Genomic DNA, 40806 nt, shown 5'->3' with positions numbered 1-40806 from the left:
GGCAGAGTGGTCATGCAGCGGACTGCAACTCCGTTAACGCCGGTTCGATTCCGACTCGCGCCTCCATTAAAATCAGTCACTTAGGTGGCTTTTTTTATGTCTACAATTTGCTTTCCGGCTATTTCCGAATACTTTTCCGAATATCCAGCATGTGTTTGTAAATTTGCGGTCTTTTTGGCACTGATTTGCGGTCTTTTTGGCACACGCTCTAATCCTTACTTCAGCTCAAACTGCCTATAAATAACACTCTTCAAGTACACCTCAATCACCACCTAAACGAACGAAGTAAAGTTATCAAATAGTGTTCTGAAATTTAGAGTCACTATCGAGTCATTTCTGTTCAAATATGGCTCTTCACCGTTTCTAGTGAGCTGGCGATATATATGCTGGTTTACATTAATTGTAACTAGAGCAATGCTTGTATTGCTCTTGGTGTTAAGATAAAAATAGAAGTAAATTAGACAAATGCTATGTGGAACGTTAAACCTAAGGTTGATATGACAATATTTGAGCTCATGATGACTTTGAGTGGGTTGGGGATAGTGACTATTTTTATTGTCTCCCTAGCTAATGCTTTTTACAGCAAGCAGAAAATAAAGAACGTATTAGAAACAATGGTTGTAGGTAGTAACGAGTACATTCTTAAGAAGAAGTGGACAGTCTATATATACATCTTCTTCTGGGTTGTTTTTACCCTCGGTTTTTTAGGAGGGGTGTATACCACATAACAAAAACATTTAAAGTCGCCTTTCGGACTGGGACGCGTTTCACGCGTCCGTATGCAAAGCGTTAGCGCACTTTTTGTCACACGATCAGTGCCTAGTTTATTTCGAAGTTTGTATAAATAAGCTCTTTTACAGCGACTGCTTTTGCTCCCCCTCCTACCGTGTATTTGTGATCTACTTCTTTTAGGTTTAATCCATTAAAAAGCGCCCGTATGTCAGGGTGATTGTTGATGCTGATTATCATGTTTCCTTGTATCGATTTTGCTAGTTCTGCCATGGTTTGGTATTCCTCGAAGGGGAAAGCAACTCCATAGCCTTCTGTCTGCCAATAGGGTGGGTCACAGTAGAATAAAGTGTGTGGGCGGTCATACTTCTTGATGATGGCTTTCCAGTCTAGGCTCTCTATTGTTGCTCCAGCTAAACGGTAATGAGCATCGGCTAAGTCTTGTTCCATAGTGAAGATATTGAACCGTGGACGATGGGTGGTACAGGTGCCGAAGGTTTGCCCTGTGACCTTACCGCCAAAAGCTATCTTTTGCAGATAAAGGAAGCGCGCCGCTCGTTGGATATCAGTCAGAGTTTCTACGGGAGTGGCTTGTAACCACTCCCAGTTTTGTCGACTGCAGAGCATCCATTTCAACTGTTTATATAGCTCTTCTAAGTGATGTTTTACTACCCGATATAAGTTCACCATATCGCCGTTGATATCATTGATGATCTCTGCTTTTGACGGCTCTTTCATAAAGAAGAGAGCCGCCGCTCCTGCGAACGGCTCAACATAGCATTGGTGATCGGGGAACAGCGGTAAGATATGTTTAGCCAGGCGACGTTTGCCGCCTATCCAGGGTGTGAGAGGTTTTGCCATGTGTTACTCCATCTTTAGTGATGGGGCTCACGGCCCTCTGAATGTGCCCACAACGTGGGCATTTGATTTCGATTGTATAAAAACTAGCTTTTGCTAATAATTTTTCACATTTAGTACAGCGTATATCCTTTAACATGTGTGAACCTATCGTTAGATTTGATAGGCTACCTCCGCCATGACGTCGTGGTGAGGGAGCCTTAGCTGGTTCACAGTATCCATGTACTGTGGATTGGGGTTCGATCAACTCTCTACAGGAGATCGAGCCGCTTCCTCTTGTCTTTTGATTTTCCCTTAGTGGCTTACACCTTCTTTATTTATGCCGACGTTGTCTGAAATATTGATTATCAACGCGGCGCGGCTCATTTAATTAAATTCGGCAGAATCTATTTAATCAGATGGTCTTAGTAAGGCTTACAGGAAGGGGTTCAGTGGTCTATATTAGTGGTACATCAATTAGCTGTGTCTTTGTCTGTTGAGTGTGTAATTATGGTCGTATCAGCAGAGATGAATGAGGCAGAATCTTTCCCTCTTAATTACTTAGCATTTATGAGGGCAGGATTTTTATTAGATGTATCAATAGGTTGTAATCCATATGAGCATCGTAAAAGGACTTATAGGGATTCCTGATAATAATTATTATGAGGACGCGTTCCTCATAAACAGACTGTTATACGTTTCAAGCAGTCTGGTGCATGAGATGATTAAAAGGATTTTAAATGAGTCAAAGTGTTATTGCAGATAACTGGTCATTACAAAATATTGGTGAGTTAATTAACTCAGGTATTGATGAAAGTGAATCTCACTACATCACGATTGATAAAGAGAAGGACAGCTATTCTTACGAAGCCAGTATCAGTGCAATTATCAATACCGAAGCATTATTCGATTTGATTACTGATATTATCCTTCGTGATCAAATCTTAGTAGAAGAAAACTTCATTAATGCATGGAATAGAGAAGGTAACCCTTTTCAAGAGGCACTTTCTCAGGGAGTTATACGTCCTTATCCGTTTTTAGTCGATTATAAAAAGCTCCAAGGACCGCGAGATGAATTTATTGAACGTTTGAGCCTCACATCAGATTTAAAGAAAGATCATGAAGAAAATCGAGTAGGTTTTCTCGAAAACAAAACTACTCCTCATAGCTATTTATCCCAAACACTTTGGGGTGGTGCTGGTATGCTAGCGAGAGGGTTTGTATATGAAAAAGGTTACACACCTCATCCTGTTAGAAAGCGTTTTTTTACAGAAGCTGGGATTTTACTTTCAAATGAAGACTCTGTTTTAAAATTAAATGATTTTGTATCTGATAAAAGAGCCTCTATTTCTTCGCTTCATAACTTAAATTCAGAGCTATACGCGCTAAATGTAAATATGCTCCCGTTACCGATTCGAGTTATACAAGAGTCAAATTCAGTAAAAGATTTGATTAAAGTTGCTCTAGAGTTGAGAGGAGAATACCAAGAATTAAGGGATTGGCTAAATTGTTATCAAATATCGTTAAGCGATGGTAGTTATAAGGACAAAGCTAAATTTTCTAAAATTCTCCATTCTATCTCTCAATATGTAGATTCAACAATGGGAACTGTGGATACCAATTCTCCTACTTTTACTGCTGGTATTGGGGTGCTGAAAGTTGCACTTAAGGGGCAACCAATTAATACACTTTCTAATCAATTTGGTATTCGTTCTATGGTTAACAAGCTTATCCTTAGTCAAAGTGGAACATCAGATATTAAAAAATATTTAGATTTTTTTGGACATCGGAATAGCGTTGTCGGTATGAAAGTGATTGAACATTTTTCGCGAAAAAACGTATAACAAGTCATTTCAGCAGGACAAAAAACAGCTGGTTTTTGCCTCTCAATGAGGCGTTAGCAGGCTTCCATTGATCAGGTAATAGGTTTAAAATAACACCAACGCTTAGATGCGATGGGCTAATACCCTTGGTGATGGTCGTGCCACCTAATACGGCAAATCTATATTTCCGCAATATCCTTCTACTTCACACCACTTAGGAGACATTGCACTTAATACTGCTGATGCAGTGATAAGGTGCTTATGTCTTTAAAAAAAATCTCTATCCGTATTCTGATCTCAGTGTTTATTATGCTTGGTTTGGTTGTAGCTTCTGTTATTTATGTTCATTATAGTGACAACAAAGCACAGGCTAGCAACGAAATCTGGCAGCATTTCAAAACAATATCTTTGGTTATGGTAAGCCACTTTTTTGGCTCCAAATATACATCGCCCAGCTAACAAGGCTATCAAAAACCGTTCCGGCCAAAAAAACGGCCTCCACTGGACGCGCTAGCGCGCGTCTTTTATAGCGGCGTTATAGCGCAGGGTCAAATTAGCAGAGGGTTCAGGATGAGCGATAGAGTTAAAGTAGCATTGGAATGGTTGAATAACCTACTAGAATCGCAACAAGTAGCGTATCAAATCGTTGGTGGGCTTGCGGCAACAATTCATGGTGGTAGCCGAGAGGTCGCTGATATTGACCTCTACATTAAAAAAGCCGATGCGGCTAAAGTTCTATCGGAGGTTACCCCCTATATTTCTAAGCCGCTAACTCATTGCGTCGAGGGCTCATGGGATTTAGAGTACTTTCAGTTAATCTACCAATCACAAAAAATAGAAATCGGTTTGTTTCCGGGAACCAAAATTCAATCATCCGAAAATGGTTCTTGGTATGAGTTACATACAGACTTTTCTGCGTCGGTTGTCAAGAGTTACTTAGGCATGGAAGTTCCAGTTATTCCAATTCCAGAACTGATCAGTTACAAACGTTTACTGGGACGAGAAGTTGACCATATTGATGTCCAAGAATTGTTGCAAGTATCAGCGCTATAACAAAGCATTACAGCGGACAAGCTGCTGAATGCGGCGTTTTTTTCTTCACCTAAACAACAAACCCCGCCACAAAGCCACTCAGTGCCGCATCCAGTTCAACCTGGTTAGTGGCACTGATCGCTGCTGTTAACGCGGCCACTTTAGCCATAAACCCTGTTTGATAGACTATGGATATTTGCGTCGCCACATTACGTGTTTCTGCAATGGAGAGTGCGTGAGTTGTACCGGTGGCATCCACAATACTACAGCTGCTACCGCCCATATTCACGACCATGTCTGCTGAGCCATTAATTACCACCGCCGACTGCCAACCGCCTTGATAGTTGATACCATCGACGCCAACCGCACGCTTCGATATCTCATCATGAGCCTGCTCTATTTGATCAATAACGGCCTGTTTATCTGCGGTTATATCGTCAGGGTTACGGGCTATAGCAACATAGATGACATCGACTTGATTGCCGTTGACCTCGTAACGATCAATCGCTAGTGCTTGGGTTAACGGGTCATATGATGGTTGAATACTCACTTCAGGTAGCAGCTCAGAATTAGCCTGCAAGGCCACATCATTACTGTAGAACGTCCCCTGATACACCGTGCCTTTCCTGATACTGGTATTGAGGATTTGTTGTCCAACCACATGTGCATACTGGCGCATTATGTATTCCTCGCGATGATGGTATTGCCGACTTGATGAAGCGTGATAATTTGCGATGTCTGAATGTCGTATTCATGCAATGTTTTTGTATTTCCGAACGCAATAACACGCGACCCGTCATTAATAAATGTGCTGCGTCTGGGGACATTCATATCAGCGTAAAGTGAGGTGGATACTTCTGCTAGCGTTGCACCAACTGGATTGCCTATGCTTGGAAACGCCCACTTTTCCAGGCGGCGACCATGCGTGTCATCGTTATACCCATTCGTAATAATAAGGCCGGAATGATTAGGCAAGATTGTTAGGCTAGCCAACCCCATATTTGATGATGTTATTTGCGTGCTTCCAGCTGGGCCGCTGGCTATGCTGGATATGTCAAATGCGGTTGGTATATCCCACCACAGCAAACTCGAATCACCGTCAACCACGTAAAAACGTGCACCATCACCCGAAAATGCCATTGCATATATATAGCCAATCGAACTGTAATGAGCCGGAGCAATAACGCCTATTTTTGTCAGGGTTGTAGCGTCCCATGGAGTTGATAACGTCCAGTAAGCAACTTCATTTGATGCCCATTTGCGTACGACCATTTTTGTGCCATCGTCACTGATTGCAAACACATCCAACCCTGTGAACGTGTAATCAATCGTATGGGATGAGTGAAGCGTGATCGAGTCAAGTCCTTGGTTGCAGTGATACACCGTAATGATGGAGGCATTTGAGCTGCCTTTGCCCATAACAATCAGCTTGTCACCTGCGTTACTAAGCTTCATTTCAGCTAACTCAGAACCCGCCGCCGCATCTGGCGTGAACGTGCGCCCTGTTTTTTTCATCTGCGAGACGGAATACCCCGCCAGCAATGCCACACTCGAAAAATCGATATTACTGGTAACGGCGTAACTTCCAAGATTGGTGCCATTCAGATAGGCAACCGAACGCTCATTGCCTGTGGGTAGATTGATAGCATTGAGGGTGACATCACCGGTGAGTGTTAACTCAAAAACTGTGGCCGCTTTTAGGTTCAAATCAACAGTGCCGGTGGCGGCGTTATTGATATACGCGGGATGTGCAAAACCACCTATCCAAGCTACACCCATTTCATTACTAAGAACGGTTAAGCGCTTTCCTGCATTACCGGTCAGAGAGGGTAAACCCATCGCAGACATAACAGCAGCGGCTAGCGCTTCAATAGAGTCTTTGTAGTCGCTGGCTTGTGTTGCTTTGTTTGTCGCCACTGTTGCTGCGTTTTGCGCTGTATCACTATCAGCACTGGCCGATTGCGCGGCACTGTTAATCTCTATTTGCAGCTGGTTGGCTTCTTGGCCCCAGGTGTTGAGTTCGGTATCTAGCGTCTCTAGTCGGTTAAGCGCTGCGTCCATCTGAGGCACATAGATACGGCCTTCGGTTAGGCGTTTGGGAAACGGGGGGAATACTGCAATCTGTTGGTCAATAGCCATTATCTGAGTCCTAATATTTCCATGTTGCATTGGGTTTCTGTCGCGTAAGGAACGACCTGATAAAAGTCGGTGCAGATACCGAATACACGGTAGGTTTCGTGGTCTGTGTCATCGTTGTTCGCATCAAAGACAATAGGCACTCCGGCCAGCTTGTTAATCTGGCGAGTAACACGGTCTATTTCAGGCTGGTTATTGGTGGTCTGCACCCAGATATCCACGGTGAGGCGCTTTGCATTAAGCGGGATATTGCCCACACTCCATTCGCCGTATTGATTAATGGCCGTGTCGTTATAGTTGGCGATACCGTTCTTGATACCCCATTTAGATTCGCCGATATATTCAGAGCGGCCCGCCACACAGTTGGCGCATTCGGCCATGCTGCCAGGGATAGCGAGTCGTGGTAGTTTTTCAAACATGCTGACATTCCTTATTGTTTGCGTAAACGCTAGATCAATAGTGGTGATATCAGCAGTGTATTAAGTGTGGTGCGAAGGGATTAGGGGAAGGAGTTAAGTGGCTGCTCAAATGGCTTAGTTAAATAGATCAGGCGTGGCAGGTTCAATCTGGATCGGCGTCTCTTTCAAAATACGCCACACCCACCGATCAGTCAGCTTGTACTTTAAAGCCAGCTCAGTCACGGCAGCGTTGGCCGTTGTTCCATCACGTACCGCCGCTTCAAATGCAGAGCAGATATCTAGATCACGCAAACGACGAACGGCCACATGACACTGGGGTATATACAGCGGCTCACCGCCAGAATATAACGCCAGCTTTTGGGTTTCATCATGGCCTATCTGTTGAGACAAAGCATCAAGCGCCGCACGACCCAAACGGTTAACCTCCAAGCGCATCGGCAATGTAGTACCGCCCAACCGTTCTAATAACTTGAGTGTGGCAGGCATACCGATGGCCGCTGCCACCGCATGGATCGAGTCGGGTAATAGGCTTTGTAGTTTGGCGATTTGAGTAGTCATTTGAACAGCCTCAAGGGTGATGCTGTTCAGTGTAAGGGGGCGTCGCGCTAGAAAAAAATGTTATTTATTGGCGGTTTTGTTTGTTTAGAAACTAAAGCGGAAAAAAATTATGATTTCGAATTACTCTCTACGATCAATCATTATCGTCAAATGCTTTTACACAAGCACTAGCGGCATAAGAGACTGGTATTGCAAAAGATATCATAGATAGGTAGTAAGCCTATTCAGGGACATGAGAGCTGCCGCCAAAATAGTCGACGACATAATCTGCCCCTACTACCATTAAAAGCAATATCACTAATAGCAGTGCAGTGGTTTTTAGTTTTAGTTGGTTCTTTTTAGATATTCTCATTTTTTAGAATTACGCCTTAACGGAAAGAATAAATATCAAAATAACTTATATTGTGTTTTGTAATTGCACCGTGAGAGTATAAAGGCCAGTGTTTATCTCGTTGAGAAAGAGGAAATGCATTATGAGTAGGAAGTCAAAAATAACACTTGGTGACCCGATTAATGAAAAAGAATTCGTTTCTCAGCCTGAAAATGGAGTGGGGTTCGAATTTGGAAAATCGGTACCTGACCTTAAAACACAGAAAAATTTGATTCAATATTTCGATAAAATACAGCACGATATTGTTGGCACTCATAATAAAGTCATTATTCGCGGTTATGCCAGCCATCCAGGTTCAAATTCATTTAATCGTAATCTATCTCTTAAACGAGCCCAATGGCTAAAAGCATGGCTAGTCGATCAAGGAGTAGATTCTGAGAGAATAAGCGTGATCCCGATGGGGGAGTGGGCTGTAGAGCCTGGAATAGATGAACCAGAAAACCCTAATGCTGAATATGATGTGGCCGAGAGTCGCAGTGCTCTTATTGACATTGAATATAATAATGTCCCGGATCCTATCCCAGAAAAGGAGGAAGGCGTAAAGGATGAATCAGAACTGACAGAGCTTAGAAATGAACGTTTTCCTGATAACTTTGATCAAGACTGGGTAGATGGAAAAGAGCTATTCCAGAAGTTGGTTGAACCTGAGGCTGACCTAATAAGACGGGATATAGCGCTGCCTGAAAATCCGATTATGGCTGCTCCATCTGACAATCAAGAAGAATTTCAAGAGCAAGTTTGGGGTATTTTAAAAGGCGGGAGAAAAATCAATCCATTACAAGTGGGTAAAACTTTAGGTAAATCGATATTAGGTAGTTTTGTTGATCTTGCTATATCGAACTTAACTGGAGAGATTGCTGATCAACGATATGACATGTATCAAGCCCTTTCAATAGCAGTAGCCGCTGGTATCGATGAAAATTATGATGCTGACCTAAAAAGTATGACAGATGTTCAAAGGGCTCTTTACAATCATTTACTACCGAAAGTAGAAAAATTAAGCACTAGAGAGAAACATGCAATACAGGCTTACTTAGTAGAAAAAGATCAAGGACCTAATGTGAGTGCAAATCCTACACGGCTTTCTGAGGGAAGACTTGATGCGATTTTTAGCGGTCACACGATACAATCTGGAGCGGAAAAAGCATTTAACGCTTCGGAGTATAGATACAAATCTAGCTATGATGAATCAGGTCTCTATTTTATTGAAAGTAATGGTATTTTAATTATACAAAGTTGGGCTGTTACTGTAGATGATATAAACCAGCAAGTCAGTGAGATGATAAAAGCGGCTGAAGTAACTGATCAAGCCGGCAATAGTGTTACTTTAGACCCTTCTGACTCAGCATCCGCGCAAGACCCCTGGGGTTCAGATGAGGTTAGTTTTGATTCAGTAGAATTGGATATGGACGGTCATCCTGACTCAGACGAACCTCAAGTAGCTGAAGGCATTACTTCTTACCCAAATGGTCCCGTCGGTAATGATATTATTTTACAACCCTTTGATCCAGCTGAGCCTCAATTAGTTGACGGTCATTTTTATACAGGTGTCCCAGATGGGCCTCAATTAGAATGCTTACCTAATGAAGAAGGTATTGCTGATAATGACATTATGACACCCCCCTCTGGTGCAACACCTATACAGAACCCTTGGGATACAGATGAGGATAGTATGGTTTTACTTTCGTCGTCCGATCATGCTGAGGTAACAACTGCAGAGTCGGATATGAGCTATCCTGATCCAGATGAACCAAATGACTTGTTCGACGAGCATGATAAGGAAGATAACAAGGATGGCGAGGATACTAAGGATGGCGAGGATACTAAGGATGGTGAAGATAACAAGGACGGTGAAGATCATTATGAGCATGGCGAAGTTGAAGAATCGAAGGAAAGTATAAATTCATGTGATGATGAACCACCATCGCCGCCTCCATCAGCAGATGCCGCAGCTGCAGAAAATGCATCAGATGCACCAGCCGCCTAACTGGGAGTAAACTTTATGGAATCTAAGTTTAAATTAGCCAATCAGTACTTTAATAAAAATCAAATTACCTTGGCACGCCCACTCTTTGCAGAAGTACTAGAAAATTCTGATAAAAATTTTGAGGCGTTATATAAGTTGGGTGTATGTGACTTTAGGCTTGAAAAATTCAAGGAAGCTGGGGATAGCTTTAGTGCTTTGATCGAGGTTGAACCAAGAAACTCATTGGCTTGGTATTATTTAGGGCTGACAAAAGAGAGGAGGGGAGATAAAGATAAAGCGATAGAAAAGTATCATATGGCTTTATTGATTGACCCTGATTTGGAAGTCGCTCAGAAAAAACTTTCCGAACTAGGCATAGAGCCAACTGTCGCTGATCAACCAAAACAAACTGTTTTTCAAACACAAGATGAAGATGGCCCTGGCTTGTTGCTGTATTCGTCAAAGTATAGACGTCCAACAAGCTTTTCTATTCATATTATTATGTTGTTGATTGGTAGTGTATTGTTTCTAATCCTCTTTTTAGATTTGGATAAGCGCTTGATACACACCTATTTTGGCCGTTTTAGAGATATAATAGGATTTGCTGCAATAATATTCTTTTTACCTACATTTGTAGATATAATACTCCGCTCTGTTACTACCAAATATGATATATATGAAAGGCGAATTGATATACGTAAAGGCATTTTATTCCGGACACACACTTCCATTTGGTTGTTTGAAATTATTAATATTGAGTTATCTGAAAATCCTGTGGAGCTATTAACAAGGAATTCTCGCATTGCTCTCCAAACTCAAGATAAGTCGTACCCCCTTTTAGGCTTAGTTAAACCGAAAAGAGAGGGTAAATCCAAGTTGCGAACAATTAATTTTAACTTGGCACTTTTTGATGAATTACGTAGCGCTGTTAGAGAGCAAAGGGGGGCTGTAAAAAAAGTTTGGATATGATTTTTGCTTCAAAACTTTGTTTTGGATGGGTGTATAACCAGTGAGTTGCAAGGTTGTTATCCTGCAGCTCATTGATGTTTCAGCGGTTAAATGCGCTGAAATGCTTTTGCAAAGTTTTTTTCATGCTGGTGGAATCGCATATGGCCATCTGAGTTTAGCTTCTTGCTTTTCTCTCTGAATGGGTGCGTGATATACCCCCAATTTCCAGTATGGGAAAAGAAAATCACATAATCGATTTTGATATCCCCCCATTGGTTTTGAACAGTTTACTCTTCGTCATTTGAGGCTAACGACTTTACTTGTATGCGGTAAAAGTTTGAGTCGTCAACAATAACTAAATCTGTTTTTGATCCATGATCGACAAGGGGCATCAATACTTCCCAGCCGTCATTAGTAAACCAGCTAGCGGCAAGTGTTTCGTATGAGATATTTTTGTAATGTTTTGAAGCGGGTAATGTGCGAACAGCATTTTTAACAGGTATATGAATACCAAAATCAATGCCAGAAGAGCGAATGGCTGTGCTCTTTCTGGTAAGGGTAAGCTGGTTGCTTAGCCCCCAATTTAGTATCACCGTACAAGTATAACTTGTACCTAATGATAAAGGCTGCCTGCCTTGGTATGCTCCTGATTAGGAAAATTACCATTAATATCACTATCAGACTTTAGATGCCTGTGATAACGAGTGAGCATTAAATTTATTATTTAGGCTGCCGTTTGTCAAGATGCCTCGTTTCTGTCTACATTAGGCAAGGCGAATTTAATTTATGTAATGTTTGCTCTACTGGCAGCGCCAATTTCATATGAAATATACCGCATAGGCTCAATGTTGCTATCGTATGGCAGCGTCGACCAAGAGCTATTTTATGCTCATCTTGGAGTGCGGCTAAGTTTAGTGGCAGTTGTAGTAGTTTGTTTTTATAATAGCGTACAACTGCATAAAATTTTAACAAGGTCATCAACCTGATGTAGTTTACTACGCTCCGTTTTGCGGTGGCTTCGCCACTTTACCGCAAAACCACACTACACAAACCACGCTAATTATAACGGCGTTATGAGTTATCAAATGAACAGAATTATCGTTTTATTATTCGCAATTGTATTAGTCAGTTGCAGTAAGCCAATTGATATTCAGTTAGAACCTGAAGTTGAAGTGTTTTTTAGCAATGATGCCGATCAGAGAATAAGTCTCACTAAGAAAGATGAAGTATATGTTGTTCTAAATGAATGGTTACATAATAACAGAGCAGGTTGGTATGCAACGTCTGGTCGTTACCCAGGTGGTGTATATATAAAATCTGGGATATATGGTATTCAAGTAACTGAATCAAAAGTAGTCATTTACTCAACAAGTAAGAAACCCAAAGCAATATATATCCAAGATATTCAAAGAGGTGAATTAAGTAAAGTAATTCACTTAGGAGAGTAAACTTATAACAAGAGACTATGGCGTCAATAGCTAACTTAGGCTTTTGCCGCATCCCACTGTCAAGTTCACCCGCACTCATACTTGCTTTTCTTTAAGCTTTTTTCTCAAAATAGGATGAGTTAACACATTGAATGAGGCCGGTAATGTCATCGGTTTTTATGCTGGTATTCGTGGATTACTCATTCTTCAATGAGCAGCGCCTACCTTACTACTTTCTTGAATGAGGGGGCGTCGTGGTACCGATCTTCAGTCTATGTTCGAGGATCAACTACTCACGTAGTTGCCTGCCTAACGCCGTCGGAGCTTATGCCACTGCCGTGGTCCGATCCGATGCACTAACTCAAAACTGATCATTATGCAGGCACCCGTGATAAATGATTGAGAGGATTAACAGGCGATTGCACCACTTCTCTGGCGATAGCCCAGATATACGCAATCATCTCGCACGCAATGGCCGTGATCACGTCATTGTAGTGTTTGCCCCGTTTTATCAATCATTTGTATCGCTTTAACAACGAGGTAATAGCGCCAGTTTTTTACCTGATGGATCAACTCATTATCTAAACGTTCAAGCCGTTTAACGCGCTCAGTAATCGTTTGTATGTACTCTTGGAGAACGATCTGTTGGCTAGGATAAGGCAGAATGAGTTCGGTTAACCAACGCAGATGTTTTTGCGACCAGTTATCCGTGACCGTCGGCTTGATATTGTTACGCAGCAACAATGCTTTAAGCTGATATTCTGTGTCATTTTCCTACGGGAGTAAGGACGAATTTCTAATCGAGCAGCGAACCGCTGCCGGTGAAATAGTTTCCCTTTCACGGTTATTTGACTCTATTCATACGTCTAATGCTCCTCCGATTAATGCTTATGTAAAAGCACAAAGGGAAATATTAACCGAAGCATCCTCATTCTGAGTGATTACTTCTAGTAGCGAAACTATTTTCTTTGGATTAGATTCAACGTCAAGCGCAAAGAATAATACTCTATCAATTACTACAAAAGATGATTCTTCCCACTATCTATATATTAGTTGCTGATAGCAAAGAATTGACTAGAGAACTACTTAAAGAATTATTACTTTAAAGGCATGAAATAATGGAACTATTAAAAAAGTACAAAGAAGTACGACATCAAGATAGATGAAATATAATAAGTGCTTTCTATGGAAAAATATTCTCGTAAACCATTAGCATTAATGATGAAGTAGTCCGCATTGTTTGGTAAATGGTTACTGAAAATTAAGAATATATAAAAGCATTAGGGCTAGTGCCACAGCCTGCGGACTTTCTTCCTGTAAGAATCTGTACTCATCCAAACCTTCCCTAGGTTTGAATATCAAGGAAGGTACGAATAAGTCCAATATTAGAGTTACGACCTTCCTATCTATGTGATCCGTAGAATAGTAAAAGGGTGCTTGTTCGCAGATCCCCTAAAACTCTGCGCGCATGCCTAAACGAATAGTGTTTTCGCTCCATACATTATTAGATAAAAGCGTACTATAGCTAACAAACCCAGATGCCCCATGTTTGAGTTGTACGGATGTACCTATACTCAGTGTCATATAGTTTCTATCAGGGTTGTCAGTCGTGATTTGTAGTTGGTTGGAAGCAAAATCACCGCTAAAGCTTCCAGATATAGTTTGTGAGTCCTGCTTAAACTCGTGTAATAAACCGAGTTCGGCATAGGGAATCAGGACTCCCCAGCTGGTACTCTGCGCATATGAAACCTTTCCGCCCACTTGAAGGGTTAGCCATTTTTGATCTGTACTCTCTATTTGCGTACCCCAACCACTTCCTAAAGCAGTGGGAGCAGAGGATTGTTCAGTGATTTGGTTTGCATTTGCGCGAGTATATTCCAAATCTACTTTCGGGCTGAAAGACCAAGCTCCTTTGTTATAGTCGCGGCCTAAACCCAGTACGAGTGAATAAACATCGCCGCTATAATCCGCTGTAAAAACTTGGTTTACATTGACTGTATTGTCTAGTTGGTAGCTTATATGGCGCTTTTGATCGAAATTATTTTTTCCATAAGTTGCTGAAAAATCAACATAATAGCCGCGGGTGGTGTAATAGCTACCGTAAGTGCTTAGGCTATATCCTCTAGTATCTAGTTCGGTTTTACTATTGTTAAAATTTGTATCGGTATTCATATATCCCAGTGCAATACCTAAGAAGAATTGATCTGAAATACGGTAATCGACTCCGGCGGTAATACCATAAGTGTCAAAGTCTAAACCTGATTCTAGGCTTGATTCTTCCTTTTCTCCGGTAGATATTGTGCCCGTTATAAATGCACCTAATTTTTGTCCAAATAAGATACTATCGTCAGCACTAGCTCCGCCGCCTTTCATACGAAGAGGGGTCTGAGCAAGTTGGCCGATCGGCATATTTTGGTCTTCTGTTTGGAGATTAAGGCCGGTAAGAGAAATACCAAAAGCTCCATTTCTTAGAGCGCTGATACGTGAATTAATATTACTTGTCTGGGTTGCGCCCCCTTTTTGTGTAGTTTGGTTAGCTTTTGTTGCTGTCTCTGGTGTGATTTGTGCCAAGGCGGTAGATGTCGCAGCATTACCATCAAAGGCTGATTGGACGAGTGAATTACAATCTCTTTGCAATGCCGCTGTTATATTGCCACTAACACATGCAGTAGAAATAGCCTCGCTAGTCGCAATAATATTGGGGTTTCCATTAGAAAATTTTATAAGTTCATCTTTTACTAAGTCTGTCGTTGATTTTGTACTGGCTGTCCCTGTCAAAGAGATCTCAGTGGCCGTATTACCAACATTGATATCAAAGCTACTCGGGTAGCTTCCATTGGCTGTTGGCTCAAAAGCAACTTGTACGTCACAACTAGCGTTTGTTGTACTGACAAATGAAGGGCAGTTGTTAGTACTAATTAAAAACGGGCTATTCGGGGAGCCAATAAAGAGATCGCTGCCCGCGTCTGTAGAATCGAATAACACATTTATAGTGATGAGTTTGGGCGATTGACCAACAACTACTTCGCCAAAGTCTAAGGATGTTGGGGTGATTGAGGCAGCAAGCAATGCTTTGGAGACAAGGCATTGTAAAAGTATGAGTAAGGTGAAATATTTTAATGGGCCACTTGCCTTAACTAATGACAACAGTGCAGCAGGCTTAATCATGACTAGCTCCTTTATTATTTGTACAAGCTCAAGTGTTAATTATTAAGTCTCTAAGGGTACAAAGAAAAAATCTCCTACTTCATGGCCAGCCCCTTTGATTGCTTTAAATACAGGTTCTTGGTCATATCCGAAAGCATGTGATCCTTCGGTCACACGGTCTCTTATTTTTATGTAAAGTTCAGGCCCCGCAATAATTTTAGTATTAGATTCAAGGGCTTCCAGAAATGCTTTTGCAAATATTGAGTGTCCTTGGCCTGCATTATCAAGCACGGGCTTGTCTCCACCGGAGGATAAAATTAGTCGAGATTTTTTCTGTAATTTATAGCGTAAGTACTCTTCGGTGTAGTTTGGTTTGTCGCCCATGAAAAGATAGTCGGGCGCATTTGAGAGTAATCCTGCATAGCATGAGTCAGCAACAACTAAGACACGTTTAGCACTCAGGCGGCTGAGGTGGCGGGTAATAAACTCATTAGAAACCCAAAAGGTATCTGTGGGAGGGGGGTTGGCATTTACGGGGAGCCAATAACCGTCTTCAGTGCTGCCATTTTTAACTCGGCTTCCGTGCCCAGCATAGAATATAAGTAAGTTATCATTACGACTAAGCACACCATTAAGATCATTAATTGCTTGCATGACTTCGATATTAGTTGCATCTAGAAGGAGCTGGACAGAAAAACCGTACTTACGCTCTAGGACTGTGGCTACGTGTTTTGCATCTCGCCTTGGAGAATATAAGCTTTCTAGCTGGGTGTAGTTTTGATTGCCTATTACTAGCGCATAGTACTTTCCAAATTTCACATCCGTTAATGAAAGAGGTTTCACTGGTGAGTGTTTGGAAGAGGTTGATGCTGCTTGAGGCTCTCGGAAAATGGGTAACGCAGTTAGTTGTGTTTTAGCTTCCGCTTTTTCTTGTTCAAGCTTTGCTATCCATTGCGTTAGTTGTTTTAACTTTGTTTGAGTACCACTGTTCTTTTGCCTTAAATTTTCTCGTAATGATTGAGTTTGATTTTTTAGTAAGCCTATTTGTGAAGATTTTTCATTGAGTTTTTTCTGTAGCTTAGCTTTTAATAGTTGCTGTTCTTTTTTTGCTGCGGATTGGAAAATCAGGTCATCCGTAGGCATTCCCCATGCTTTACGGTACCAATTGAGAGCCAATAATTTATTTTTGGGAACGCCTAAGCCTTGCTCATAAAGTGTCCCTAAATTAAATTGAGCGCGTTCATTCCCTTGATTGGCTGCTTTGGTATACCAAATAGCCGCTGCTTTATAGTTCGGCTCACCGCCTGTTCCACGTTCAAAAATTTCACCCACGTTTACTTGTGCATCTGCATCGCCTTGTCGTGCGGTAGCAAGCCATACATTAAGAGAAGACTTGTAGTTAGCACGATCATATTCAACGTACTCTCCGCCTCGTATTCTACAATCTGCTGCGGTTGTATTAGTTGGTCTTCGCGGAGTTATGTAAGTACTATTTCCTAGCCTACGTACTTGACCTGGGAGTAAGCAATCAATGATTTGAAGGTCTGAAATTTTTGGGTGAGATGTTTGATGATTAGTCGGCCGCGTATTTATACAGCCACAAAGTATAGAAGTAAATATAAGTAAAACGAACGATTTTTTAAGTGCTCGTACTAAACTCATGACTCTATCCTTGGCATCGTTTTGTACATTATTTCAGAAAAACACTAAATGTGTTTTTTGTCAATTATACAAATGCTATCGTTTTATTATTAAACCGATGTGCCTGTGATTATAATGCGAGCTATGTTATTAATTTATATTGAGTTTATATGGTGTTCTCTATTTTCTAAAGCGTATATTACTTTATGGAATATTTTATGGGAGATATGTTATTAAAATAGTGTTGTTTTCTTATAAATTGTTTTCTTTGGTTATAGTTGTACTCCTGCTTCTAATCAATGGATGCACTCAATTTAACAATAAAATAGATACGGCTATTGTAAAATATTCGTTAAAAAAAGAAGTACTTAAAACATCGATTCATGATCATGTAGTATTTCATAACAGTATGAAAAAAAAGACTAAAATCCATATTTACATCGGCGGAGATGGCATTCCATGGATTAAGGGAAAGTGGATTTCAAGTGATCCAACTTCAAGTGATCCTTTGATATTGAGATTAATGGTTGTTGATAGTGCTCACTCAATTTTAATGGGTCGTCCATGTTATTTTGGGCTTGCGGTAAAAGAGAGTTGCACTTCTGAGATGTGGACAAGTGCCCGTTATTCTAAAAATGTACTCAATAGTATGGAAGCTGCGGTAAGGGAAGTTTCTGGTGATAGTGAGGTTGTTTTATTTGGATACAGTGGCGGCGCTGTGATAGCAACATTACTAGCAAACAGGCTTTCAAATGTGGTTTCGGTGGTAACCATTGCTGGGAATTTAGATATTAAAAATTGGGCAAGGGAGAAAGGTTTTTTACCATTAAATCATTCTATTAATCCTATAGAGCTAGCATACACTAGGAGTGATATTTTATTCATACATATCATAGGGATGATGGATAAAGTGGTACCTCCAAGTATCACTGAATCTTTTATAAAAAAACATGGTGGTACTGTATGGAAGTATCCACACTTCGGGCATAAGTGTTGTTGGGAATCAGAATGGCCAAATATTTTGTCGCGCTTAGATCAAGCTTTTATCGATAGGAGATATTAAGGTTTTTATCAATAATTTATGCGTACCTTCATTTCTTTACTATTCTCCTTCTAATTCTTTCTTAATGTTTTTAAGTACTTGATTATTAGACAAAGAGGAGTATCCCAGCAAAGTATTTACTTGTTTTAAATTAGATTCATCAGAATGCGTTTCAGGTGTGTTTTTAATATTTAAAAGAACTTTATCAACAACGAAGTTTAAGCCTTCAACGGATGCTTTATTCTTAGGATGAAGTTCGTAAGCATAGTTGAAATAATGCAGTGCTCCATTATAGTCATTAAACTTAAGTGATTGATTTCCATTATATAAAGCTTGCTCTACATTTTGTTGCACTTTTTGTGGTAAAGATGCAAATGGAATTTCAGGCCCTTCTTTTGGCTTTTTAACAAGCATAGCTGAGCCAATTATTGTTATTGTTAAAATCAGGACAAGAATGAGGTTCCTTGTTGCAGAAGGAGTGCCATTAAATTTTGCGAGAAATTGTTCTGCGTTAGCATTTCTATTTTCTCTTTTTAACTCAATAGCTGAGGCTATTGCACTCCATTGATGGTTTTTTAGTCCTTTAACTTGTGTAACTTTTTTGTGCTTTATTATGGCTATGCTTGCGGGTTTGCGTTGATATGGATGCCTTCCCGTCAGTAGTTCATAACTGATAAGCCCTAATGCATATATATCATCGCTCGGGTGGGGCTCTTTTCCTTCAAACATTGCAACACTGGCATAAGTGGGGGTTAGTCCACCTAATTGAGCCGCATCAAAGAGCGTTTTATCACTGGCTATGTCGCTTAGGTTTGTCATCGCGCGGGCAATACCGAAGTCAAGCACCTTGGCTGATCCGTCATCAGAGACGAAAATATTTCCAGGCTTTAAATCAGAATGGATGATTTTATTGGCGTGAGCATAGCTTAACCCCTGTGCGATATCTTGTATGATTTTACATGCAGATTTTATGCTAACGCCATTAGGGTTGTTTTTAATGAAATCTTCTAATGAAACACCTTTGAGTATTTCCATGGTCATGTAAACTGTTTCATCGTCTCTATCAAAATCATAAACGGTAATGATGTTTGGGTGAGCTAGTGTCTGTGATTTTCTAGCTTCTCGTTGTAGGGCTATAAAAAATTGAGGGTGGTCTTTCAGCTCGTCATTGAGAATTTTAATGGCAACATAAGGATCACGATCTTTTGCTTCCTGCTTTCTTATATCAAGTGCTCGGTAGACGATACCCATACCACCTTTTCCCAATAATCTATCTATGGTAAATCGATTATTTATAGTTGATCCTATGCCAATGGAATTTTTTGATTTTATTGGGGTTTTATCCTGAATTATGGATTCGTTTGTTGGATTTTCTCTTCCATTAAAATCAGTATTTTCTTTTAATAAACTAGGAGAGATAGAGGGTTTTGTTATGTCTTTAATTTGATGTTTTATAACTGTTTTATCATTCAATATAACAGTTTCATCATTTTTTTTGTTTTCACTCATAATTAATTTTCTTATTGTTTATCTCATCCTAGTAAACTGTCAGTTATCAGATAAACCGTCAATAGTTGTTAATGAACATCTCATCATTAAATTCATTTATTTATTATTCAGGATTGATTTTTAATTGATGTCTGGTGTAGATTGAACGTTAGAAGGGCTTTGGAATAGAAGTTTATGCAGAATATTTACTTATGAATAACTATTTAATTAGTTGTTTTTAAATAAGATTTTCAAACATAAATTGATAAGTTTTTCTTGTGCGGTTTGGTTTTCAGGGATAAGAAGGCTTGATAGATCTGTTTGCACTTTAAGCATTAAAAATTGCTTTTATATTGAGTAAGTACAACAGTTTTATATACCCTTCTATTTTGCGGACAAGTCATCATTCTATTTGATTTTAGAATGTGATTAGAGCTTCGTAACCGGAAGAAATTGATAATGACTACTATAGATTTAGATAGCTTATTAACAGAGGTTACTTCTGATTCTCCCGCAGGGGAGGACTTAGAATATGAACCAGAGTTTTCAGCCCTGGCTAGAGCGGCAGAAGGACGAGCTGAGCAAAGCCTAGGTGATGCCTCTATTGCTGCTGATCCTCCTGATTGGAAAACCGTTAACCTCGATTCAATTTCATTATTATCCAAATCTAAAGACCTTCGCCTTGCCTTACTTCTTACCCGAGCTCAGTTACATATAAATGGGTTTTCCGGTTTTAATAATTCACTGTTCTTTATTAAAGGGTTGCTTGAAAAATATTGGGATAGTTTACATCCTGCATTAGACCCCCTTGATAATTACGACCCTACGTTCAGAGTTAATATATTAATAACTCTGTGCGATAGAGATATGATTTTAAACGGTTTAATGGAAGCTCCATTAGTTTATTTAAAAGGCATAGGTGAATTTGGAGTGCGCGATGTGGTCGCTGCAAAAACAAGTTCGCCCGAGGATGCTAGTAAAGGTTCTAACGTTCCCGATATGAATAGTATTTATGCTGCATTTATGGATTGTAAAATCGATGATTTAAAAGAAATTTCTGAAACACTAAATGAAATATCAGAGTGTGTAATTAGTATAGATAAGATACTAATTGAACAAATTGGAAATGAGAAAGCGCCTGACCTCTCGCCTTTAAATAGCGTGATCAAGAACGCTTCATCGATAGTTAATGAGTACCTTCTTGAGCGTAATGAGCCAATAGATACAGTTGATGATTTAACCCAAGAAAGTGGTGTTACTTCTGTAAATCGACCGGGAAACCAGTCTTCTAACTATGAGATTCGATCAAGAGAAGATGCCGCGATGATGATGGATCGAATCAGTGATTACTTTACAAGGCATGAGCCTTCTAGCCCAATCCCACTTTTTATGCAAAGAGCTAAACGTTTATCAACGCTGGGGTTTATGGAAATTCTTAAAGATATGGCGCCTGATGGGCTAAAGCAAGCTCAGAGTATTGGAGGTAACCCTAGTGACGACTCATAAAAAGAGTGTCTTTATACCAACAGTCTGAATAGTTAAGAGGTAATTGTGATGGCTAAGGCAAGCAGTCAAAAATTCATAGCACGCAACCGAGCTCCTCGTGTGCAAATTGAGTATGAAGTTGAGCTATATGGGGCAGAGAAAAAAATTCAATTACCCTTTGTTATGGGGGTTATGTCAGATTTATCAGGTAAACCGGCAGAGCCTTTAGCTCCTGTTGCTGATCGAGATGCGCTTGAGATCGATGTGGATAATTTTGATGACCGTCTTAAAGCGATTAAACCGCGTGTCGCTTTTCAAGTTCCCAATACGTTGACGGGTGAGGGGAACTTAAGTGTTGATATCAGTTTTGACAGCATGGATGACTTTTCACCAGCAGCCGTCGCTCGAAAAGTGGATGGGCTCAAAGAGTTATTGGAAGCTAGGACGCAGCTATCAAACTTAATTACTTATATGGACGGTAAAACGGGCGCAGAAGAGTTGATAGGTAAAATTATGAATGACTCTGAGCTGTTGCAATCTCTCGTTACGACAAAGAATACACCTGAGGAATAAAACAATAACCCCAATTGTTATGTGATTTGAATTAAGGAGTGATTTGTTATGGCAGATATTGAAGCACAAGCGCCATTGGCAGAAAGTGAGGTAGTTGAAGCGAGCGACTTTGATTCACTACTCAAGAAAGAGTTTAAGCCAAAATCCGAGCGCTCTAAAGAAGCAGTAGAAATAGCTGTCCATACACTTGCCGAGCAGCTGTTAAAAGATACTGCAATTATCTCTTCGGATGTCATAGGGACTATTCAGGCTTTAATCGCCGAGATAGACCAAAAGCTGACTGACCAAGTTAATCAGATTTTACATCACGATGATTTTCAAAACCTTGAAGGCTCTTGGCGTGGCTTACATTATCTGATCAATAATACTGAATCAGATGAGATGCTAAAAATCAGAGTGATGAACATATCGAAAAAAGAACTCAGTAAAACACTGAAAAAATTCAAAGGCACGGCGTGGGATCAGAGCCCCGTTTTTAAAAAAATATACGAAGAAGAATATGGTCAGTTTGGTGGTGAGCCTTATGGTTGTTTAGTAGGTGATTACTATTTTGACCATAGTCCTCCTGATGTAGAGCTATTAGGTGAAATTGCTCAAGTATCCGCCGCATCCCATTCCCCATTTATTACTGCTGCAGATCCTAATTTAATGCAGATGGATTCTTGGCAAGAACTAAGTAACCCAAGAGACCTGACTAAAATTTTTCAAACCCCAGAGTATGCAGGTTGGCGGTCTTTACGTGAATCTGAAGATGCACGCTATCTTGGGCTAGCTATGCCTAGGTTTCTTTCTCGCCTTCCTTACGGAATTAGCACAGACCCTGTTGAAGAGTTCGACTTTGAAGAGGACACCGAAGGAGCAGATCACAGCAAATACACTTGGGCAAATTCTGCTTATGCGATGGCGGTCAACATTAATCGCTCCTTCAAGATGTACGGATGGTGCTCCAGGATTCGTGGCATTGAATCTGGAGGAGCTGTTGAAGGGTTGCCAACTCACACATTTCCGACGGATGACGGCGGTGTGGATATGAAATGCCCAACAGAAATTGCGATAAGCGATAGACGAGAGGCAGAGCTAGCAAAAAATGGGTATATGCCTCTAGTGCATAAAAAGAATTCAGACTTTGCCGCTTTTATTGGTGCGCAATCCCTTCAGAAGCCTGCTGAATATGATGATCCTGATGCAACGGCCAATGCGAACCTTGCGGCTAGGTTACCTTATCTTTTTGCAAGCTGTCGCTTTGCACATTATTTGAAATGTATTGTGCGTGACAAAATTGGTTCATTTAAAGAAAAAGATGACATGCAGAAATGGTTGCAAAAATGGATTATGAATTATGTTGACGGTGATCCAACTAATTCCACCGAAGAAACTAAGGCACGTAAGCCACTGGCTGCGGCTGAGGTTGTTGTAGAAGAGGTAGAAGGGAACCCTGGATATTACACCTCGAAATTTTTCTTAAGACCACACTATCAGCTAGAAGGTTTGACAGTTTCTCTTAGGTTGGTTTCAAAATTACCTTCAGTTAAAGGCGCTTGATAACAAGTCTAACTAGCAAGCAAGGTAGTCGTGACTGTTATACATATGCATAACAATAACGCTTAGAAAGGAGAGTCATCATGTCTGATATGTTTATAAAACTTGAGGGTATCGATGGAGAATCAAAGGATGACGAGCACACCGGTGAAATCGATGTGCTTGGTTGGAATTGGGGCATGTCTCAGTCAGGAAGTATGCACCAAGGTGGTGGTGGTGGGAGAGGTAAAGTCAACGTTCAGGATTTAACATTTCTTCACTACCTAGATAAAGCGACGGGTAATCTCATGCTTTGTTGTGCAAAAGGCTCGCATATTCCTGAAGCAAAGCTGGTTGTTCGTAAAGCTGGTGAGGATCCTTTGGAGTACCTCATCATAACAATGACAGATTGTATAGTGACAAGTATTTCAACAGCAGCTAGTCAAGGAGATGAGATGCTGAGTGAACAAGTTTCGATTAATTTTGCCAAAGTAAAAGTTGAATACCAAGAGCAACTACCAGATGGATCGGGTACTCCAGGGCCAGAGTTTGCTTGGGATATGGAAAAGAATGTAAAGGCTTAAGAGTATACAAAAAGTCGCTAAGTCAGGGCGGGGAGCAGGGTAATAGCATCTTTTTTAATTCGCTGTTGATCAGTATGTTCCCTTTTTTCTTTTGGTCATTAATGCCAATGGGGTTGGGTTATGTCAGCAGAAACAAGCTTGTTAGAGGGGAATTTGGCTGCAGCTTTGGCTGAGCTTCAAACGCAAGTTAAAACAGATCCTGCAAAGACAGAGCTTAGAGTCTTTCTTTTTCAATTATTGTCAGTAATGGGGGCTTGGGATCGAGCTCTGACACAACTCAAGGTTGCGGGTGATTTAGATCACAGTTGCTTAGCTATGGTCCAAACATATCGAGAGGCATTGCGATGCGAAGTATTACGCATAGATGTTTTTGAAGGGCATCGTTCACCGATTATTTTCGGAACGCCAGAACCCTGGATGGCTGAGTGTATTCAAGCGCTGGGCCTATCAGCACAAGGGCTGCTATCTCAAGCAGCAGAACTGCGTGCTAAAGGGTTTGAGTTAGCCCCACCTACAGCGGGAACTATTGATGGCGAGCACTTTAATTGGATAGCTGATGCGGATAGCCGTATCGGTCCTTTTTTAGAAGCCGTTATAAATGGACATTACTATTGGGTTCCTTTTCACTGTATTAAGAAAGTTGAACTTGATCCCCCCGAAGACTTACGGGATGTTGTTTGGATGCCAGCGCATTTCGTCTGGACAAACGAGGGTGAGTCTGTGGGGTTAATACCTACGCGTTATGTAAGGTCAGAGATGAGTGATGACTCCCTAGTTACACTTGCAAAAAAAACACTCTGGGAACAGAAAGAAAGTGGTGAGTATTACGGTTTTGGCCAACGAATGTTAACAACAGACTTGAAAGAATATTCATTATTAGATATGAGATTGATTGAGTTCAATACACTTTGAAAACGTATTATTCATGGTTGTGCTTTACGGTTTTATGGACGGCATTCGCTGATTAGCGCTCGAGAATAGGGAATTAATTTAAGGAGTTTGAGTAATGGCGGAACTTTATCAGCAGGACCGGTTGCAGCCGTCATTACTGGATCGACTGACAGATGATAATGCCCGGCGGGAGCCGAATGGGGAAGGAGCTAACGAAGATTCCTTAAAAGTGAAACAAACAGCAGGAAGAACAAGTAAAAAAGAACCTGTTGATCGGTTAGTTATTACTGCCCGTAATCTGCGGGAGTATGTAAAGCGTGATCTTTCTTGGCTGCTTAATAGTGGAAACCTAGAGAATGTTGTTGATCTGTCTGATTACCCGTGGGTTGCAAAGTCGGTAGTTAATTACGGCACTCCCGACTTGGCTGGTACTGTTGCTGCTAATACTGATGTGCGCACATTGGAAAGGCAGATACACCGCACTATCCTAAATTTTGAACCACGAATACTGCCTAAGACACTCCGCGTGCGAGTTATAAAGAATGATGAAATGTCACGTAATGCACTATGTTTTGAAATTGAGTGTGACATATGGGGTCAGCCTGTACCCGAACATCTTTATTTAAACTCAGAGGTTGATTTGGAAACGGGACTGTTCGAGTTTTTTGATAGGCCTAGAGGGTAGTCGTGATGGATCCACAACTCTTAAAGTACTATGAGCGAGAATTGCAGTTTATCAAAGAGATGGGCAGTGAATATGCCAAAGAATATCCGAAGATTGCGAGCCGCTTGGGCATTGATGGTGTTGAAACGTCCGACCCGTATGTTGAACGCTTATATGAGGGCTTTGCTTTTTTAGCTGCACGTGTTCAGTTGCGTATTGATGCTGAGTATCCTCGTTTTACGCAAAATATAATGAATATTGTGTACCCTCAATATTTATCGCCCACGCCGTCTATGGCGGTTGTTCAGTTTACACCTTCGCCGCAGGCTAATCTTGAAGCAGGTGTCCGCTTACCGAGAGGCACGGTGCTAACAGGAAACCTGAAAGAAGGTGAGCAAACGGCATGTAAATATACAACCGCCCATGATGTGAAACTGCTACCTGTTAAAATAAAAGAAGCCGAGTATTTTTCAAATGTGGTGTCTATTGCTAGTGCACCTTTGCCCCGTGGTATTAAACCTAAATCAGGATTGCGATTAAGATTATCATCAACCACCGGGCTGCCTTTTAATGAAACACCCCTAAATAATCTTACCGTGCATTTTAGTGGGCATGGTGGGCAAGCAGTTAGGTTATACGAACAAGTCTTTGGTAATGCTTGTGCTGTTTTATTGCGTTCAACTGAGTCCACCTCTCCGTTAGTAGAAGTATTACCAGTTGAGTCTATTCGCCAAGTAGGATTTAGTGATAACCAATCATTATTGCCTGATGACTCAAGAAGCTTCAGTGGTTATCGGTTGTTACGAGAGTACTTTGCTTTTTCTGATAGGTTTTTGTTTGCTGACTTCACAGGGTTAGGGAGTGTAACAAAACGCTGCAAGCATGCAGAAATTGATTTAATTATTCTGTTTGATCGCTACGATCCTGAGCTTGAAAACCGTGTAACTATTAATGACTTTTCTCTGTTTTGTACCCCGGCTATAAATTTGTTTCCAAAAAGAGCTGATAGGGTCCATTTGTCAATGTCTGAGGAAGACTATCATGTTGTTCCTGATAGGACGCGCCCAACAGATTTTGAAGTATTCCAAGTTGATGCAGTAACAGGATATGGAACCAACGCAGATGAAAAGCAGGTTTTTTTACCTTTTTATGCGTGTAATGATTTAACTGATTTTGTTCAACATCAGGCTTATTACGGCGTACGCAGAGAGCGAAGAATTCTTTCGATGCAACAGCGCCAGCGTGGGCCACGATCTAGCTATATCGGTAGTGAAACTTACGTATCTTTGGTGGATGTAAATGAAGCGCCCTTTTCAAATGATTTGAAACAATTAGAAGTTCAAACTCTTTGTACCAATCGGGATCTGCCTTTAAAAATGGCAACAGGTAGAGGTTCAACTGATTTTTCGTTAGATATCAGCGCGCCGGTTGCGTCTATTTGCTGTGTATCAGGTCCGACAAAACCCAAACCTTCACTCTCTCATAAAAGCGGCGAAGCTGCATGGAGACTGATTAATCACTTGTCGTTAAATTACCTTTCACTGGCTGATGATGATAAAGGAGGAGGCGCTGCCGCTCTACGTGAATTGATGTCCTTGTACGGTGACAGCAATGATGCAGCAGTAACGAAACAAATTGAGGGAATTCGTTCTATACATGCAGTAGGGGTAACTCGACGAATACCATTACCTGGGCCTATTGCCTTTGGAAGAGGTTTAGAAATAACCATTGTATTCGATGAAAGTGCGTTTGTTGGTTCGGGTATTTTTCTTTTGGGTTCTGTGCTTGATAACTTTTTTGCACGGTATGTGTCGATAAATTCTTTTACTGAAACGGTTATAAAATCTGAAGACCGTGGTGAGGTAATGAAATGGCCAGTAAGAATCGGACAGCGTCAGATCATTTGACGTTGTATCAGGATTTAGTACAAAAGCCCTATCGATACGGCTTTTATACGGCATTAAGACGTATTGAAAATGCTAATACAAACAAGGCCAAAATTGGTTGTTCTGTAAAGCCTAAAGATGATGCGATAAGGTTAGGGCAAGAGCCCTCGCTAGCGTTCGCACCCTCGACACTTGCCTCATTTGAAACCCCCGAATCGTTTCCTCCTAGATTGAATGTTTTTTTCTTCGGGCTTTTTGGGCCAAACGGCCCTCTCCCTCTACACCTAACTGAGTACACGCGTGATCGTATTCGTAACTTTCAAGATGAAAGCCTTATTCGTTTTACTGACATATTTCATCACAGGATGTTGTCACTTTTTTACCGTGTATGGGCAGATTCACAGCCAACAACCAACTTGGATAGGCCCGCAGATGATGAATTCTCTGGGCGATTGAGTAGTTTGATAGGCATTGGGTCTGATAGCTTGAAACATCGTGATGAAATTCCCGATTATGCAAAACTTCATTTTAGTGGACGCTTTTCTAATCAGACAAAGAATGCTGAAGGTCTGCTCGCTATCCTGAAAAACTACTTCCATGTCCCTGCAAGCCTTGAGCAATACATAGGCTCTTGGTTAGTCATACCTGAGTCTGATCGATTGAGGCTAGGGGAGTCAGAAATGAGCGGCAGCCTAGGTCTGACTAGCACGTTAGGAGAGAAGGTGTGGGAATGTCAGAGCAAGTTTAGGCTGACCTTTGGCCCTTTAAATCTCGAAGACTTTAAGAGAATGTTACCTGGGGGGCCTAGTTTGATTAGGCTGATTGCTCTTGTACGTAACTATGTGGGTGATGAGTTTGATTGGGACTTGAATCTTATTTTACAACGAGATGAAGTTAAGCCCGCCTGTTTAGGCGTGTTTGGGCAGTTGGGATGGACAACGTGGATGATCGAACATAGCCCAGAAGAGGATTTTGGTGATTTACACCTTAACCCGATGCAAGAATTATTATGAACAAGATGTAAGAAGTACGGGGTAAAAGTTGGGCAACTAGGATATAGCAGGAGAGCACCCATGACGGAAATTAATCGTGCAGCATTGTTTGGGAAGTTAAACAAAGTCGCTTATAAAGCGATAGAAGGAGCCACTGTTTTTTGTAAATTACGCGGTAATCCTTATGTGGAATTGGTTCACTGGCTGCATCAAATTCTGCAACTACAAGACTCTGATTTACATCATATTATAAAACATTTTGACCTTAACCCTTCGGTCTTAACAAGAGATTTAACGGATGCGCTAGATAGTTTGCCCAGAGGTTCTTCGTCTATTTCTGATTTGTCCGCACATGTTGAAGATGCCGTTGAAAGAGGGTGGGTATATGGCAGCTTATTATTCGGGGAAACTCAAGTTAGGACAGGCCACCTGATGGTAGGCATTGTCAAAACGAGATCGTTAAATAGCAACCTACAACGAATATCCTCAGAGTTTTCAAAAATAAAGTATGAAGTATTAACAGAACATTTTAGGGAAATTGTGAGTGGTTCACCTGAAGAAGGCCTCAATGCTTCTGATGGTTTTCAAGTAGGGAGCACTACGCCAGGCGAAGCAAGTGCAGCAATGGCACCCGCGCAAATGGGTAAAAATGAAGCGCTGCAACGCTTTACGCTTGATCTGACTGAAGAAGCACGCAGTGGTGAAATGGACCCCATCGTTGGTAGGGATGAAGAGGTCCGACAGATCATCGATATTCTTATGCGCCGAAGGCAAAATAATCCGATTCTTACTGGCGAAGCCGGTGTGGGGAAAACGGCTGTAGTAGAAGGCTTTGCTCAACGTATTGTTAGAGGCGACGTGCCACCACCGTTACAAGATGTTGAATTGCGTTCACTCGACGTAGGACTCTTGCAAGCAGGCGCGAGTATGAAAGGTGAGTTTGAAGATCGCCTTAAACAGGTCATCGAAGAAGTGCAGTCTTCTGAAAAGCCCATCATTTTATTTATTGATGAAGCACATACGCTTGTGGGGGCTGGTGGTGCTCAGGGTACAGGGGATGCCGCAAACTTACTGAAACCTGCTTTAGCCAGGGGAAGCCTTCGCACAGTTGCCGCGACTACATGGGCTGAATACAAGAAACATATCGAAAAAGATCCAGCACTGACACGTCGCTTTCAGGTAGTTCAGGTATCAGAACCTAGTGAAGAAAAAGCCATTCTTATGATGCGTGGTTTAGCTAGCACGATGGAGCACCACCATAGCGTTCAGATGCTTGATGAAGCGCTAGAAGCGGCTGTGAAGTTGTCCCATCGCTATATCCCCGCCCGCCAATTACCTGATAAATCAGTTAGCCTTTTAGATACGGCTTGCGCCCGTGTGGCAATTAGCTTACACGCGACACCGGCAGAAGTAGAAGATAGCCAGCGACGAATTTTAGCGCTAGAAACTGAGCTGGCAATCATTGCTCGAGAAGCAGCTGTGGGCCTCGATACTTCTGAAAGATCGCTTCAGGCTGAAGCCAAGCTTATCCAAGAACAGCAACGCTTAGAGCAACTAGACCTCAAGTGGATAGGAGAAAAAGACCTAGTGTCCCAGATTTTGGATATTAGGTCTCGGCTACGGGGAGATAATGCACCTGATAAGGATAATACCTGTGATTCAGAACCACTTTACAAAGAAGCATTTGAAGATAGTGAAGCAATAAATGAAGACACTACTATTGAAGTGAAGCTAGAGGAAAATGAAAAAATAAATCAACAGGATCAATCCGATGAGACGGGTAGTGGCGAAGCGCTAACCGATGATGAGCGAGCTGAACTAGTTACTCAGCTGAAGAGTCTTCAAGAAAATTTAGAAGAGTTGCAGGGGGAGTCGCCCCTGATTTCCTCCATTGTTGATGAGCAAGCAGTCGCATCGGTGGTGCAGGATTGGACAGGCATTCCTGTCGGGCGAATGGTAAAAGATGAAGTAGGTACTGTGCTTAAACTTGCTGACTTATTAGAGGAAAGAATTATTGGCCAGAGGCATGCTTTGGATATGATTGCCAGTCGTATTCAAACTTCAAGGGCAGGTTTAGATAATCCGAGCAAGCCTATAGGTGTATTTATGTTAGCGGGCACATCGGGTGTGGGTAAAACCGAGACGGCCCTAGCGCTTGCTGAAGCCCTCTATGGAGGGGAACAAAATATAATCACTATTAACATGAGCGAATACCAAGAAGCGCATACTGTTTCAACGCTAAAAGGAGCTCCACCGGGTTATGTAGGTTATGGAGAAGGCGGGGTATTAACAGAGGCGGTAAGACGCCGCCCTTATAGTGTTGTGCTATTGGATGAAGTAGAAAAAGCGCACCCTGATGTGCACGAAATATTCTTTCAGGTATTTGATAAAGGGTGGATGGAAGATGGTGAGGGGCGAGTCATTGATTTTAAGAATACCCTGATAATCCTTACTACTAATGCGGGCACAGAGTTAATTTCTGGCTTGTGTAAAGATCCGGAGCTTATGCCGTCACCCGAAGGAATAACCAAAGCATTGCGGGCTCCATTGCTTAATATATTCCCGCCAGCATTGTTAGGTCGCCTGGTCACTATTCCCTACTACCCCTTAAGCGATGAAATGATTACGGCGATTACTAAGCTTCAGTTAGGTCGTATTGAGGCTCGAGTGCAAGAAAACCACGGTATTCCATTCACTTATGATGATGATGTCATCAAGCTTATTGCTGCGCGTTGTACCGAACTGGAAAGCGGTGGCCGAATGATAGATGCCATACTTACTAATACGGTATTACCAGAAATTAGCCGGGTGTTTTTAACGAAGTTAATGGAAGGGGATGTGGCCAAGCGTGTTCATGTTGGTGTTGATAAAACTGAATTTGTTTATAAATTCAGCTGAAATATAAAGTTAAGCCTATGTTGGTGTAATAAAGCATAGATGGCATAAAAAAAGACGCTTTAGGTATTAATAGTCAATAAGTTGAATCCAAACAAACTGAATAACTATTAGGGTCAATATAATGCAAGGAACGAGACAGGTATCCATTAAAACCCCGCTAGGTCCAGATGAGCTTCTGTTTGTCCGCATGCACGGTACAGAAGAATTGGGGCGACTGTTCTCGTATAGCCTAGTGCTGTATAGCTTGGATGAAGCTATCAAAATAGAGAAAATTATAGGGCAAAACGTCACGGTTTCTATGGAGCTAGAGAGTGGTGATTTTCGCTTTTTTAATGGTTTTATTTCGCACTTCTCCCAAGTCGACCGAACCGAAGGAGGCTATGCAGTTTACGAAGCGGTAATGCACCCTTGGTTATGGTTTCTTACAAGAACGGCTGATTGTCGAATTTTTCAGGAACAAGCAGTCCCCGATATTATCAAACAAGTGTTCAATGATAACGGCTTTAGTGACTTTATTGATGCACTAAGTGGAACGTACAGAACGTGGGAATATTGTGTCCAATATAGAGAGAGTGACTTTAATTTTATTAGCCGTTTAATGGAGCATGAGGGGATCTATTATTACTTCAAGCATGAAGACGGTAAGCATCAAGTCGTTCTATCGGATGCTTATAGCTCCCATGATCCCATCTGCGGAAAACCTGAATTGCCATATCATTTGCCAGGTATTGATCAAACGATAAATGTTGAGCACATTTCAAATTGGAATTTAGGTTATGAAATACAACCGGGTACGGTTGCTTTGGGTGACTATAATTTTAAAACGCCACAAAATAAACTAAGAGTTAATCGGATTATTGAGCGAAACCATGCTCAATCAGACGCTGAAGTTTTTGACTATCCGGGTGAGTACACAGAAGCCAATGCAGGAGAGCAATATGCATTGGAGCGCATTGAAGAGAGGCATGTTGGTTATGAACAAGTCAGTGCAGATTCCGATGCTCGATGTATGGCTTCGGGTGGGTTTTTTACATTGTTTGATCATCCAAGAGATGATCAAAATAGAGAATACCTTGTTGTTAACGTGAAGCTGGACATCTCTACAAACGAGTACTCCAGTGGGGGAGATAACAGCGCGCTTACTTATCAGTGCTCTTTTACCGCTATTCATAGCAAAACAGTTTATCGAACCGAGAGAACTAGCCGAAAACCTTTTGTCCAAGGGCCTCAGACTGCCGTTGTGGTTGGGCCTTCAGGGGAGGAGATCTACCCCGATGAGTATGGCCGGGTCAAAGTTCAGTTCCATTGGGACCGATACGGTGAAATGAATGAGAATAGCTCGTGCTGGATTCGGGTTGCTCAAACATGGGCTGGCCCGGGGTGGGGGGCTCAGTTTATCCCCCGTATCACTCAAGAGGTGATGGTCGAATTTTTAGAAGGCGACCCTAATCGGCCAATTATTACTGGGAGGGTGTATAACGCCGATAATATGCCTCCATACAGTTTGCCTGATAAGAAAACTCAAAGTGGTATTAAGTCCCACAGCTCGCCAAACGGTAGTGCATCTAACTTTAATGAAATCCGTATGGAAGATAAAAAAGACAGTGAGGAGCTGTATATCCAAGCGGAGAAAGATGAAAATATTCTGGTTAAAAACTGCAAAACTGAAACTGTAGGTGTTAATGAAACGGTTGATATCGGTAATGATCAAGCAATAACCGTTGGTAATAACCAAACAGAAACGGTGAAAAATGACCGCACAGAGACGGTGCAGAATAATGAAGCCTTAACAGTTTTTGCCAACCGCTCACGTAATGTTGGTGCTAGTGAGAGTGTCACTGTAGCAAGTAATCGCTCCCACACAGTGGGTATTAATGAATCCATCATTATTGGTGTTTCCCAAGAAATTGCTATAGGTGCTATGCAGGCTGTTGTTATCGGTGCTGCACAAACTACTGAAATAGGTGCATCGCAAAATATTGATGTGGGGGCTAATCAATCCATTGGCATTGGCGCTAACCAAACGCAAAAGATAGGTAGTGATCAAGCAGAAACCATTGGTGGTAATCAAACGCTTGCGGTTGGTAAAAAACGTTCAACAGAAATTGCAGAAGACGATAGCTTAACCGTCGGTAAGAATCTGGTTATAAATGCCGGCGATACAATCACACTCACCTGTGGAAAGGCATCAATATCAATGAAAAAAGACGGCACGATCATCATATCCGGTAAAGACATAGCCATAAAAGGAAGCGGTAAGGTTGATGTTAAAGCCAGTAAGGACATCATCATTAAAGGTAAGAAAGTCCTGCAAAATTAGTAATCAGGTAGGTATACATTTTATTGATTAATGGAGACGGCTATGACAACAAAAATAACCAGTAAAAATGATTCATCAGCACACATTGATAAAACGGGGTTGTCTGATGTTGTTATTGGAGTATTGGCAGGTATTGATCAAGCGGGTGTTCCGTTGGTTGTTTTTCCTGAGAGCCAGTCGCCTATTGGCTTGCCTGCCCGAGCAACCGTTATTTTAAATAATGATGATATAGGCCGTGAAGTTGCATTGCTGTTTGAGGGAGGCGATGCATCTAGGCCACTGGTTATTGGTAGAATACAACCCCGCCAACCTGCTGTTAAGCAAGAACCAGAGTCTGATCCGTTAAATGTACAAATGGATGGAGATTCTATTACATTGAGTGCCGCCAAAGAGGTTGTCTTAAAGTGCGGTAAAGCTAGCATCACCTTAACCCGTGCCGGGAAAATACTCATCCGAGGTACTTACTTACTTAGTCGGTCTTCGGGGGCAAACCGTATTAAAGGTGGATCAATACAGTTGAACTGACATATGTGACTTTTAAGGCAATGGAACAGTATAAGCGTGGGGTATAAATGGAGCTTCTTAACGCAACAAAAATGCTAGCCAGTTACACCATGGGAGTGGATAAAGCCGGCCGAGAAAGTTTGGTGGTAGTCATCAAGGGTACTTATCAGTTGCCTATGGATGGTAATAGCCAGAATGAAGAAGCAAAGTTAGCCGACCAACAACAGCCTCTTGTTGAAGCAGACCAGTTTAGTGGTGAACCGGGGTATTCCGCTGCATTGTATGAGTCTGAATATGCTCCATTCAAGCCTCGTTGTGATGTTTTACTTAATGGCTCGGCCTATGCCCCAGATGGAAAACCTGCCGGTTCGGTAGAAGCAGGCTTCAAGTTATCTACTATAAGCAAGGTAATTAAAGTGGTAGGAAATCGCTTGTGGTACACCGGCGGTGGAGGTGGCATCAGCATCACTAAAGCACATCCGTTTGTGAAAATGAATATTACCTATGATGTTGCATTTGGTGGAATGGATAATTTTCACTCTGACCCAAGTAAGCATGATGCTTATATGCCTAACCCGGTTGGCAGAGGTTTTCATCGAAATCTGACTAACGATCTCGTTCATAATACGCCGCTACCCAATACTGAAGAGCGTGGGAAGGCGATTAAAAATCCTGATGGCAGCTATAAACCAGTGGCATTTGGGCCGCTTGGCAGGGGGTGGGCTGACCGGCTTCAATATGCCGGTACCTATGATCAAAAATGGATTGATGATGTATTCCCATTCCTGCCAGCCGATTTTGATGATCGTTACTTTCAAGCAGCCCCAGCAGACCAGCAGTGTGATTACCTTAAAGGTGGAGAACTTGTTCAGCTATTGAACCTTACGGCATCAGGCAGTGCTGCATTTAGGATCCCTAATGCTGATATGCCGGTTGTGTTCTTTCGCAAGCGAGGAGGTGACGAACATAAACAAGCGGTTATAGATACTTTATTGATTGAACCAGAAAAAGGTGTATTTAGTATAGTTTGGCGTTGCAGCTTGCCTCTTAAAAAAAATATGTTTGAGATCCCGCAAGTATTGGTAGGTAATAAGTCTAGAGCGTGGTGGCGTGCTCGTACGCTCGGTAAAACATACTATAAATCGCTGGCAGATATCGCATCTTCAAAGGGCGATAACGATGACTGATGCTAAGAGAAGCAAGCAACCATTGGCTATCACTGCAACGGGCATGGTCACAGGTGTTGGCCTAGATACTAAAAGCACATGTGCAGCCATCCGGGCATCAATTGATAATTTTCAGGAAACTCGGTTTATAGATGCTGGCGGTGAGTGGATTCAAGCATGCGAAGTTCCCTTAGAGCAGCCTTGGCGCGGTACACGAAAACTAGCAAAAATGTTAGCACAGGCTCTCATTGAGTGCGCGCAGCAGGGCAAAGTTGATTTAGAGCAGGTGCCACTCATTATCTGTTTAGCTGAGAAGGAGCGCCCTGGGCGAGTTGAGAACTTGAGCAATCGTGTGTTCTTTGAGACTCAAGAGGAGCTAGGCATACGTTTTCATAAAGACTCAAAAGTTGTCGAGCATGGACGGGTAGGTGGGCTGGTGGCAATGCGTCAGGCCAGAGAGATGATTTACAAAGAGAAAGCCGAACACATTATAGTTGCTGGTGTGGACAGCCTCATTACAGGCCCTGCACTAAGAGTATATGAAGAGCAAGATAGGGTGTTAACAAGCCAAAACTCCGATGGCTTTATACCCGGCGAAGCAGCCGCAGCGGTGTTGGTTACAGCCCCTAAAGCTTCAGATGAAAAGCAGTTGATTTGTATGGGACTGGGCTTTGGGGTTGAGAAATCGACCATTGACTCCGAAGAACCGTTGCGGGCGGATGGCCTAACAACGGCGATTAAGGCGTCCTTGAATGATGCAAACTGTAATGAAAGCATCCTTGATTTTAAAATTACAGATACTTCAGGTGAGCAATACTATTTCAAAGAAGCGAGCTTGGCTTTCAGCCGGGTAGACCGAACTAAGCGGACGGAATTTGATTTTTGGCACCCGTCAGATTGTGTAGGTGAGGTAGGCGCAGCTATGGGCATGGTGATGGTTATCGTTTTAAAGTCGGCATGTGAAAAATCATATAGCAAAGGCAATCACGTCTTAGCGCATCTAGGCAGCGATGACGGCAAGCGTTCTTCCATGGTTCTGTTTTGGCAAATGGTTGGGAGAAAATAATGGCGAATGAAGTGTTTGCTAATGGTATGGAAATCGCTTGTAAAGCCGGCGCAGGAAAAGTGATCGCTGCTTTTCCTGATGTTTGCATGACGCCTCCTGAAAACCCAGCCACACCACCAGGCATCCCTGTGCCTTATCCGAATACCGCTATGGCGTCGGACACTTCAGGTGGCAGCAAAAGCGTAAAAATCACTGATGATGAAGTGATGCTGAAAAATAAATCATACTTCAAAAAATCAACGGGTGATGAAGCGGGCTGTGCTGCGAAAAAGGGAGTCATTTCAAGCAAAAATACAGGGAAAGTTTATTTCATTAAATGGTCAATGGATGTGAAAGTTGAAGGGAAAAATGTAGATCGACACTTTGATCTGACGACGAATAATCATGGAAGCCCGATTGCGAATGAGGCGGTTCCTTGGCCTTATGTTGATAGCGTGGCTCTTGCCAACGATCACCCCTGTAAAAAGGAAAAAACTGCAGAGGAAACAGCCTGTGAAAGTGTAACAGAGCCATGCCCCGGTTCTCTTGGCATGCCAATCAAAGCTACCAGAGATAAGATTGGGAAAAGGGTGAGTGCGGCACAAAAAAAGAAAAAATCGCGAACACGCCGGTTGGCCATCGCATCGACCAATGTTGCGGAGAAACACAAGGATGCTGAGTGTTTACGCGCTCGACGATGCAAGTTACGCCCCTTTGATGCCGAGAAGGATGGTGATAGGGGATGTTGCCCCGGTCAGACACCTCATCATATACCACCTTGGAGTACTGTTAAGAGTGTGGGTGGAGGTCATAAACATGGAAAAATGCTGTGTATTTGTCTAGAAGGGGCGGGGCACTCTGTGGGTTCACACGGTAAGCATCATCATGGCATTAACTATCTGCTTGAGCAGAAGTCCGGCCAAACACCAACTGGCGTAGTGAAGAAGAAAGTTGGGAGAGACACGGTATTCGATGCCTCATTAGAAGACCATATAAAAGCCTCCGCAGAAGTAAGCGAGGCACAAACTAACTGCTCTAAAGAATGCATAGAATCTCAGCTTAATACCCAGTTTGATGACAATCAGTTAAACAAAAAAACCAGTCATAACGCAACTAGGACGGGGGGGACAAGCTATGGAAAACTAGAGCAAAGCGATAAAAGCGCATTAGACTCTTTTTCTCCTGCGTCTCCTATTTCAACAAACTAAATCAAAGAGTACGTTACATGGATACAGACAAGTTCAGGTTCCTTACAGGTTGTACTGCTGGAAAAACGAATTTTATACCTTTTTTTAGCGTGGAAGAGGTGGCGAAATTTGAATGTGGTTCTCCCCATTCTTACTTTTGTGTTTATTATAATGACAATTGGCAGATTTATAATGAAGTTGCAGGTTGGACTGCTATTGGAATGACATCGATAATCAATTCTGCCACTGACGAAATGCAAATATTTGCGGTAGATTCCACTGGCAATATTTGTGAGATCTTTCCAGGTGAGGTTCGTCTATCATTTTCCCACTACACCGACGAAATTGGGATCACCCATATTTGCACTTTTGATAATCAGGTTTATGTCTGTGGCATGGGCAGATTGGTGATGCGGAGAAAAACTAGTGAAACGTGGGAGAATATCAGTGCGCCAAGTAGTGAGAACGAACTAGGCATTATTGGATTCACGTCGATGGCCAGTAATGGAGATGTCCTTTGCGCCGTTGGTTGGCAGGGTGAAATTTGGACCTATCGGGAAGAGCGCTGGTCTAGAGAAAGCTCGCCAACGAATGCCAATCTTAACTCAGTTGTCTATTGTCGCGAAGATGACCGGTTTTATATAGTTGGTGACAATGGAGCTGTTGTCGCTGGCAATATCGATGCATGGAGTTATATCAACGTTGAAGCTGATATCAATTTTCAGGATATTGCGATTACACAAAATGTAATTTTTATTGCGTCTGATTTCGCCGTCTATAGCTTGAGAGGTGGCAAATTGCAGAGTGACCTTGTATCAGAAGAAGGTGATACCATCAGTTGCCTGAAGCTTATTTCAACTCAAAACGAAAAAGAATTGTATTCTGTTGGTCCGTACGATGCATTTATAAGAGGTGACAGCTTCTGGACACGAATCTGAAAATGACGGAGTCTTGCTATTTGCCGTGTATAAGTTATTGGGCCAATCATTTTTTTAATTTTGCCTTGATGCAATAAAGAATATATTTTTGTCGGCTCTCTATGCTCAAAGCCTCCAATGAATGAAGACTTATCAAGGGGGTATTGGTAACTATAAATACCCTAAATGCAGTTCCGGCCATACCTTATTTGTATTAGTGACCGAGAAAGTACCGCTTTTTTGTGATTGCAACGTAATGCTGCTGTATATGCTCCCCATTATGACTCAAAAGCTGGGTGTCGGTCTTGAATGATTTTTGGAAGGGCTGGCTCAGCTGTGTCGCAGATGTAGTAAACACTAACCGCGAAAACTACCGTGTTTCATTTCTTACACTAGGGCGTCGCTTGGCAAAATGCGAGAAGCTAACTGTCGTAAGATATGCCATGGCTATGCGTAAAGTTAAAGCCTAAATTGTTGTGGCATCTTTGCTCCAGCCTTTTATCTAAGAACACCCTCCCGAAAGAGGGCGTCATTAACAACTAAGTTAATCCATAGATAGCTCTATATACTCCATAGTCTCCTTGCGAGTTTTCTGAGTTTTTTCTTGCATAGTATTCAAGTCTTTTTCTAGCGATACTAAGGCTTGCTGCAATGATTTTACTAAGCCCATCTCTTTATCAATATAGTATTCTGTTTCTGCGATATGACGTAACGCTTCGTGAGCTTTCTGAGCTTGCTTCTCACTGTTGTGGGATCCGCCCATTCCAGCGGGCATATTGCTACCCGGCAAGGGTGCTTGATACACCGTGCTTGGGGCTGCAGCCATTAAGTCTCTGATTGATGGTGCTACTTTTTTACTTGCATCTTTAAGTTTTACTAGATTTCGGTCAATAACTTGGAAGGCATTTGACTTCATATCTTTAACCGCATTTTTTACTTGTTTACGAACTGCTTCATCTGAGCTTGTGGGTTTTGATTTTCGGAGAGGTTTTATATGAGCGCTATAGTGCTCTTTGCCGGCAGTCATTGCTGCATCCGCAGCGCTGCTTATAATTGTGCTTAGACCTGGTGCGATCCCAGCAAAATCTAGTGAGCCCAGCATTATTTTTTTTGGGGCATTACGCATCGCTTTGCGAGCACCCTTGTTAGTGTTCGTTCCGTACCAAAGTGCTCTCTTAAAACTGCCTTTCGATCGGTTGCTCGCTTCAGTTACTGCTTCATTCCAAATCTCGTTTACTTTTGAGTTGTCCATTTTTAATCCTTTCATTATCTAATGAGTAAAAAATAAACGCTGCCTTTCCTAGGCATAGATAGACATCAGCATCACCCTAAAAGTACGCAGTTTTGATCGTTCGTAAAGCGTTAACCCATAAAGAGATAAATGGGACAAGGAAGGATGCATTGGTCGCTCCCTAATTGATTGAGCTAATTTGTCTATGTCGTTCAAATATTGAGCGCTCTCACTGAATGGCTCAGCGAGAGAGCGCTATTTCATGCTTTACTTAAAAAGTAAGGAAGTCAAGCCTGTTTTGTCATAATAAAAGGCGTGTTAGGCTTATAGTGGTACTCAGGTTTTTTAGAATAGCGTTAACAGTGAGCTTTATTCGATCTCTTCTCGTGGTGGCGGTTTATCCGCATGATGAAGATCCTCTAATGGGTACTTATAAGGGAGTATAGGTAACTATGAATACCCTCAATTCAGTACAAGCCATCCCGGTTATTATCGAACGTCATACAGAAGATGCCGCTTTCTTGTGGCTACAGCGTGATGCAGCTGTATATGAACCCCACTATGATTTAAAAGACTTAGCCGAGCTGGATGATAGGCTTGAAGCGCATCTTGATGGGTTGCTGGTGGCCGGAGACGCTGGTTGGAAAGCCGCTTGTGCTGCGCTTAGCTTTGGGGAACCGGGGGAGGTCTTCGTTGCTGCTTGGTTGGCAGTGGCAGCATTGGATGGAGAAAAGCTTAACTGTGTCATGGATGTAGCAAAAACTAGCCGGGAAAACTATCGCGCACTAGTGTCGGCGTTGGCGTGGCATCCGGCCGAGCACGCGTCTGGTCTATTACAATCATTTTTAAATGCCAATGATCCATCTTATTTAGCATTGGGCATTAACGCATGTGCATTACATCGAATCGATCCGGGAAAGGCATTACAAGCAGCACTATCGTTGGAGGATGAGCTACATGTAGCACGGGCACTGCGATCAATCGGTGAGCTGGGTCGTAAAGACTTACAGGCTGAACTCAATTCTTTTCAAAGCAGTGCTAGTGCCATGTATAGTTTCTGGTCGAACTGGTCCTCAGTTTTGCTTGGCAACAGGTTGGCGATTGATCTGTTAAAGCAGCAGACTATCAATAACACCGAATTTGCTACGCGCGCGATGCCGCTTGTTGCTCGAGTCTTACCTTCAGATGAGCTGAAAAACCTGCTACAGCATCTAGTGCAAGACAAGAAAACGGTACGACTTGCGATGATGGGGGCAGGTATTAGCGGGGATCCATTTTGGGTTCCTGGATTATTGAAATACATGGAAGACCCAGAAGTATCTAGGGTGGCTGGCGAAGCATTTTGTATGATTACGGGTATC

General features: G+C 42.0%; 35 protein-coding genes and 1 pseudogene. 23 read left to right on the top strand and 13 right to left on the bottom strand.

Annotated elements, in window-relative coordinates:
* Positions 1–819 precede the first annotated feature (819 nt).
* Positions 820–1590: a DNA adenine methylase gene (locus QZZ55_RS14955; protein WP_293268181.1), complete on the bottom strand. Its 771-nt coding sequence runs from the start codon at positions 1588–1590 to the stop codon at positions 820–822.
* The gene (locus tag QZZ55_RS20030; protein ID WP_366512329.1) at positions 1541–1726 is read right to left on the bottom strand and encodes a Com family DNA-binding transcriptional regulator; all 186 of its coding nucleotides are present in this window, start codon (positions 1724–1726) and stop codon (positions 1541–1543) included. Before QZZ55_RS20030 ends, QZZ55_RS14955 begins: the two co-directional genes overlap by 50 nt.
* Positions 1727–2306: 580 nt before the next feature.
* Here QZZ55_RS20030 and QZZ55_RS14950 point away from each other — a divergent pair.
* The gene (locus QZZ55_RS14950) at positions 2307–3410 is read left to right on the top strand and encodes a hypothetical protein (protein ID WP_293268180.1); all 1104 of its coding nucleotides are present in this window, start codon (positions 2307–2309) and stop codon (positions 3408–3410) included.
* Positions 3411–3959: 549 nt separating this feature from the next.
* On the top strand, positions 3960–4442 hold the full coding sequence (locus tag QZZ55_RS14945) for a MazG-related protein (protein ID WP_293268178.1): 483 nt from the start codon (positions 3960–3962) through the stop codon (positions 4440–4442).
* Positions 4443–4491: 49 nt separating this feature from the next.
* Here QZZ55_RS14945 and QZZ55_RS14940 read toward each other — a convergent pair whose 3' ends face one another.
* From QZZ55_RS14940 to QZZ55_RS14920, 5 genes are all read right to left on the bottom strand, one after another.
* Complete coding sequence (locus QZZ55_RS14940) at positions 4492–5100, bottom strand: hypothetical protein (RefSeq protein ID WP_293268177.1); 609 nt, start codon at positions 5098–5100, stop codon at positions 4492–4494.
* The gene (locus QZZ55_RS14935) at positions 5100–6560 is read right to left on the bottom strand and encodes a hypothetical protein (protein WP_293268176.1); all 1461 of its coding nucleotides are present in this window, start codon (positions 6558–6560) and stop codon (positions 5100–5102) included. Before QZZ55_RS14935 ends, QZZ55_RS14940 begins: the two co-directional genes overlap by 1 nt.
* On the bottom strand, positions 6560–6976 hold the full coding sequence (locus QZZ55_RS14930; protein WP_293268175.1) for a hypothetical protein: 417 nt from the start codon (positions 6974–6976) through the stop codon (positions 6560–6562). Before QZZ55_RS14930 ends, QZZ55_RS14935 begins: the two co-directional genes overlap by 1 nt.
* 114 nt (positions 6977–7090) lie before the next feature.
* Positions 7091–7534: a Mor transcription activator family protein gene (locus QZZ55_RS14925; RefSeq protein WP_293268174.1), complete on the bottom strand. Its 444-nt coding sequence runs from the start codon at positions 7532–7534 to the stop codon at positions 7091–7093.
* A 220-nt stretch (positions 7535–7754) separates the two neighbouring features.
* Entirely contained in the window at positions 7755–7886 is a 132-nt protein-coding gene (locus QZZ55_RS14920) for a hypothetical protein (RefSeq protein ID WP_293268172.1), read from the bottom strand.
* Between the two features lie 121 nt (positions 7887–8007).
* Between QZZ55_RS14920 and QZZ55_RS14915 the strand changes: the two genes are divergently transcribed.
* Both QZZ55_RS14915 and QZZ55_RS14910 read left to right on the top strand, forming a co-directional pair.
* The gene (locus tag QZZ55_RS14915) at positions 8008–9912 is read left to right on the top strand and encodes an OmpA family protein (RefSeq protein WP_293268171.1); all 1905 of its coding nucleotides are present in this window, start codon (positions 8008–8010) and stop codon (positions 9910–9912) included.
* 15 nt (positions 9913–9927) lie between these two features.
* Positions 9928–10860, top strand: coding sequence for a tetratricopeptide repeat protein (locus QZZ55_RS14910; protein ID WP_293268170.1), 933 nt, complete (start codon positions 9928–9930; stop codon positions 10858–10860).
* A 266-nt stretch (positions 10861–11126) separates the two neighbouring features.
* Here the strand turns inward: QZZ55_RS14910 and QZZ55_RS14905 are convergent, their stop codons facing one another.
* Positions 11127–11432, bottom strand: coding sequence for a group I intron-associated PD-(D/E)XK endonuclease (locus QZZ55_RS14905; protein WP_293268169.1), 306 nt, complete (start codon positions 11430–11432; stop codon positions 11127–11129).
* A 492-nt stretch (positions 11433–11924) separates the two neighbouring features.
* Here QZZ55_RS14905 and QZZ55_RS14900 point away from each other — a divergent pair, with 492 nt between their 5' ends.
* Positions 11925–12287 (top strand): hypothetical protein, encoded by a 363-nt coding sequence (locus QZZ55_RS14900; protein WP_293268168.1) that lies wholly within the window; start codon positions 11925–11927, stop codon positions 12285–12287.
* 353 nt (positions 12288–12640) lie between these two features.
* Here QZZ55_RS14900 and QZZ55_RS14895 read toward each other — a convergent pair.
* The 3 genes and pseudogenes from QZZ55_RS14895 to QZZ55_RS14885 all read right to left on the bottom strand — a co-directional run.
* Positions 12641–13034 (bottom strand): annotated as a pseudogene (locus tag QZZ55_RS14895) (IS110 family transposase); the annotation flags it as partial.
* Positions 13035–13718: 684 nt separating this feature from the next.
* On the bottom strand, positions 13719–15434 hold the full coding sequence (locus QZZ55_RS14890) for an autotransporter domain-containing protein (protein ID WP_293268166.1): 1716 nt from the start codon (positions 15432–15434) through the stop codon (positions 13719–13721).
* A 42-nt stretch (positions 15435–15476) separates the two neighbouring features.
* Positions 15477–17075 (bottom strand): caspase family protein, encoded by a 1599-nt coding sequence (locus QZZ55_RS14885; protein ID WP_293268165.1) that lies wholly within the window; start codon positions 17073–17075, stop codon positions 15477–15479.
* A gap of 220 nt (positions 17076–17295) precedes the next feature.
* On the opposite strand from QZZ55_RS14885, the gene QZZ55_RS14880 reads away from it, so the two are divergent.
* Entirely contained in the window at positions 17296–18117 is an 822-nt protein-coding gene (locus QZZ55_RS14880) for a hypothetical protein (protein ID WP_293268164.1), read from the top strand.
* 39 nt (positions 18118–18156) lie between these two features.
* Here QZZ55_RS14880 and QZZ55_RS14875 read toward each other — a convergent pair whose 3' ends face one another.
* Positions 18157–19605 (bottom strand): serine/threonine-protein kinase, encoded by a 1449-nt coding sequence (locus QZZ55_RS14875; RefSeq protein WP_293268163.1) that lies wholly within the window; start codon positions 19603–19605, stop codon positions 18157–18159.
* A gap of 438 nt (positions 19606–20043) precedes the next feature.
* Between QZZ55_RS14875 and tssA the strand changes: the two genes are divergently transcribed.
* From tssA to QZZ55_RS14795, 16 genes are all read left to right on the top strand, one after another.
* Positions 20044–21090 (top strand): type VI secretion system protein TssA, encoded by a 1047-nt coding sequence (gene tssA / locus QZZ55_RS14870; protein ID WP_293268162.1) that lies wholly within the window; start codon positions 20044–20046, stop codon positions 21088–21090.
* 48 nt (positions 21091–21138) lie between these two features.
* Positions 21139–21642, top strand: a complete 504-nt coding sequence (gene tssB, locus QZZ55_RS14865; RefSeq protein ID WP_293268161.1) for a type VI secretion system contractile sheath small subunit — start codon at positions 21139–21141, stop codon at positions 21640–21642.
* A 48-nt stretch (positions 21643–21690) separates the two neighbouring features.
* Positions 21691–23184, top strand: coding sequence for a type VI secretion system contractile sheath large subunit (gene tssC, locus QZZ55_RS14860; protein WP_293268160.1), 1494 nt, complete (start codon positions 21691–21693; stop codon positions 23182–23184).
* A gap of 80 nt (positions 23185–23264) precedes the next feature.
* Positions 23265–23744, top strand: a complete 480-nt coding sequence (locus QZZ55_RS14855; protein WP_293268159.1) for a type VI secretion system tube protein Hcp — start codon at positions 23265–23267, stop codon at positions 23742–23744.
* A 120-nt stretch (positions 23745–23864) separates the two neighbouring features.
* Positions 23865–24656 (top strand): type VI secretion system accessory protein TagJ, encoded by a 792-nt coding sequence (locus QZZ55_RS14850; RefSeq protein ID WP_293268157.1) that lies wholly within the window; start codon positions 23865–23867, stop codon positions 24654–24656.
* Between the two features lie 94 nt (positions 24657–24750).
* A complete protein-coding gene (gene tssE, locus QZZ55_RS14845) occupies positions 24751–25320 on the top strand; it encodes a type VI secretion system baseplate subunit TssE (protein WP_293268156.1) in 570 nt (189 codons plus the stop codon).
* A 5-nt stretch (positions 25321–25325) separates the two neighbouring features.
* Positions 25326–27206, top strand: a complete 1881-nt coding sequence (gene tssF, locus QZZ55_RS14840) for a type VI secretion system baseplate subunit TssF (RefSeq protein ID WP_293268155.1) — start codon at positions 25326–25328, stop codon at positions 27204–27206.
* Positions 27170–28198 carry a type VI secretion system baseplate subunit TssG gene (gene tssG, locus QZZ55_RS14835; protein WP_293268153.1) on the top strand — a complete coding sequence of 343 codons (1029 nt, stop codon included), beginning with the start codon at positions 27170–27172 and terminating at the stop codon, positions 28196–28198. Before tssF ends, tssG begins: the two co-directional genes overlap by 37 nt.
* A gap of 60 nt (positions 28199–28258) precedes the next feature.
* Positions 28259–31075: a type VI secretion system ATPase TssH gene (gene tssH, locus QZZ55_RS14830; protein WP_293268152.1), complete on the top strand. Its 2817-nt coding sequence runs from the start codon at positions 28259–28261 to the stop codon at positions 31073–31075.
* A 121-nt stretch (positions 31076–31196) separates the two neighbouring features.
* On the top strand, positions 31197–33395 hold the full coding sequence (gene tssI, locus QZZ55_RS14825; protein WP_293268151.1) for a type VI secretion system tip protein TssI/VgrG: 2199 nt from the start codon (positions 31197–31199) through the stop codon (positions 33393–33395).
* 42 nt (positions 33396–33437) lie between these two features.
* Positions 33438–33920, top strand: coding sequence for a DUF6484 domain-containing protein (locus tag QZZ55_RS14820; RefSeq protein WP_293268150.1), 483 nt, complete (start codon positions 33438–33440; stop codon positions 33918–33920).
* 47 nt (positions 33921–33967) lie between these two features.
* Complete coding sequence (locus QZZ55_RS14815; RefSeq protein WP_293268149.1) at positions 33968–35086, top strand: DUF2169 domain-containing protein; 1119 nt, start codon at positions 33968–33970, stop codon at positions 35084–35086.
* Positions 35079–36131: a beta-ketoacyl synthase N-terminal-like domain-containing protein gene (locus QZZ55_RS14810; RefSeq protein ID WP_293268147.1), complete on the top strand. Its 1053-nt coding sequence runs from the start codon at positions 35079–35081 to the stop codon at positions 36129–36131. Before QZZ55_RS14815 ends, QZZ55_RS14810 begins: the two co-directional genes overlap by 8 nt.
* Positions 36131–37318 carry a PAAR-like domain-containing protein gene (locus tag QZZ55_RS14805; RefSeq protein ID WP_293268146.1) on the top strand — a complete coding sequence of 396 codons (1188 nt, stop codon included), beginning with the start codon at positions 36131–36133 and terminating at the stop codon, positions 37316–37318. The genes QZZ55_RS14810 and QZZ55_RS14805 overlap by 1 nt, the downstream gene beginning before the upstream one ends.
* A 17-nt stretch (positions 37319–37335) precedes the next feature.
* Positions 37336–38235, top strand: a complete 900-nt coding sequence (locus QZZ55_RS14800; protein ID WP_293268145.1) for a hypothetical protein — start codon at positions 37336–37338, stop codon at positions 38233–38235.
* Between the two features lie 284 nt (positions 38236–38519).
* Positions 38520–38684 carry a hypothetical protein gene (locus tag QZZ55_RS14795; protein WP_293268144.1) on the top strand — a complete coding sequence of 55 codons (165 nt, stop codon included), beginning with the start codon at positions 38520–38522 and terminating at the stop codon, positions 38682–38684.
* Positions 38685–38758: 74 nt separating this feature from the next.
* Here the strand turns inward: QZZ55_RS14795 and QZZ55_RS14790 are convergent, their stop codons facing one another.
* The gene (locus QZZ55_RS14790; RefSeq protein ID WP_293268143.1) at positions 38759–39466 is read right to left on the bottom strand and encodes a hypothetical protein; all 708 of its coding nucleotides are present in this window, start codon (positions 39464–39466) and stop codon (positions 38759–38761) included.
* Between the two features lie 431 nt (positions 39467–39897).
* Between QZZ55_RS14790 and QZZ55_RS14785 the strand changes: the two genes are divergently transcribed.
* Positions 39898–40806 (top strand): TIGR02270 family protein (locus tag QZZ55_RS14785; protein WP_293268141.1); only part of this gene is annotated, 909 nt, incomplete at its 3' end.

Source organism: Neptunomonas sp. (genome assembly GCF_016744175.1).
Classification (GTDB): domain Bacteria; phylum Pseudomonadota; class Gammaproteobacteria; order Pseudomonadales; family Balneatricaceae; genus Neptunomonas.
This window is presented reverse-complemented; position numbering and strand designations above follow the sequence as displayed.

Bases quoted from the DNA above. Each gene is read 5' to 3' on its own strand.
- tssA (WP_293268162.1), top strand. From the start codon at position 20,044: ATGACTACTATAGATTTAGATAGCTTATTAACAGAGGTTACTTCTGAT.
- tssI (WP_293268151.1), top strand. From the start codon at position 31,197: ATGCAAGGAACGAGACAGGTATCCATTAAAACCCCGCTAGGTCCAGAT.
- QZZ55_RS14910 (WP_293268170.1), top strand. From the start codon at position 9,928: ATGGAATCTAAGTTTAAATTAGCCAATCAGTACTTTAATAAAAATCAA.
- tssE (WP_293268156.1), top strand. From the start codon at position 24,751: ATGGCGGAACTTTATCAGCAGGACCGGTTGCAGCCGTCATTACTGGAT.
- QZZ55_RS14855 (WP_293268159.1), top strand. From the start codon at position 23,265: ATGTCTGATATGTTTATAAAACTTGAGGGTATCGATGGAGAATCAAAG.
- tssH (WP_293268152.1), top strand. From the start codon at position 28,259: ATGACGGAAATTAATCGTGCAGCATTGTTTGGGAAGTTAAACAAAGTC.
- QZZ55_RS14875 (WP_293268163.1), bottom strand. From the start codon at position 19,605: ATGAGTGAAAACAAAAAAAATGATGAAACTGTTATATTGAATGATAAA.
- QZZ55_RS14900 (WP_293268168.1), top strand. From the start codon at position 11,925: ATGAACAGAATTATCGTTTTATTATTCGCAATTGTATTAGTCAGTTGC.
- QZZ55_RS14805 (WP_293268146.1), top strand. From the start codon at position 36,131: ATGGCGAATGAAGTGTTTGCTAATGGTATGGAAATCGCTTGTAAAGCC.
- QZZ55_RS14955 (WP_293268181.1), bottom strand. From the start codon at position 1,590: ATGGCAAAACCTCTCACACCCTGGATAGGCGGCAAACGTCGCCTGGCT.
- QZZ55_RS14790 (WP_293268143.1), bottom strand. From the start codon at position 39,466: ATGGACAACTCAAAAGTAAACGAGATTTGGAATGAAGCAGTAACTGAA.
- QZZ55_RS14920 (WP_293268172.1), bottom strand. From the start codon at position 7,886: ATGAGAATATCTAAAAAGAACCAACTAAAACTAAAAACCACTGCACTG.
- QZZ55_RS14915 (WP_293268171.1), top strand. From the start codon at position 8,008: ATGAGTAGGAAGTCAAAAATAACACTTGGTGACCCGATTAATGAAAAA.
- QZZ55_RS14930 (WP_293268175.1), bottom strand. From the start codon at position 6,976: ATGTTTGAAAAACTACCACGACTCGCTATCCCTGGCAGCATGGCCGAA.
- QZZ55_RS14940 (WP_293268177.1), bottom strand. From the start codon at position 5,100: ATGCGCCAGTATGCACATGTGGTTGGACAACAAATCCTCAATACCAGT.
- tssF (WP_293268155.1), top strand. From the start codon at position 25,326: ATGGATCCACAACTCTTAAAGTACTATGAGCGAGAATTGCAGTTTATC.
- QZZ55_RS14890 (WP_293268166.1), bottom strand. From the start codon at position 15,434: ATGATTAAGCCTGCTGCACTGTTGTCATTAGTTAAGGCAAGTGGCCCA.
- QZZ55_RS14810 (WP_293268147.1), top strand. From the start codon at position 35,079: ATGACTGATGCTAAGAGAAGCAAGCAACCATTGGCTATCACTGCAACG.
- QZZ55_RS14885 (WP_293268165.1), bottom strand. From the start codon at position 17,075: ATGAGTTTAGTACGAGCACTTAAAAAATCGTTCGTTTTACTTATATTT.
- QZZ55_RS14935 (WP_293268176.1), bottom strand. From the start codon at position 6,560: ATGGCTATTGACCAACAGATTGCAGTATTCCCCCCGTTTCCCAAACGC.
- QZZ55_RS20030 (WP_366512329.1), bottom strand. From the start codon at position 1,726: ATGTTAAAGGATATACGCTGTACTAAATGTGAAAAATTATTAGCAAAA.
- QZZ55_RS14800 (WP_293268145.1), top strand. From the start codon at position 37,336: ATGGATACAGACAAGTTCAGGTTCCTTACAGGTTGTACTGCTGGAAAA.
- QZZ55_RS14815 (WP_293268149.1), top strand. From the start codon at position 33,968: ATGGAGCTTCTTAACGCAACAAAAATGCTAGCCAGTTACACCATGGGA.
- tssB (WP_293268161.1), top strand. From the start codon at position 21,139: ATGGCTAAGGCAAGCAGTCAAAAATTCATAGCACGCAACCGAGCTCCT.
- tssG (WP_293268153.1), top strand. From the start codon at position 27,170: ATGGCCAGTAAGAATCGGACAGCGTCAGATCATTTGACGTTGTATCAG.
- QZZ55_RS14950 (WP_293268180.1), top strand. From the start codon at position 2,307: ATGAGTCAAAGTGTTATTGCAGATAACTGGTCATTACAAAATATTGGT.
- QZZ55_RS14925 (WP_293268174.1), bottom strand. From the start codon at position 7,534: ATGACTACTCAAATCGCCAAACTACAAAGCCTATTACCCGACTCGATC.
- tssC (WP_293268160.1), top strand. From the start codon at position 21,691: ATGGCAGATATTGAAGCACAAGCGCCATTGGCAGAAAGTGAGGTAGTT.
- QZZ55_RS14820 (WP_293268150.1), top strand. From the start codon at position 33,438: ATGACAACAAAAATAACCAGTAAAAATGATTCATCAGCACACATTGAT.
- QZZ55_RS14850 (WP_293268157.1), top strand. From the start codon at position 23,865: ATGTCAGCAGAAACAAGCTTGTTAGAGGGGAATTTGGCTGCAGCTTTG.
- QZZ55_RS14945 (WP_293268178.1), top strand. From the start codon at position 3,960: ATGAGCGATAGAGTTAAAGTAGCATTGGAATGGTTGAATAACCTACTA.